Below are 57,671 nucleotides of genomic sequence, written 5' to 3'. Positions count from 1 at the left end.
TAATGAATGTTTTGAAAAAAGCAGTAAGTGGTATAATTGCAACGCAAACACCAGATGGTTACATAGGTAATTATAGTAAAGAACACCGATTGGAACAATGGGATATTTGGGGCAGAAAGTATACGATGCTTGGTTTGCTTGACTTTTATGAACTAACAAAAGATAAAGCAAGTCTTATTGCTGCGGTAAAAGTAGCGGATCATTTAATGAAGGAAATTGACGAGAAAGATGGTCTTATTGTGAATAAGGGCAATTATAGAGGGATGGCCGCTTCTTCTGTACTTGAACCAATAATCAAATTATACGTTTTCACTAAAAACGAAAAATATTTAGATTTTGCAAAAGAAATAGTCAGCGAGTGGGAAACTCAAGAAGGACCAAATTTAATAAGTAAGGCCAATGTAGATGTCAGTAAACGCTTCCCAAAACCTGAATCTTGGTATAGTTATGCACAAGGTCAGAAAGCCTATGAAATGATGTCTTGCTACGAAGGTTTATTGGAGTTATACCGAATAACTGGCAAGGAACTTTATAAGGAAGCAGTGGAGGAAACTTGGAAAAGTATTAAGAATACGGAAATAAATATTACAGGTTCTGGCGCATCAGAAGAAATGTGGTTTGGGGGAACTAAACTGCAAACTATTCCAATTTCACATTATCAGGAAACATGTGTTACCGTTACCTGGATAAAATTAAATCAGCAATTATTAAGACTTACAGGGGACCCTAAGTATGCAGATGAAATTGAGCGCTCATACTATAATGCCTTGTTAGGCTCATTAAATTTTAATTCCTCTGATTGGGCTAAATATACTCCATTAAATGGTCAGAGACTTGCAGGAAGTGGGCAATGTGGCATGGATTTAAATTGTTGTGTTGCCAGTGGTCCTAGGGCTCAGTTTACGCTTCCGCTTACAACTATTATGTCTACAAATGAGGGATTAGCGGTTAATTTCTATGTTAATGGTTATTATCAATTAAAGACACCTGCGGGAAAGAAAATTGCTCTTGTTCAAAACACAGACTTTCCAATTTCTGGCCATATAAATTTAACCTTGGATTTATTAGAGAACGAGGAAATGACCCTTCAGTTTAGGATACCAGGTTGGAGTAAGATTAATAAAGTAACAGTAAATAACAAAGAAATTCTAGCTGTTAAACCAGGTGAATATGTTAAAATAAAAAGGAATTGGTCAGCTAAGGATATCATCAACATAGAATTGGACATGCGAGGTAGAGTGGATATCTATGGTGAGGTAAGAAAGTTTGCAGCTATTTCAAGGGGGCCAATGGTGTTAGCTAGAGATTCACGTTTCGAAGGTCCTCCATTAATTACTATAAATCGTCCCCTTTCAGACAAAGATGGGTATATCCAGTTGAAGCCAATTTTGGTTGGTGAAAATAATAATTTATGGATGCAATATACCGCGTTATTTGTACCTGAATCTTATGCAGAATTGGAGGTAAAGCCTATAGAAATTGATTTAGTTGATTATGCTACTGCAGGTAATGGAAAAGTGAAATCTACGTTCCAAGTTTGGTTTTCGCAAATTTTTAGTAAAAGGGATAATTAACTATTTTAATTGAGCAAGAAAGGTTTATGGAGATAATCAAGGTTCCACCTAAAATAATATTTACATAACCTTTTTGTGTATTTCAGCTGTCATCAGCTTGCAAGACTATAGTAAGCGTAGTTTGGTTCCTCGAAAGAGCATGGCTTGGTCAATATTTGTCTTATACAAGCGGCATACGATTTATTGGCAGGTAAAAGTTAAAAGCGATTTCCCTTGAATAAATAATCAGCTTGCCTGGTAAGCGAAAATAAAACCTTAAGTTTAAGGACGTATTTATATACTTCTATTAAAATGCTAGTATTTAATAACTCGTTAAAACCCGTATAATGAAAAGATGCTATTTTTTTGCTTTTTGCCTTTCGTTACTGAATTCAATAAGTTTTGCCCAGCCTGTTAATTATAAAGCTCGTATTGAAGTGCTTCATAAAAACATTGAACACTATTTTAAAGCTAACAAAACTGGTTTATATTATGAAACGGCTGATAGTGTTCAAAAAGATAATCCACATTCCTGGTTATGGCCGTTATGCGCTTTAGTGCAGGGTAGCAATGAAATGGAGGCATTTGTGCCAGGGTCTAATGTTATGGAACCTGTTGTAAAAGCAATTGATCAGTATTATAGTCCCATAAATCCTCCTGCTTATCAGGATTATGTAACCTCAGAAAGGAAAAGTTCAAGGTTTTATGATGATAATCAATGGATAGCGATAACTTACCTTGATGCTTATCATCGGAAGCCTAGTCCGAAATACCTCAAGGATTCAAAAATGATTTATGAATATATGGTTACCGGTATGGATACCGTTGCCGGAGGAGGATTGTATTGGAAAGAAGGGGAACTCGATACCAAAAATACTTGTTCAAATGCTCCTGCAATTTTAGTTGCTTTGCAGCTTTATAAAATCACTAAAGAAAAGCGGTATTTAAAAACGGCAATGTCTGTCTATAACTGGACAAACAAAAACCTCCAGGCACCGGATGGTTTATTTTATGATGCTATAAAAATTCCTTCCTTAAAAATAGATAAGCGGCTTTATACGTATAATGCCGGCAGCATGCTCCAGGCTAATGCCTTGCTATATACGATCACTAAAGATAAAAAGTATTTAATGGAAGCACAGCGTATTGCAAAAGCAGCGAAAGCTCACTTTTTTAAAAATAACCGCTTGCCATTAAACTATTGGTTTAACGCTGTTATGCTGAGAGGTTATCAAGAACTTTATAACATTGATAAGAATAAGGAATGGATTGACTTTTTTATTGTAGACGCAAACAGTATTTGGTTGGAGCGGGATGAGCATGATTTCTTGAAAAAGGGAAAACATAAGTCCTTAATTGATCAGGCTGGAATGTTGGAAATCTATGCAAGATTGGGCCAGATTGGTTTGTAATGAGGTGAAAAACCAAAAGGATTTTAATCGATTAGGTCTTTCAACTCTTTTGGATTAAGGGGTTTTTTAAGCATTTTATGTACGAAACGATTGGCCTCAGCCCTTTTTATATCTCCAAAATCAAGGGTAGAGGAAAGGACAATTATTATACTATGATTAATTAAATGATGTGGGAGATTCTTAAAAGCCTCTAGAAAACTGAATCCATCCATGTCTGGCATTTGTATATCAAGTAAAATATAGTCTGGCAGCATGTTTGGTTGCAATGCATGCTTCTTTAGATAGGTCAATCCCTCCATCGCCGACAAACAGGTAATAATATGGCAGCCAGCAAAATGAAGTGAAAGGATTTTTGTATTGATTTTTAAATCAATTTCACTATCATCAATAAGCATTATTTTATTAAGCTTGGTGTTCGGGCTGAGCATTTGGTATATTGATTTTAAAGGTTGTACCCTCTGTGTTATTTGAACTAACGGCTATTTTTCCATTAATTTTTGTGAGCGCTTCTTTTACGATAAATAAGCCTAATCCACTTCCATGGTGATTTTTGCCTTTGAAAAATTGTGCAAATATTTTTTCAAGGTGATCGTCAAGAATCCCAATACCATTATCCTGCACTAAAATTTCTGCCATTTCAGTGTTAACTGTAACTTTAATAGCTACTCTTTTATCTGGTTCATTTACTTTTTGGTAATTGATTGCATTAGAAATTAAATTACCTAAAATAACCTCAATTCTAAAGGCATCGCCAATAAAGGTTGACGGTTGATCAACAGTAACCGCGAAATTTGTATCCTTATCTGCATAAGAATAGAGCGGTATTAATTCTGAAATTAATGCTGAAAAATTAATTTCAGTCTGGTCTGAGGCTGTTTTATTGTTTTTATAATACTGAAGTGTTTTTTGAATGTAGTAATCGAGCTTATTGGAACAGGTTTCTATTAAACCCCAGTATTCGCCACTGGATGTAAATAAATCTTCCATTTTAACCAGGTTTACAATGCCAATAACAGAAACAAGTGGTGCCCTTAATTCATGCGAAATACTATAAATAAACCGGTTCAATTCATCATTGGTTTTCTCTAGTTCGGCCACCTTATTACGGAGTTCAACTTTGGCTTTGTAAGCATCATAAGCATTTTTGATGCTGTTATGAAGTTCCAGCTCATTCCAGGGTTTTGTTATGTACCGATAAATGTGCCCTTCGTTAATGGCATCAGCAAGTGCCTCAATATCGGTGTAACCGGTAAGGAGTATCCGGGTAGGGTCAGGATAAGTTTTAACAATACTTTTGAAAAACTCAACTCCAGTAATACCGGGCATTCTTTGATCGGCTATAATTACGTGTACGTCTATGGTTTCCAGGATTTTTAAGCCTTCATCTGCTGAAATAGCTGTATAAATTTCGTATTGCCTTCTAAATCCGGCCTTAAATGCATGTAAGTTATATTCTTCATCATCAATGTAAAGAATTTTTACAGTTGCTGCATTCATAATTGAAGGTTATTTTGTGTGTAGGGGCAAGGTAATAATAAATTCTGTACCTTGATTTTTTTTTGATAAAACTTCAATGGTACCTTGATGATTTTCAATAATCCTGAAAACAATCGATAAGCCTAGCCCCGTTCCTTCGCCCACATCTTTAGTGGTAAAGAAAGGTTCGAAAATCTTTTGTTTAACCTCATCCGACATGCCGCTTCCTGAATCTTTGATGCTGATCTTTACCTGGTTATCTTCTTGCCATGTTTTTACCCATAGGTACTCTTCAGCTGCAATAACAGGTTTTGATTTAATCGCTTGCACCGCATTGTTGATTAAATTCATAAATACCTGGTTTATTTTTCCAGGCATGCATTCGACTGGAGAAGCGTTTACATATTCTTTAATGACTTTAAGCTGATGTGGAAAGGTGCTTCTGATTAATACCAGCGTAGAATCTAAACCTTCATTCAGGTCAACCGGTTTGGTGTCACTTTCATCTAAACGGCTAAAGTTTTTTAGACTTCTAATGATTTCAGCAGTTCTTCTGGCACCATCACCTATCCCTGAAAGCAATGATTTTATTTCAGTCCGGACAAAATTTATATCTATTCGTCTTTTGAATGCATTTATAGTATTTATCTGCTTTTCGATATCCCCATTAATGTCTAAACTTTCATACATCATTATCACTTCATTGAGTTCATTGATGTCTAGCTCAAGAGGCTTGATATTGGAGGTTACAAAGTTTATAGGGTTGTTTATCTCATGTGCAATACCGGCAGTAAGTTGTCCCAAGCCGGCCATCTTTTCTGCATCAACTAATTGCGATTGCGCTTCTTTTAACTCAAATAAGGCATTGTTCAAGGAATCGTTAACAGTCTCTAAAGCTTCAGTACGCTCCTTAACTTTTATTTCCAATAACACATTTTGCTCACGAACTAATTTCTCGTTTTCTGTTGATATGCGTAAAGCCTCGGCCTGTGATTCTTCCTTTTCTTTTTTGAAAATGTTAATTTTATCTGCCAAAGCAAATGAAAGCAACACAGCTTCTAAACCAGAACCAATTAAAATGGCATTGTTGATTAAAAACGTTGGTGGCAAAATACCCACATCCTTCAGTATAAAAATGAAAACACCCAAAAGAAAACAGGACCAAGAAATGATGAAATATAAAGCAGGGCGATAGTTCTTTCGGTAGATTAATATCCCTGTTATGACCACCAACAAAGAGGCTGCTAGAGTTAATGCCTGTAGTATAATTTGTGCCTGTATTGGATAACCAACTAAACTCACAAAGAAACCAATTGCGTAACAGATAATTACACCATTTAAAATTGGCGTAAATTTTTTTAAAAAATGATTGACGTGTAAAAATTCTTTAGTAAAGAGGATTGAGGTGATTCCTACAAAAACAATAGAGAAAACTATGCCCTGGTTATTTAGCCAAATATTATCTCCCCAAAAAAACAAGAGAGAATACCCTTGTAGGGAAGCTTGGGTAAAACCTACACTAATTATATAAATGACATAAAAGAAATAACTCCTGTCGCGAACGGTAATGTAGATAAAAATATTATAAACAAACATTGTTAAAATCAGTCCTAAATATAAACTGAAAACAACATTTCCTAATTCTATTGATTGAACAGTTGATTTAAAATCCCCTAAATAAATAGGTAAGTTTATGGGGTTAACTGATTTTATGCTCAGGTAATAAGTAATTGTATCTTTTTCAAATGGCGCTAACTTAAAAATTACGTTTTGATGTTCCAGATCGCGTTTTTTAATTGAAGTACTTTGTCCGGATTTGCGGCTTGTAAACCCCTTTTCAATAGGCGTGTATAATGTAACCTGATCGAATGTTGGGTTTTTAATTTCCAGGTAAATATCATCTTTTTTAATTGGCCTTAATAGCTGAAGTTTTATCCAGACTTTAGAACTGGTCAGGCCAACGTTGGCAACTTTCTCCCTGTTGGCATTAAATTTATTTTTAGCAATAACTTCTGTTAATGATAATTTTCCGGAAGCATCTTCAAAAATGTAAACTTGGTTACTAATATTTTGCTGTCCTTTATTGCTTATGTTGATTTTTACTTGAGCTTTAATTTCTAATTTTGAAAAAATCGCTGAAAATAATAAGGTGATAAAAACAAAGTGCTTTATAAATTTCACAAGCTAATCTGATTAAGGATACTTAATTCATATTTTATTTCAATATCACCTTTTGGGCTGGTTTCTTTTCTGAGCTGATCTGGGTTGTTAATTAAATCAAATACTAAATCTTTGATAATAGGTTCTGCTTTTTCCAGTGTCCTGAGATTGTCGACGATTACCGCTGTTGCAATTAAATCTAGCTTAGGGTAGTAAAACTGACCATTGTTACCCAATTCACTATTAATCTCAAACCCTGTCTTTTTACCTCCTCTTACTGTTGCTGGTGCACATAACGCAAAGAGGCTATGTAAATTTAGGTTATAGGCTAAGGAGACTGCCGCTCGGATTAAAAAAATACTACCTACGCCAAACCCGGCAATTTCTTTGGAATTCCAAAGTCCACATAGTTCTCCTGTTTTCAGTAACTTTCTTTTCTCTAATTGCTTAAATATATTTAAGTCAATTTTTCCTATGGCATCTTCAATTGGGAGTGGTAAAAGATCATCCGCAATTTGTATTCGTGCACCTCCTAGTGCCCTTCCGTCTTCTAAAGATTCAACAATAATTACATAGGTGTTTTCGTGATGTACCCATGCATGCTTGGCCGAAGTAATCATCGTGATACCAAATATTTCCAATACCCTTCGGTGACCTTCAATAAACTTGTAGCAGGAAGCCTCATCGTCGGTTGCTTTAAATACTCTAAACCGTACCATCTAATTGTTGTTGGATTTAAATATTTGATCAATTGGCAAGCGTACAGAAGGATTGGTCTCCTTTTCTGCATAGAACAACCTGCATAAGAACACAGGAACTTCGTTTAGGCTTACATCTGAAAAACATTCGTAAAACAAGGTGTTTAATTGCTCAAATTTTTGTTTTAAATAAGGATCATTGTCCAGGCCCTCACCGTATTTTAGTACATTAAAATGTAATATGCTCGCTGTCATAGGGTGTAAAGAAATATTATTTAAATTCGCAGTTAGCCACATTCGTTCGGCAGCTTTTCCTCCTTCAATGAAATTCTGTGCATTGTATTTCGGCATGGTTATCAAACCAATGGCTGAGGCTGAAAGGCCTGCTTTTTTAGATAATCGCTCAAGTCCGCTTCCTTTTTGCCATTCCTTAATTAGTTTTAATACTTGCGGATCCTTAGCAATGCGCATTCCTACATCTTCACCCGGAGTAAGTTCGAAAGATTCTAGATCTAATCCATCACCTGTTGCAATACTTTGTTCTTTAGTCCATCGAAGCTCCATATTGAAAAGTTCATGATGCCCTGTAGGGGTAAAAAGGCGTAGTTTATCAGCTTCACCCATAATTTGAGCAATTTTTTTGATGTGCTCTTCGTCTTGCAGGTAGTAAAACTTAGCGCCCTTTATATCTGTGGTGGCATGTTGTATTTTTTCTAATACTGTTATTGGAATCGTCTTTTTTATTTTAGGAATATTCTTACTGGTATGTCTTATGTCTGTGAAATTCGCTAAAGGATCTTTTTCTTCCAAACCCTTAGCCTGGCTAAATTGAAGAACAGCAATTAGTGTTGGAATTTCCTGATCAGGAAAAGTTTGTTCATGTAATTCTAAATCAAGAGTCTGGGCTTTTAATCGTATACTTTCTAACGCTAAACCGAAAGCCAAATGAGCTATACTATTTTCCTGGTTAGCGAAAGAAAAGGATCGCTCAGTATCATGAAATAAGAAGAGTGAACCCTGGAGGTAATACCATTTCCATGGCTGGTTATTTCCTGCTGAGGCTGCTCTTTGTGCCGTACTTAATAGCGCTTCTAATTGTTCCGTAGTTAAAATAGCTGGTGTCGTTATTTTTGAAAATTTGGCACTAGCAGTTAAATGTGAAATTTCATCAAAACTAATTCCTTTCTCAATTATAGGAGGTGCTATTTTATTTGCCTTATTTTCTGGATCACCAATTAGCTCTTCCATGTCAACGAAGAACCTTCCAGATACATGTAATTCGTCAAGTAATATTCTTCTGGAAAGGTCTGCCGTGATACCCCCTCCATAGGTAACCGCACTGGCCAATTGAGGCCATGAAGTAATGGTTTGCTGTATTTCCAGCATAGACGCTTTCATTCGTAGTGACAAAGTTTCTACTCCTGCTATGGGTAAAATATAAGGTACCTTTTCCTCGTTTGTTTTAAGAAATTTAACTTTGGACACATCAAGATGTTCAATTTTCCCATGTAAAATTGGACGCTCAGGCTCTAAATCAAATCGTTCTATATCAATGGTTCCTCGGTCACTTGCTTCCATTAATACGGGTATCTGGTAAAATTTTGCTTTGGTGCGGCAAAGGATCTTAATATCAATGCCATCACATTCATCAATAAGTAAATCAAGTTTGCCATTTTCAATAAGGAAGGCATCAATATTATGTTGTGTTAGTCCATTATGGAAGCAGGTAACCTTTAAGAAAGGATCAATTTCTGCAATTTCTCTTGCTACAATAACGGTCTTTTTTAAATCTACATTATGTACGCCTGATCTAATGCGGTTTAAGTTAGTTAAATCAAGCACATCAAAATCGGCAATCCTCAACTCTCCACATCCCCTTTCGATAGCCAGGGTTAGTGAAACAGATTGACCAACAGATAAACCAATGACGCCGATCTTCTTTTGCATTAACTTGTCTTGTTCCTCCTGAGTAATTTTATGCTTGTTTCTATTGGTACGAACTTGAATATATTCTTGTTCATCTAAAATATGTACTACTTTTTCTAACCAGGGATAATATACCCAAACGCCGTATAGATTTGAGTCAACACCTTTTAAGTGGTTTTTAATAGCAGCATCTAGTTCATTATCCTCAAAGACTTTTTTTGGATTTAGTCCTTTTAACAAATCCTTTAATTGGTTGTAAATGGTGTCGAATACCTGTATAAATGGTTTTTCTTGCAACAATTGAGTCAGGGTTGATACATCTTCAACTTGAGCCAAGCGGTAGAATTGAGGTGTATAATTATCTTTATACAATTGTGTTTGGGAAATGAATTCTTTGATGGACTTATTAAAATCTTTACTTAAATACATTTTTTTTATAAAAATATCAGGTGCAATTCGTGATCAAAAATAAAGTTTTTATCTATACTAAATTTTGAATAAAATTATATATTTTTAACAGTATAACGAATTACAAAGCTTATTTTATTTTCTTAAAAATTTTATCTTTTATTTAAACGCTGAAAATGAGCACTTTTAGTGCTGTTTTTGTCTGTTAAATTAATATAAAATATTTAAAGTTATAATCTTAAGCTTGAATTAGTTTAAAAACTTAGAAAAGCAATACCTTTATCAAAATTATTTAATACTAACAATGGACCAGGATACACAAATAAATGTATTGTATGTAGATGATGAAGTTCATAACCTGAACTCCTTTAAAGCCGGATTTAGGCGGTTGTTTAACATATTTACGGCTGAATCTGCCCTGGAAGGCCGGGAAATAATAGAGAGGGAAAATATTCACGTTATTATTACCGATCAAAGGATGCCAGTAACTACAGGGATTGAGTTTCTAGAATCAATCATTCCTGATTTTCCTGATCCCATCAGAATTTTATTGACAGGATACGCTGATATTAATGCCGTTATTGACGCTATTAACAAAGGCCAGGTTTATCGATATATTCAAAAACCGTGGATGGAAGAGGATTTAAGGATCAACATCGAAAAAGCTTTCGAAATCTACACCCTTCGTAAAGAAAATCGGGAGTTAACAGAAAAGTTGCTTATTGTAAATCAACAATTGGAATTTTTGTTAAGACAAAACTTGCTATCTTAATATTTACGCACCATGCTTCCCGATTTTATAATTGGCAACATGGTGCGTAAATAGTTTATAATTCTTTTCTTAATCTTGCTACCGGGATATTCATTTGCTCTCTGTATTTGGCAACTGTTCTACGGGCAATGTTATATCCTTGATCTTTCAGGATTTCGGTTAGCTTTTCGTCAGCTAATGGTTTTCTTTTATCTTCTCTGCCAATGCAGTCTTCCAATATTTTTTTTACTTCTTTATTGGAAACTTCTTCACCACTTTCGGTTTGAATCGCTTCGGAGAAGAAGGATTTCAAAAGAAAAGTTCCGAATTCTGTCTGAACATATTTAGAATTCGCGACCCTTGAAACGGTAGAAATATCCATATCTATTTTGTCGGCAATGTCTTTCAAAATCATTGGACGCATTTTACGTTCATCACCTGTTAGCAAATACTCATATTGGTATTGCATAATTGCATTCATTGTTTTAAGTAAAGTTTGTTGTCTTTGCTTAATTGCATCAATGAACCACTTTGCTGAGTCAAGTTTTTGTTTTACAAACTGAACAGCTTCTTTAAGCTTTTTATCTTTTAGTGTGGCTTTGTCATAATGTTCAAACATGTCGATATACGAACGGCTTACTCTTAATTCAGGTGCATTTTTAGAATTTAGCGTTAAAATTAAAACGCCATCATTATTAGAGACATGAAAATCAGGAATGACTTGTAACTGCTTGGTAGTTACTTGATTGGAATCTCCTGGTTTTGGGTTTAGACGTAGAATTTCATTAATAATTTCTTTTAACTCCTCACTTTGTAAGTTTAGGGATTTTTCTAATTTATCGTAATGTTTTCGCGTAAATTCGTCAAGGTAATTTTCTACAACTTGTATTGCTTTGATAATAAGGGGTGTTTGCTCTTTGCGCTTCAGCTGCAGGGTTAAACATTCCTGCAAGTCTCTGGCAGCAATTCCCGGAGGGTCAAAGTTTTGAATTACTCTTAACATGTCCATTACATCTTCTTCTTCCACCATTATGTTTTGAGAAAATGCTAGGTCATCAATCATGGAAGTGATAGGCCTTCTTAAATAACCGTCATCATCCAGGCTACCTATAATTTGTTTCCCTATAATAAAGTCCTGATCTGACAAAGGAAGCAGGTCTAATTGTTGCTGCAAGCTTTCAAAAAATGTGCTTTCTATAGCAATAGGAGTTTCTTTTTTTTCCTCATCGTCATCACTATTGTTATAAGAAGTACTGTAATCATTTACATTGTCATCTTGTAAATAATCATCCACATTAAACTCATCAGTATTGTCTTCTTTAGCAGATGGATCAAAATCATCCGGACTGTCATCGTACTCATTCTTAGGTTCTTCTGCAATCATTAAACTGGGATCTTCCAGTGCAGGATTTTCTTCTAATTCCTCTTTTATGCGGGTATCTAATGAAACTGTAGGCACCTGCAGCAACTTAATAAATTGAATTTGCTGAGGCGATAGTTTTTGAAGTAATTTTTGTTGTAAATGTTGTTTTAGCATGTTTAGAAATGGCATTAAACCCGTTTCAAAATTAAGCATTTGGTTTAGATATAAACTAATAGCTTAAAGTATTATTGTAATATAATGTTTTTTTTATTGCAATAAACAAGGTTTAAGCGTTAAAAAACTATAAATTTAATTAACGGATTGTTAATGGCTATTAAAGAAAAAAAAATAATGGGTTTTGTTAAAGAATTTAAAGAATTTGCAGTTAAAGGTAATGTGATAGACCTTGCTGTGGGTGTAATTATTGGTGGTGCTTTTGGAAAGATTGTGAATTCTATGGTCAATGATTTAATAATGCCACCAATAAGCTTGTTTATTGGTGATAAGGGATTTACCAATTTTTATTTGCCTTTAAGTGAAAAGGTTCGGACATTTGTAACTTCTAATCCAACTGCCTCTTTGGAAGAAGCCAGAAAGATTGGACCTGTCTTTGCTTGGGGTAATTTTATTACCGAAGTCATTAATTTTGTAATTCTCGCTTTCATTATATTTTTAATGGTAAAGGCTATCAATAAGATGAAGAGAAAACAAGAGGAAGTGCCTGTTGTAGCGCCCGCTCCTTCTAAAGAACAATTATTGCTTACCGAAATTAGAGATTTATTAAAAACAAAATAGGGGTCTACAATTTGTTTTATTCATTTAAAGGGGTAAATAAATTTTTACCGCTTATATTATATCTTTCACCGGTGTTTTCCTACTTTTTAAGCTCCAAGCGTTAAATGCAGTAGTCATGATTTATATATTTGATTTGGTAGAAATACAAATAAAAACTTCTTAAAATAAATAATGATGAAAAATAATGATATTGGTAATCCTACTAACCGCGTTTGGAGTGGATTGATTATTTTGGCGATTGGTATTGTCTTCTTTTTAAAAAACTTTGGAGTTAATATAGCAGACTGGGTCTTAAGTTGGCACATGTTGCTTATCGCTATCGGCTTTTTTATTGGTGTTAAACGGAATTTCCGTGGTGGTGGCTGGTTAATTATGGTTTTAATTGGTGGTTATTTTGCCATCGAAGCTATTGGTGGTTTTAATTTTGGCAAGTATTACTTCGCGGTAATTTTTATTATTTTAGGACTTTACATGATTTTTAAACCAAAAACAGAATCCTTACGCCTCTGGAAGAGTAAATCGGCCGATACTGCCCATTATGAAGAGGTAATCGATAAGAATGACATCATCGATTCTGTAAATGTATTTGGAGGGTCGCATCAAAAAGTCTATTCTAAAACCTTTAAAGGTGGGAATGTGTTAGCTATTTTTGGTGGCTGTGAACTTAATCTTACACAGGCAGATTTTCAAGATACGATCACGATTGATGTAATCGCATTTTTTGGTGGTGTTAAAATTGTTATACCCCCAAATTGGCAAGTTAAGTCTGAAGTTGTTGCAATTTTTGGTGGAATGGATGATAAAAGAGCAGTAGCTCCAATTAATGATGGGCCATTGAAAATAGTGATCATCAAAGGGGTGGCCATGTTCGGGGGGGTTGAAATTAAAAACTATTAAGACTTAAAGCCTGTGATAACCACACCACTTTCTGTTCCAAGAATTCAAAAGATTGCTCTGGGTGCTTTTCTGATTTATATAGCCGCTTTTGTATTGCTCTTTTATTACTTGCTCAACTTTACCTTATTGATTTCTTTCGCTGATAGCGGCATCAACAATGTATTACTTGCATTTTGTTGTATCGTTTTTAGCAACTTGCTCGGTTATTACCAACCTAAAAATGAACCATTCATTTTTGTATTTATTGTTACCTTAATCCTGGCTTTATTTGTAACTTTTTTCAGCAGTTTCTTGTTGAATTTACTCATTTCAAATGTTAAGTACGAAAACTTTCTTCTGCTTACCTTACCATTTAGATTTATCATAGTCTTTCTTTTTTTAGGCTGGTGGGCATTGGTAAATATTTTGTGGTATCGTCTGGAAGAGCAGTCGGAGGTTAAAGAAAGGTTATTTGCTGCTCAAAGCCTTGCAAAAGAAGCTGAGTTGAATAAATTGAGACACCAGCTACAGCCTCACTTCTTGTTTAATTGCCTTAATTCTGTCTATGCATTAACCATCGTAAACCCTAAGGAAGCGGGGCCAATGATAACTAAACTTGCTTCTTTTCTTCGAGGGACACTAAAACGTGACGATGATGTATGGGTAAATGTAGCCGAAGAAATGGAATACATTCAACTTTACCTAGATATAGAAAAAGTAAGGTTTAGCCATCGGTTAACTATTGATGTCCAGATTTCAGAAGAAACGCTTGCACTAACCTTGCCGGGTACTTTATTGCAGCCTATAGTGGAAAATGCCATCAAGTTTGGCCTATACAATACTTCTGCAGCCATCACTATTTCTATTCAGGTAAGCTTGGTGCATCAGCTGCTGCAGGTTAATGTGCGCAATCCTTTTGATCCGGAAATGAAGACTACCGAGGGCACTGGGTTTGGATTGAGTGCCATCAGACGTAGATTGTATTTGTTATTTGCCGATCATAATCTACTGCAAACCTTTACTGAGCAACCTAATTTATTTGTAACACAGCTTAATGTACCTCAACGCCATGATAAGAACAATATTAATTGATGATGAATCTCTGGCAAGAGACATCGTAAAATTCTATTTGCAAAGTTATCCGGAAATAAAAGTTGTGGCTGAGTGCAGTGATGGATTTGAAGGATTAAAAGCAATCACTCTTTTAAAGCCTGATTTTATTTTTTTAGATATTCAAATGCCTAAAATTAATGGTTTTGAGATGCTGGAACTCATAGAGCAGCCACCTGGAGTAATTTTCACCACTGCTTTTGATGAATTTGCTATTAAGGCTTTTGAAGTCAATGCAGTAGATTACCTGCTTAAGCCAATTGAAAAGGAACGTTTTGATATGGCTATCCAAAAACTGCTGAGTAAGGCTAATCAAGGTGAAGCCAAGAATAAGGAGCTGCTGGAAATGGCCTCTTTAAGCCCCGTTCAAAATAACCGTGTGGTTGTTAAAAAGAATGGTGTGATAAAAATTCTAAATGTGATTGATCTTCATTATATCGAATCTGATGACGATCATGTTAAATTGAGTACCACAGAAGGGGTGTTTTTTAAGAACAAAACCATGAGTTTTTTTGAGAAAACATTAGATTCTTCACAATTTATTCGTATTCATCGTTCTTATATCATAAATTTGTCCAAGGTATCTAGGATAGAGTTGAAAGAAAAAGAAAGTTATATAGTGCTTTTAAAGTCTGACATTTGGCTACCTGTAAGTAAAACGGGATATTTAAAGCTCAAAGCATCATTAGGTATATAGAATTTGTTAAAAATTGCTATACATCTTAAATGTATTTGGATTTGAACAAAAATCACGCTATATTTGCACCTCTTATTTAAAAAATATATAGTTAAGATATAATACAGTTATGAAAAGAACATTCCAACCTTCGCAAAGAAAGAGAAGAAACAAACACGGCTTCCGCGAAAGAATGGCTACAGCAAACGGTAGAAGAGTATTAGCTTCTCGTCGTGCAAAAGGAAGAAGCAAATTATCTGTTTCTGACGAGCGTCGTCACAAAGCATAATTTTGATTGTAACACCTTAAGTGTTAGCGGATCAGGAATCTGCCAAATCGCAATCAAAAACATGAAAACATTTTCTAAAGAAGAACGGTTATGTAGCAGAAAGTCTTTAGACTTACTGTTCAAAAATGGTTCTTCTTTTTTATTGTACCCTTTCCGAATATCCTATCTTTTTGTGTCTGAAGCTACTGCCGCTCCCGTACAGGTAGTCATTAATGTTTCAAAAAAACGTTATAAACGGGCGGTTGACCGAAATTTACTTAAACGTAGAACCCGGGAAGCCTATCGCCTTCACAAACAGGAGCATTTTTACGCACATTTAAAACCTTCTGATCAAGTTTTACTGCTGTCTATCCAGTTTATTGGAAAGCAAAAGTATGACTACACTTTCATGGAGAAAAAGATGGTGAATGTATTCAAAAAGCTGTCTGCCAATCTTTCTAGTCATGAGGTTGATTAATAAATTGCTGGGTTGGCTATTCCTGCTGCTCATAAAAGTTTATCAATGGTTATTGTCGCCACTATTAGGGGCCAATTGCAGGTTTTCACCCACTTGTTCTCAATATGGTATAGAGGCAATAAAAAAACATGGTCCATTTAAGGGAGGTTGGTTAACCATAAAAAGAATTGGAAGATGCCATCCTTGGGGCAAACATGGCCATGACCCTGTTCCATAAGATTAAAATCTGCTATATTTGCAGCAATGGCCAAGATACTTCAAATTGAAACCGCAACACAGACCTGTTCTGTTGTACTTGCGATTGATGGTGTAAACGTTGCTTTAAAGGAAGAAACGGCAAATAACATTCATGCAGGAAGCTTAACTTTATTTATTGAAGAAGTGATGCTACAGGCATCCCTAAGTTATCATGACCTGGACGCTATTGCCGTCAGCAAAGGTCCTGGATCTTATACCGGTTTAAGAATTGGTGTTTCTACTGCCAAAGGGCTTTCCTTTGCTTTGGATAAGCCACTGATTGCTGTAGATACTTTAGCGATGATGGCTAATGGCTTTTTGATAGCCAATCCTGATTACAAGGGTTTGGTTTGTCCGATGATCGACGCTAGAAGGATGGAGGTTTATACCTGTCTGTTTAATCATGAAATGGAAATCTTAGCTCCAATTACTGCTAAAATTATTGAAGCAGATTCCTTTCAATCAGAATTACAAAACAATCAGGTTACTTTTATAGGCGATGGTGCATTAAAATGCAGCGAATTATTACAAAATACAAATGCTATTTTCTCTACATTAATAGTCAATTCTGCAGCAAATATGTCACAGCTTGCGTTGACTGCATATCGTATTGAAAAGTTTGAAAATGTAGCGTATTTTGAACCTTATTACCTGAAAGACTTTGTGTTTACTGCACCGAAAAAGAAGGTATAGTATCCTTTATACTTTCTGCTGTTGTACTGATCAACAAATTGGTTTGAAATTTTTTATGATCGCTGTTAAGTTGGTATATAAAGGAATTAAATCTGCCTATTTTTTTGTCTGATTTGAATAATTGTAAATAGGGCAGGTATAGGTTGCTGTTGGCAATATTTTCAGAATTCTCCCGGTTAAAATAAAATAAGATATTTGTTTCTGCTGATAACTGATTACTAGCATCAATATAGGCTTTATTATTGATCAATTGCTTGTCGTTTTTATAGCTGTTTAAAAAAACTTGTATACTACTGGGATAATTAGAAAATACCATGTAATTATCAATAATTGTATAATATGGTTTTTTGAATTTCTCAAAGGGCTCTCCAAAATATGCATACAACAGGTTAGGCTCTTTTAACATTTTAATATCATCACTATATTCACTACTCACATCTAACAACAATTGACGAAGCTTATCTCCATTGCTAAGGTTAATTGCACCAAAGGTTTCCTTGCTTTTTAGTTGAAAAGTGACTATTTGGTTGTCGAAATATTTAGGGAAGGTGCTTTCTAAATCTAAATTGTAGTTGGTGCTGATGTTTTTAATCGTTTTTATAATTTCATCGTTTTTCTTTTTTATAATAAACCAGGAATTCAAGCCTGTTCGCCAGTTTTGATAATTGTTCATCACATAAATAGTATAATTAGCTGTTTCTTCAGGTAAAATAGCATCTATTGTAAATTTCCCTGCTTTGATATCCGAGAAAAGATTTTGGTAGCTGTGTTTGTCATTTAAAATAGTGCTTCCATTAAATAAAATCCGGTCTTTACTAAAACTATAATTGTAATTAGCGAATCCATTTTCTTGTTTAAATTTTTCCGGTGTTACCTGTTCTTGTAAACCTTGTAAGTAATTGAAGTTGATAAATAAAGCTGCCACGCTGTTTTTGCTAAACTTTAAGTTAGTTTTAATATAGGCAATGAATTGTGGATTGGTTTGTTTTTCTGTGGCCTTTAGTCCTTCTGAAATGGCCTTGAATGACTCAGATAACAATAATAGGTTGTTCTTTTGTACAAAGTAATAAGTGCTACTGTCTTTTAAGGTGATTTTTGCAAAGTCGGCTAGTTTTTCTATTGCTATTCCTTTGGATTTTAAAAGATTTAATATAAAACCTGGATCTTGTTTAGTACTCGTCTGTGTGCTTAGTAAAAAAGTCAGTTCTTTGTTTTCTCCAGGAATAAAGCTCAGGTAAAGGTCTTGTTTCTTCAGCTGTTTATTTATTTCAGGAATTGACATCAGTTCTTTTTGCAGTGAATGCAGCGATTGCAGGTTTTTCTCTGGAAGTAAACGTTGCAAAAGATCCTGGCTTTTAAGTAAATCAAGTACACTTTTGTCATTTTGGAAACAAAAGATCAGTCCTGAGTTTGCGGTAGCAGCATATAGACTAATTTCATTGTCATTTGTATCTCTGTTTAATTTAGAAAAATAGAGGTAGGCCAGGGTTACCATGGCCGATAAGAGAAAAAATATGGTGATGTAAATTCTTTTCATGGTATATAAGCAAATTTAATTTATATACTTGGATTACCGTTAAAATGAGTTGATTTTGTTACTTTTAGCATTTACAAAAAAATTTATTTAAATGAATAAAAGAATAATATTAACGGCTTCTTTTTTTGGCGTTCTGGCTGTCATACTAGGCGCTTTTGGCGCCCACGGACTAAAAAGTGTCGTTAATGGTGAATCATTAAGTATTTGGGCAAAAGGAGTAGAATATCAATTTTATCATGTTTTTGCTTTATTGTTTCTGTCTACTTTTGCCAGGTTTAGAAATAAACTGATTGACTGGTCTTATTATTGTTTTACTGCCGGAATCATTCTTTTTTCAGGCTCTCTGTATCTTTTGGCGACACGTGAACTTTTAAACATTTCTTTTGTCAATTATATTGGTCCCATTACCCCAATAGGTGGTTTGTTTTTTATAGTTGGCTGGATACTGTTATTTTTTGCAGCATTAAGACATAAATAAATGCAGGAATTTGATAATTTAGGTTTTGAGGAAAGAGAAACATTTTTTATAGAAGTGATTTTGCCTTTGTCGCTTGCAAAAAACTATTTATACAGAATACCTTTTCATTTAAACGACCAAATTGCCGTAGGTAAACGCGTAATTGTGCAATTTGGGAAAAATAAAATTTATACAGCTTTAATAAAAAGCATCAGTACCATTGCGCCAACAGTATATGAGGCAAAATATATCATTGATGTGGTAGACCGTATGCCCGTGGTTAACTCTTTGCAATTGCATTTTTGGGATTGGATGACCGACTATTATGTTTGTAATGAGGGTGATGTAATGTCTGCAGCCCTGCCTGCAGGTTTAAAATTGGCTAGTGAAACCATTATCGTTTTAAATGAAACGCAAAATGCTGAAGTTGTTAATTTAACCGAAAGAGAAACGTTGTTACTTACGGTATTGGAAAGCAAAAAACGTTTATCAATTGATGATATCGTGAAGCTTTTAGGGCAGAAAACTGTTTTCCCCTTGATCAGATCATTGATTGATAAAGAGATGGTTTATATTGCTGAAGAAGTGGTTGAAAAATACAAACCATTACTTAAATCTTTTCTTACATTAAATCCATTTTATAAAGAAGAAGGTAATTTAAAAGCACTTTTTGGAATACTGGAAAAGGCTCCTAAACAATTGGATGCGCTACTATGTTATATCAACTTATCAAAAAAATCTTCAGAAGTTTCTAAACAAGAATTGTTAGCGAATAGCAATGTTGGTCAGGGTACTGTTAAGGCAATGCTCGACAAAGAAATCTTTCTCTTAAAAAAGATAGCTGTTAGTCGCTTGAATGATGATGTTGATAATTTAATTCTCAATTTTAAGTTAAGTGATGCACAGGCCACTGCCTATGCGGAAATTCAGGAAGAATTAAAAAGCAGGGACGTTGTGCTCCTCCATGGGATCACGGCTTCTGGGAAAACGCAACTTTACATCAAATTAATAGAGGAGGCTATAGCGAATGGGGGACAGGCACTTTTTTTATTGCCAGAGATTGCTTTAACTACTCAGATTGTTGAACGGATTAAAATATATTTTGGTGATGCTATTGGCGTTTATCATTCTAAATTCAATGATTTTGAAAGGGTAGAGATCTGGAATAAAGTGCTTAATGGGACTTATAAGATTGTTTTAGGAGCAAGATCTGCCATATTTCTTCCTTTTAATGAGCTGAAATTCATTATTGTTGATGAAGAGCATGAATCTTCTTATAAACAACATGACCCTGCGCCAAGGTACCAGGCACGGGACGCTGCAGTTTATTTGGCCTACCTGCATAATGCAAAAATAGTTCTCGGTTCGGCCACACCTTCTATTGAAAGTTATTATAATGCTTTAAATCACAAATATGGATTGGTTACTTTAACCGAGCGTTTCGGTGGAGTATCATTGCCTACACATCAGGTTATCAGTATTGCTGAAGAAACTAAAAGAAAGAAAATGGTTTCTTATTTTTCTAGTGTGTTGATTGATGATATCACGACCTCGCTGGCTAATAACGAGCAGGTAATCCTGTTTCAAAACCGGCGTGGGTATGCAACTATTCTAATTTGTGCTACTTGCGGTTACACGCCAAAATGTGTGAATTGTGATGTAAGCTTAACTTTCCATAAAAGTAGTGGTAAGTTACACTGTCATTACTGTGGTTTCAATGAAAATACTTTAAAGATTTGTCCTGCTTGCGGTTCGGTTCATATTGAACAAAAAGGTTTTGGTACAGAGCGGGTTGAAGAGGAATTGGGACTCATTTTTCCAGAGGCTAAAATTGCGCGTTTGGATGTGGATAGCACGCGTACTAAAAATAGCCTTCAGAAAATAATTGGTGATTTCCAGGATAAAAAGACTGATATTTTAATTGGAACCCAAATGGTGGCAAAGGGATTAGATTTTGATAACGTGACTTTAATTGGGGTGATCAATGCAGACACTTTATTAAATTATCCTGATTTCAGGGCTTTTGAAAGAAGTTATCAATTATTGGCTCAAGTTTCTGGAAGAGCAGGCCGCAGAGAAAAGCAAGGGAAGGTTTGTATCCAGGCTTACGACGATAAACACCGCATCATTAAGCAGGTAGTAGAAAATAATTATATAGAGATGTATGAGGATGAGATTGCTGAAAGAAGTCAATTTAATTATCCTCCTTTTTCCCGCCTGATTTTCATTAGTTTGCGCCATAAAGATGCCGATGTGCTCAATGCAGCTGCACAACAGTTTGCAATTAAGTTGAGGTCGAGTCTGGGTGCCAGAGTTTTAGGTCCTGAGCAACCTTTGGTTTCCAGAATTAGAAATTATTACATCAGGCAAATTATTGTTAAATCAGACAAACATACTGCCATTCACAAAGTTAAAGCACTTTTGAAAAATGAAATGACAACATTTTATGCACAAAAGGTTTTTAAAGGCGTTTTAATACAATTAGATGTTGATCCTTATTAATGAGGTTGATCTTGTGGTGGTTATCCTTATAATAAATTAATAAAGCGTTTTCATAACGTTGAACGGTTTCAAACAGTTATTTTTGAGTGTATGGCATACAAGTTTGTGGATAATTACAGGGAAAAAGGTGCGAGAAAGAAATTAGTCGAACACCTCAAATCAAGAGGGATTTCTGATACTAAAGTGCTGAACGCTATTGGTAAAGTACCAAGGCACTTTTTCTTTGATGAAACTTTCTGGATCCAGGCATATCGGGATATCGCTTTCCCTATCGGGGATGGTCAAACGATTTCTCAACCTTATACAGTGGCTTATCAAACAGAATTGTTGCATTTAAAAAAAGGCGATAAAGTTTTGGAAATAGGAACCGGCTCAGGTTACCAAACATGTATCCTGATGGAGCTTGGTGCTGATGTATTTACAATTGAAAGACAGGAAAGTATTTATAAGCACACCATAAGGGTATTACCTGGTATGGGTTACCATGCCAATTTCTATTATGGCGATGGCTCTATCGGTATTGCAGAACATGCCCCATACGATAAAATTATTGTCACAGCTGGAGCACCTTTCGTTCCTGAAGCTTTGCTGAAACAATTAAAAATAGGAGGTGCGCTAGTGATTCCCGTAGGAGATGAGCATTCTCAGAAAATGGTAACCGTATTCAGGGTAGACGAAAAAGACTATGAAAAAATAGAACTGGATACTTTTAGATTTGTTCCCCTCGTTGGCGATCAGGCTTGGTAATTAATTTTTCATTGCCCGATCTAATTCACGTTTTGATTCCCTATCCTTAATACTATCTCTTTTGTCAAATTCTTTTTTACCCTGAGCAAGTGCAATTTCAATCTTTGCAAAACCTCTTTCATTGGTGTAAATCCTTAAAGGAACTATTGTATAGCCTTTCTCCTCACTTTTTGCCTTTAGTTTTCTTAATTCCTTTTTATGCAAAAGCAGAACCCGGTCTCTTTTAATGTCATGGTGGTAAAAGGAACTATTGCTGTATTCAGAGATATGTAGATTTCTGACATAAAGAACATTTCCAATAAACATGCAGAATGCATCAGACATGTTTGATTTCCCTTGCCTTATCGCTTTAATTTCAGTACCCAGCAAAGCTATGCCTGCATTAAATTTCTCAACTATGTGGTAATCAAAATAGGCTCTTTTATTTTTTATTTGAACGTCGTTTTTCATTATTAATTGCTTTTTAACGGTAATGAAGCTTGCATCATCTTTTTAATATTTCGTTAGCCGAACTGAAAGATGAAGCAGGTTTCATTATTAATTTATTGCTTTTTAACGGTAATGAAGCTTTTGATGGTTTCATAACCGTTAAATTATTTGTTTTTTAAAGATAGCAGGCTAATATCCGAAAGAATTGCCGATTAACAGTAATATTAATCTGGTTTTTGATCAATTGCCATCCTTACCTAACTATTAGTACAGGTATTTTTATTTTATGCCTCACTGATTCTACTGTGGTACCAAAAATTAAATCATCGATACCTTTATGTCCGTGAGCACCCATAACCAGTATTTGCAGGTCTTTTTCATTGCTGAATGTTGCAATGGCTTTTGAAGCATCACCGAAACCAATCAATGGTATGGCATGGTAACCTAAATTCTCGAGGTTATCACAATATTTCTGTAAGTTATCGGTGTCGCTTTTGGTTTCAAAATCCATTGCTTTTTTTCCATAATAGCGCGCTGCAGCAGTTTCCACTACATGAATTAAGAAATATTCTGCCTGTTTTCCTCCTTGTATTAAACCATGACGGATGGTATTTCTATCATTTTTTGAAAAATCTACTGTAATTCCAATCCTGTTATAATGAATGTTATCAATATTTTCAATGAGCAGCGCATCTCCATGTGGGACATTTGTTTTTCTAAATTTGTGTGCAGTAATAATGGGATGGATTAAGATATAGATCAGCAACAAGCCAATCAGGATCGCGAGGGGTATTATCAGGTAATAAACGTACCAGGCATTTGCATTTTTGCCCCAGTCGCCAATCTCTTCAACAACCAATTTAACATTCAGGGATACAATGATGAGCGCACTTGCCCAAGCTAATATTTTAACCCATAATTTGATGGCAAATTCCTTCATTTCCTTTTTGTCAGACGTAAAGTGAATCAATGGGATCACAGCGAATCCTAATTGTAAACTTAAAACCACCTGACTTAAGATAAGCAATGCACCTAAAGACCCCTCCCCAAAATACATTATTGTGAAAAATGCAGGTATTATAGCTAGCAAACGAGTAATCAACCTTCGCAGCCAAGGTACAATTCGCAAATTTAAATGGCCTTCCATAATAATTTGTCCGGCTAAAGTACCCGTAATGGTAGAGCTCTGCCCTGCAGCAATTAAAGCTATAGCAAACAATGTAGGTGCAACACCTCCAAAAATATGTTCCAATAACTTATGGGCATCCTCAATTTCTGCCACTTCGAATAAACCATTTTTATAAAATGCCGTGGCTGCTAAAATTAAAATAGCCGCGTTCACAAAGAAAGCAAGGTTTAAAGCGACAGTAGTATCAATGAAGTTGAATTTTATAGCTTCTTTGATACCTGCACTATCTCTTTTAAAATTCCTGGTTTGAACCAGTGAAGAGTGCAGGTATAAATTATGTGGCATTACCGTTGCACCAATTATTCCGATAGCAATATAAAGTGCATCACCCGAAAGCATGCTTGGTTCAAAACCTTTGGCAATTTCTTTTAGTGAAGGCTCAACAATAAACATTTCTATAAGAAATGAAAGGCCAACAATAAATACCATCGACACAATAAAGGCTTCCATTTTTCGCATCCCTCTATTCATTAAAAACAATAAAAGAAAGGTGTCCAGGATGGTCAAACTAATTCCCCAAACTAATGGGATGTTGAATAATAACTTTAAACCGATAGCCATACCTATAATTTCGGCAAGGTCACAAGCTATTATTGCCGTTTGTGCCAGCACAAACAACGGTATGTTGGCCCATTTAGGATATGTATTTCGCGAAGCCTGTGCTAAATCCAGTCCCCTTACTATGCCCAATCTCGAACTCAGTGATTGTAGCAAAAGGGCCATGAGGTTAGACATCAATAATACCCAAATCAATTGATAGCCAAATTTACTCCCGCCAGCCAAGGCTGTCGCCCAGTTACCTGGATCCATATAGCCCACGCTCACTAAATAGGCGGGGCCTATAAATGCAAATATTCTCTTCCAGCCCATGCGCTTATGGGTGTCTACGCTTTGATGAACCTCACTTAAGGACTCAGAATTCTTCATATTATAAATTCATTAATTGGTAGCTTTTGTTAACGAGATGGAGTTGTTATAGATGGTTTCATTAATATATGTTTGGCAACCTCTCTGCTTATACTTATTTTTTGATTAGCAAGTCGCAATTCTACAGAACCGTCAAATTCCGTAATTGCTATCAGTTTTAAAGTTGTGCCTAAGGTTAAATTGGTTTTTTCAAGGTATTTTAAAAACGAAGAAGAGTGCTCACTTACGCCAACAATCAAACCTTGTTCTCCTGGTAGCAGTTTATTTAATTTAATCACTGTTGTAGTTTCAAAATTCCCTGCTTTATCTGGTATCGGATCGCCATGTGGATCATGCTTTGGAAAGCCTAAAAATTCATCTAATCGTTCAATTAACTTTGGAGAGTTAACATGCTCCAGCTCTTCGGCAATCTCGTGAATCTCATCCCATTTGAAATTTAAAGTATTTACCAGAAAAAATTCCCAGAGCCGGTGTCGCCTTACAATATTTATCGCGGTTAACCTCCCTTTTTCTGTGAGGGTGACACCCTTATACTTAATGTAGTTAACCAATGCTTTCTCAGCTAGTTTTTTAACCATATCTGATACAGAAGCTGGCTTGGTTTGAATCCTTTCTGCAATAGCATTAGTTTGAACCATTCCAGCACTTTGCCTGGAAATATGATAGATGGTTTTTAAATAATTTTCTTCAGTAAAAGATTCCATTTCAAAGTTGGCTAACAAAATGTTTAGACAAATCTAAATAAAAGATTGTAAAATTTATTGTATAATTTATAGTCTTTTATAGAATAAAATTTGGTAAATAAACGCTATTTGTTCTATATTTGCAGAAATTAATAAAATAATGGCTGCAGAATTAGATAAAATAGATTTTAAAATCCTTAAACTTTTACAAGAAAACGGAAGAATAACCAACTTGCTTTTATCACAAGAAATTGGTTTGTCGCCGGCCCCGACTTTGGAGCGCGTAAGGAAATTGGAGCTGTCTGGTTTCATTAAAAGCTACCATGCCTTGGTGGATGAAGAGAAACTAGGCTTAGGAATTAAAACATTTATCCAGGTACAGTTGGATTTTCATAAAAACAATACCATCCAGATTTTTCTTGACGAGGTTAACCAAATAAAAGAAATTACTGAATGTCATCATGTTACCGGACAAGCAGATTTTTTGTTGAAGGTTTATGTGAATGATATTAAAGCGTATGAACGGTTGATTATGGATAAAATAAGTAAAATATCTGTAGTGAAAACATTTCAAACCATGATGATCATGTCTACTACCAAAAAAGAACCAATCGTTCCTTTGGAATATTAATCTGAAATGTGCCAATCTATAGGGAGCAGGCCTTGTTCTTCTAACCTTGAATTGGTTTTTGAAAAATGCCGGCATCCTAAGAAGCCTCTATAAGCGGAAAAAGGGGAGGGGTGGGCGGCTTTAAAAATTGTATGCTTGGATTCATCAATCAATAATGATTTATTCTGGGCATATTTCCCCCATAATAAAAAGATTAACCCTACTTTTTGTTGCGACAACTCCGAAATCACTGTATCTGTAAATATTTCCCATCCTTTACCCTGATGCGAACCTGGTTCCTTTGCCCTTACAGTTAACGTTGTGTTTAACAAGAGTACACCCCGGTCTGCCCATGCAGTTAAGTTTCCATGAGTAGGAATGTTGAAATTTTCAATATCAGTACTCAATTCTTTATAGATATTCTTTAAGGAGGGGGGGATTTTTACACCTTTCTGAACTGAAAAAGAAAGTCCATGTGCTTGCCCAGCCCCATGATAAGGGTCCTGGCCCAAAATAACTACTTTCACTTTATCAAATGGCGTATGTAAGAAAGCATTAAATACGTTTACACCCTCGGGGTAAATAATGTAACCATTTTCTTTTTCTTCCCTTAGGAAATCGATTAAAGACCTCATGTAGTCCTTGTCAAATTCTTTTTTTAAAACCTTCAACCAATGTTGCTCTAATAATTCTTTCATTTTCTTATTTTGTGGTCAACAGGTGTAATAAGTCGGCTTCAAAACTTTCGTTTGGGTTTTCAACAATTCTTCCCAGTTCTTTACCTGATTCGAAGATAATAAACGTAGGCACCCTTTCTATGTTTAAATGATCAATATTATACGTATCTGATTTTTTATCTCGGTCTACATTAATCAGAGTTACTTGATTTTTAGGAAAAGCTAGTGCCTCAAGAACTTTGTAGAAATGGGGCACATGCAATTGGCTATCACTGCACCAGGCACCCCAAACAATAGTAATCTGCTTATCTAATATTAAAAGCTTTAATGATTTAATCCTATTATCATTGCTATTGTTAGCTGTATGAACCATTCTTTGCAGTATTTAAGTTTTAAAGGTGCTTTAAAAGTTTGTTAATTTTTTTGTTGAAATTATCATATTAAATCTGATTTTTAGTATTTAAACCCGATATTTGCATAAAAAATTTACAAAAGAATATGTCAAATATAGTACGTCTAATTATAGGTTTTGCCATTCTTGGAGCCTCCATTGCTTTAATAATTTTTGGATTTTGGGGTTGGGGTATTTTAGTTTTATTGATCAGTATTTTTGTGGGTGTTACCTATTTCTTTAATGAGAATATGCTGCTTGCGCAGTGGTTTTTACGTAAAGATAACATGCCTAAAGCCGAACAGTTTCTAAAAAGGATTACCAATTTCGAAACACAATTAATCCGTGTACAACACGGTTATTACCAGCTTTTAATGGGTTTAATTGAATCTAGGAAGACTCCTATGCAATCTGAAAAATATTTCAAGAAAGCTTTAGCTTTAGGATTGCACATGGATCATAACATAGCACTTGCAAAACTTAGTCTTGCAGGCATAGCCATGGGGAAAAGAAATAAGCGGGAAGCCCAGCTCTATTTAACAGAGGCTAAGAAAGCAGATAAGAATAAACTACTTGCCGATCAAATCAAGCAAATGAAAGATCAGCTAGGAATGCTGGATAAGCAACAGCAAATCAGGTACAGATAAATAAAAAAGCTACAGCAATGTGGCTTTTTTATTTATCACACAATCGGTCAAAATTGTCTTGTTCTGCTGAGCCAGTGCCTCTGCTAATGATGTCTTCTTCTTCATAGGCGTTAGCGCTGTTAAAGAAGCGTTGTTCTGATTGTATCCTTTTAATCAATTGACGTATTAAAGATAAGTCGAACGTAGCTTTATCAAGCTTAATGCAGTATTCATTTTCCGTAATTTCCAGACTTGAATTGTTCATATTTATATAAATTTAATCTGGTGTAAAAATAAAAAAGGCTTACTGTAATTTCTTACGGTAAGCCTTAAGTTTATGTTATCTATTTGTTAAGAGAACCATGCCATAACGTCTTCTTTTATTGGCATTAGTATTTCCAGTTTCATTTTCTTACGCATGCCGCCAAGGTCATTAAATACTTTATTTGGATTTGCGGTTTTCAAGTCCTCAATTGTATTAAAACCCATCTTCCTAATCACCTGTACCCAGTCTGCAGGTATGCCTGCGTTCACAAAATCGTCATCATTGCTAACTTTCATCTTTTTCTCCGGACGCATTTGAGGGAAAAATAATACTTCTTGAATAGTAGATTGATTGGTCATCAGCATGACCAGTCGATCAATACCAATACCTAAACCTGATGTTGGAGGCATGCCATACTCTAAAGCACGAATAAAGTCATCATCCATAGCCATTGCTTCAGCATCACCTCTTGCTGCTAATTGCAACTGATCTTCAAAACGTTCTTTTTGATCAATTGGGTCATTCAGTTCTGAATAGGCATTCGCAATTTCCTTACCACAAATAAAAAGTTCAAACCTTTCTACCAGCCCTTCCTTGCTACGGTGTTTTTTCGCAAGTGGTGTCATTTCCAATGGATAGTCTGTAATGTAAGTAGGCTGTATCAAATGGTCTTCTACTTTCTCACTAAATATTTCATCGATAAGCTTACCTCTTCCCATTGAAGCATCAATTTCGATGTTAAGGATTCTACAGGTTTGCTTCAATTCATCTTCAGTCATTTGTGAAACGTCGATGTCTGTATATTTCTGTATAGACTCATACATTGACATTTTTTCATAAGGACCTTCAAAATTGATTTCATATTCGCCTACTTTTACAATTGGTGTTCCATGAATAGTTAAGGCTATTTTTTCCAAGCATTCTTCTACCATCGCCATCATCCAGATATAATCTTTATAAGCCACGTAAATTTCCATGGAAGTATATTCTGGATTATGTGTGCGGTCCATCCCTTCATTTCTGAACATCTTACCGAACTCATAAACACCATCAAAACCCGCTACAATCAATCGCTTTAAATAAAGCTCATTGGCTATCCGCAAGTACAATGGCATATCCAAAGTATTGTGATGCGTGGCAAAAGGGCGAGCTGCGGCACCACCATGAATCGGTTGTAGAATAGGTGTTTCCACTTCCATCCAGCCCTGCTCATCAAAATAATTGCGCATCGTGTTAATTACCCTGGAGCGGTTCATGAAGATTTTTTTGAAACCAGGGTTTACTGTTAAATCTACATAACGCTGGCGATAACGCATTTCTGGATCCGTAAACCCATCATAGATATTGCCATCATCATCACGTTTTACAACAGGAAGTGGTTTCAAGGACTTAGATAATAGCTTAAATTCTGTCACATGTACAGAAATCTCTCCCGTTTGTGTGGTAAATACATAGCCTTTAACTCCTATGTAATCGCCTAAATCAAGTAGTTTTTTGAAAACGGTATTGTATAATGTTTTATCCTCATCCGGACAAAGGTCATCTCTTTTTAGATAAATTTGAATTCTACCTGTTGCATCCTGTAATTCTACAAAGGAAGCACTACCCATAATGCGGCGTGTCATAATGCGACCTGCAAGGCTGATATTCTTATAAGAAGTCTTATCTCTTTCGTAATTTTCTAAAATATCATCGGCGTGTGCGGTAACTTCATAAGTTTCTGCCGGATATGGGTTGATGCCTAAATCACGTAATTGGGTTAGCGCACTTCGTCGCAATACTTCTTGTTCTGATAATCCTGTACTCATATTAAATAAATGTCTTTAGCCGTGGCCAGATCGTGTGTTTTTATTGAATTGTAAAAATAGTAATTGCAGTTCGAATTTTAGTCAGCTTCAACAGATTCTTTATACATCGCATTGATACTCTCGGCATATTTTTTCTCAACAACTTTTCGCTTAATTTTAAGGGTTGGCGTAATTTCACCCTCTTCTATGCTGAAAGGATTTCTCTTTACTTTAAAATTCTTAATCATTTCAAATTTAGCCAGTTCTTTTGAGTATTTTTTGAGGTCTACCCAGATCCAGTCTAGAATTTCCTTTTCTTCAATAAAAATCTCTGGTTGAAGAAAGTAGGATTCAGATAAATGGAAAGTTTCCTTTAAATTTTCAGCATTTGGGACAATAATTGCTGTCAGGTATTCCCGTTTATCACCTATTAAAAAAAGCTGGTCAATTTTAAGACTTTTTAAATAAATATTCTCAACAGGTGTGGGATAAACATTTTTGCCATAAGCATTTACAATCATGTTTTTTAAGCGGTCTGTTATCTGAAGGTTTCCCTTGTAGAAGCGACCAATATCACCTGTATGAAACCAATTATCTTTGTCAATTGCTTCCGCTGTTTCCGCCGGCTTATTAAAGTAACCCTGCATCACGCAGTGTCCGCGTACAATAATTTCTCCTTCATCACACTCAAAATCTTCCTGAAATGTATCATGCGTTTGAATATTGATCATTTCCTTAGTCTCCACATTTTGGATGCCCACTTCAATGCCTGGAATGACCCTGCCTACCGTTCCATAAACTTGTCGGTGGTATTCTGTAACCGACATTACGGGTGAGGTTTCTGTAAGACCAAAACCTTCCAGAATTTTTATTCCCAGGTTTCCAAAAAACTCACCTACATTTTTTGGAAGGGCAGCACCGCCAGAAATCATAAACTTCAACCTGCCGCCAGTTTTTTCTTTGATTTTGCTAAACACTAATTTTTCTGCCAATGCTTTTTGAGCAGTTAATATAAAGCCTGGTTTTTCTCCTGCTTCTTTTTTTCTTCTGTAATTTTGTCCTATTTCTAAGGACCACAAGAATATTTTAGCTTTCCATCCACCCTCGGCTGTGCCACTTTTAATTGCTTTATCATGAATTTTTTCTAATAAGCGTGGTACACAACTCATAACGGTTGGTTTAATTTCTGCCATATTTTTAGCTAAAAGCTCTAGGCTTTGTGCATAGGCAATTTTACAACCCTGTGCACAACAAACATGATAGGTAGCTGTACGCTCAAAAACGTGTGATAATGGCAGAAAAGATAAAAACGTTTCCGTTTCATCTATAACAGGGATCTGTTGTAAACAAACTTTAACATTTTCTACAAAGTTACCATGTGAAAGCATTACCCCTTTAGGAGTTCCTGTAGTTCCGGAGGTGTAAATTAAAGAAGAGATATCTTTAGGGCGTAGAGATAGCCGAATGGTTGTGATTTTTATCTTTTCTTCTTCGGTAATGATCTTTTTAGCATTTAAAATAGCTTCAAAAGGAATGATTTCTGCTTTAAGATCTTCTGGAAGTGTAACCTTAGTATACTCTGGAAATGCAGGAATCAGGTATTGCAGCTGTCGGCATTTTCCGGCAATCTTTAATATTTTTTTATACAAGAAGGTGTTGCCAATTAAAATGGCTTTAATGCCAGAATCATTTATAATATACGCAACCTCAGATTCAGAAAGGGTAGGATAAATAGATACATTTATAGCTCCAATTTGCTGTATCCCCTGGTCATAATATACGTATTCAGGAGAGTTTTCGATCATAAGACCCATTCTATCACCCATAACAATACCTTTTTCAAGAAAAAAAGCAGCAACGGCATCGGCACTGTCAAGCGTTTGTCCAAAAGAGATCTCTTCCCAATCTTCATTCTTTTTATGAATCAGGAAAGTATCTTCAGGGGGGTGTATATTCTCCACTACATTTCTCAATAAACTTGGAACAGTAGAGAACTCATTAAATGATACCATAATGTATATTGTTGTTTTACTTGCGGGAGCAATGATAAACTTTTACATTTAAAAATGCAAAAGGGCACCAAAGTGCCCTTTAAAAATATAAAAAATGTTATTTAAACAGAGAAACTCTCTCCACAGCCACATGAGCGGCTGGCATTAGGGTTATGGAAATTAAAACCTTTTCCGTTTAAACCATCTGAAAAGTCAAGTTCAGTGCCGGCTAGATATAAGAATGACTTCATATCTAATGCAATTCTGATACTGCGGTCTTCAAAAAACTGATCTCCGGTTTTCTCATCGTTATCAAAATCCAAATTATATGATAAACCAGAACAGCCGCCGCCTTTTACAGACACGCGGAGAAAATAATCTGCACCAAGCTGCGAATTCTGCATCAAGTTGTCAATTTTACTTTTTGCTTTATCGGTAATTGTGATCATTGTTTCTAAAATTTAATCAAATTTAATGCTCACCACTTTAGTGGTGAGATTTTGCTAGTTCAAAAGGTGCTAAACCATTTTTTACCCTGTAATCATTGATTGCAGATTTAATGGCATCTTCAGCCAATACTGAACAGTGTATTTTTACAGGAGGTAAAGCAAGCTCTTCCACAATATCCATATTGTCTATCGTTAAAGCTTCATCTACTGTTTTACCTTTTAACCATTCCGTAGCTAAAGAAGAAGAGGCAATTGCAGAACCACAACCGAAAGTTTTGAACTTTGCATCAGTGATGATGTTATTTTCATCCACTTCAATTTGCAAACGCATTACGTCTCCACATTCTGGTGCGCCTACTAAGCCTGTACCTACTGATTTACTATCCTTATTTAATGTACCAACATTTCTAGGGTTGGTATAATGTTCCATTACTTTTTCTGAATATGCCATTTTATGATCCTCCAGGCTCTAAGGAGCCTATTTAAAACTTATAATAATAATTTATTAAACCTGCAAGCTTAATGCTCTGCCCATTCAATTTTACTTAAATCGATTCCTTCTTTAAACATTTCCCATAACGGCGACAAATCTCTTAAGTGATTTACAGCTTTTTTAGTATTTTCAATAGCATAATCAATTTCTTCTTCAGTAGTAAAACGACCTAATCCAAAGCGGATAGAAGAGTGTGCTAAATCATCAGAAAGACCTAAGCTTTTTAATACATAAGAAGGCTCTAAAGATGCCGAAGTACAGGCCGAGCCTGAGGAAACAGCAAGATCTTTCATGGCCATCATTAAGCCCTCACCTTCAACATATTTAAAAGAGATGTTGGCTACATGAGGTAAACGATGTGTTGCATTTCCATTTACATAGCTTTCTTCCATTTGTGTTAAAGCACTTTCCAATTTATCTCTTAAAGCAGATAACCTTTTCGCTTCTTCGTCCATTTCAAGTCGGCATATTTCACATGCTTTACCCAAACCAACAATACCCGGTACATTTAATGTTCCCGAACGCATGCCACGTTCATGACCACCACCATCCATTTGAGCGGTTACTTTAACCCTTGGATTTTTACGTCTAACATATAAAACGCCAACTCCCTTAGGTCCGTACATTTTATGTGCTGTAAAAGCCATTAAGTCAATGCCATCAGCATTTACATCAACAGGAATTTTTCCCACTGCCTGCGTAGCATCTGTCATAAATAAAGCACCATGTTTATGTGCAATTGCTGAAATTTCTTTTATCGGTTGTACAACACCAATTTCGTTATTACCATACATGATAGTAACTAAAATTGTTTCTGGAGTCATTGCAGCGTCTAATTCTTCTAAATCAATTAAGCCATCAGATTTCACTTTTAGGTAAGTAACTTTAGCGCCTAATTTTTCAAGATGTTTACAAGTATCAAGTACAGCCTTATGTTCTGTGGTTGCAGTAATGATATGATTACCTTTTTCCTTGTACATTTCAAATACACCTTTAATACCAAGGTTATCTGCTTCAGTAGCGCCAGAGGTAAAAATGATTTCTTTTTCAGTACAACCGATTAATTTACCAACTTGTTCACGTGCATAATCAACTGCTTCTTCAGCAACCCAACCAAAAGCGTGGTTACGACTGGCAGCATTACCAAATTTGTTAGTGAAATAAGGCAGCATTGCCTCTAAAACCCTTGGGTCAAGGGGGGTTGTTGCATTATTATCTAGGTAAATAGGAAGTTCCATGTTATTTTAATTTATTCTTAATACAACAAAGATACGCAAAAAGAATAGCAACAATTATAAATAATACCTATGAACCTATAGTCAAAACATGCATTTTTACATTTATTTAACGTTTGTGAATCATGAAGAAAATAGAACATATTGGTATTGCAGTGAATAACCTGGAGGAGGCCTGCCATTTGTACGAAAAATTACTTGGAATAAGCGCTTATAAAACGGAAGAAGTTGCTAGCGAAGGGGTAAATACTGCTTTTTTTAAAACCGGAGCGAATAAAATTGAATTGCTAGAGGCGACCAGCGACGATAGTCCGATTGCGAAATTTTTAGCAAAAAAAGGGGAGGGCATTCATCATATTGCTTTTGATGTAGCCGATATTTACCTTGAAATGGAAAGGTTAAAAGCTGCAGGATTTCAACTTCTCAATGAAAACCCTAAAAAAGGTGCTGATAATAAATTGGTGTGTTTTGTGCATCCAAAGGGTACAAAAGGAGTTCTTATCGAATTATGTCAGGAAATAAATAATCCTTAACTTGCTCATTCATAAGGGGCAATTAATTTAGCATATCGGGTTAATAAACTTTAAGCTATAATTTTAAGACAATCCTTGTTTATGAATAATAAAATTAGGATATTTGCAACCTTAAAAATAAGAGACACGTAAGTTATAATTATAATCATAATATGAAAAAAGATCTGCATCCATCAAACTATAGATTTGTAGTATTTAAAGATATGTCTAACGAATATTCTTTTTTAACTAAATCCTGTGTAGATACTAAAGAAACTACCACTTGGGAAGATGGAAATGAATATCCGCTATACAAATTAGAGATTTCGCATACTTCACACCCGTTTTATACTGGTAAAATGAAATTGGTAGATACTGCTGGCCGTATCGATAAATTTAAAACTCGTTACGCTAAGAAGTAATTCTGAAAATAAAGAAATTATTTTAAGTCCCGATGCTAATGCTTCGGGACTTTTTTTATTTTTGTAGCTTATGATAATCAATTTATTTGATGATACTGCGCGGCTCTCTCTGCTACCACTTACTTTTACAAGGCCGGTTGCAGATCTACGTGTGGGTATTTTAACGATTGCTCAGAAATGGGCTGCTTGTTTTAACGCTGAAACAGGCTTTTCTACAATAGCTTACTTAGCCGAAAAGTACAAGCCTCAACCAGGGGCACTGCTTTTTATTAATGGTTCGATTTGTCCGGATGATGGACTGCAAGATGCTATTTTGCAATTGAAACCAGGCGAGGCGCTGAAAAAAGGCGAACTTTTAATAGCTTACCTTGCCGCAGAAACAATGCCTTTTGAGGCAGCTCTGGTAAATACTTTCGCTATTAAGCAGTATATTGCAGAATTTGTGAGGCTGGTGTATCCTGAGGATATTTTTAGATTAAATGACATAGAATTAAGGAAAGATTACCTCCTATTGACCCATGGCCGGCAATCTGCTGCTTTAAGCAATACCAATACACTCCTTGGTGAAAATATTTTTATTGAAGAAGGTGCCCAAGTAGAATGTTCTACTTTTAATAGTTTGAATGGACCAATATATATTGGTAAAAATTCGCAGGTTTGGGAAGGGAGCCATATTCGTGGTTCATTTGCATTATGCGAAAACTCTCAAGTTAAAATGGGAACCAAAATTTACGGTCAAACTACAATAGGTCCTTTTTGCAGGGTTGGTGGCGAAATTAATAATGCCGTAATTTGGGGACACTCCTCAAAAGGGCACGAGGGTTATTTGGGTAATGCCGTTATAGGGCAGTGGTGCAATATTGGCGCCGACAGCAATAACTCTAACTTAAAAAATAATTATGCGGAAGTAAAGCTTTGGGATTATGAGAAAGAAGGTTTCCGTAAAACGGGTTTACAGTTTTGTGGTTTAATTATGGCAGACCATGCCAAATGTGGCATCAATACCATGTTTAATACCGGAACCGTTGCCGGTGTGAGTGCTAATATTTTTGGCCCGGGTTTTCCCAGGAATTTTATTCCTGATTTTGCCTGGGGTGGGGCACAAGGTTTTGAAACTTATGCCTTAAATAAAATGTTTGAAACCGCAAAAAAAGTATATGAGAGAAGAGACCTTTCATTTGACGAACAAGAAAAGGCTATTTTAACCAAGGTTTTTGAATTAACGCAAACACATAGACGCTTTTAATTAGATACAGTATAAATACATAAATTAGAATGAGAAAAAAAATTGTAGCAGGTAACTGGAAAATGAATTTAGATTACGCCGAAGGTGTTTCCTTATTTTCAGAAATCGTAAATATGATTAGAGATGAGCAAAAAGGTACACAAGTAGCTGTAATATGTGCTCCTTATATTCATTTAAATAGTTTAGCTAAATTAGGTGGAACTACCGTGAAAATAGGCGCTCAAAACTGTCATCAAAATGAAAGTGGTGCTTTTACAGGTGAAATTTCTGCAAAAATGATTCAATCTGTTGGTTGCGAATATGTCATTATTGGTCATTCAGAACGTAGACAATATTTTGCTGAGTCTGATGCCCTATTATTGGAAAAAACCAATATAGCTTTAAAAAATAACCTTACTCCAATATTCTGTATTGGCGAAACTTTGGATGAAAGAAATAATGGTAGTTACTTCGACGTAATTAAGTCGCAATTAACCCATGGGGTATTTGCTTTAAGTGCAGCAGATTTTGCTAAAGTTGTTTTGGCTTATGAGCCTGTTTGGGCTATTGGTACTGGTTTAACGGCTAGCTCAGCTCAGGCACAGGAAGTTCATGCTTTTATTCGTAATGAAATAGCTGTTCAATATGGTGCTGAAGTAGCAGAAAATACAAGTATTTTGTATGGTGGTAGCTGTAACCCCAAAAATGCTGCTGAGCTATTTGCTCAAAATGATATTGACGGTGGCCTTATTGGTGGTGCATCTTTAAAATCACGCGATTTTGCCGACATCGTTAAAACATTTAATTCTTAATGCAATACATTCAAGTCACTTTTACTTTAGATAAAATTGAGGCCTATCAACAAGATTTGCTCATCAATGATTTGGCAGAGATAGGTTTCAATACCTTCGAGGATAATGAAAATGGCTTTGCTGCTTTTATCGATTTTCAGGATTACAGTCAGGTCAATTTAACGGAAGTCCTTTCACTGTTTCAGGAAGAAATTGTCTACACGTATACCGTTACAGAAATTGCTGCTCAAAATTGGAACGAGGAATGGGAGAAGAATTTCGAGCCCTTAATGATCAGTGAGCAATGTTATGTGCGAGCTACATTTCATCCTGCACAGCCACAATATCCTTATGAGATTATAATTGATCCTAAAATGGCTTTTGGTACAGGGCACCATCAAACTACTACCATGATGATGAAATATATCTTATCTTTTGACGTAAAAGATAAGACCGTATTAGATATGGGCTGTGGTACTGGTATTTTAGCTATTTTAGCTGCTAAAAGAGGCGCGAAAACATTGGTTGCAATAGATAATGATGAGGTTTGTTACCAAAGTACGATAGAGAATACTGGTTTAAATGCAATAGTTAATTATGAGGCATTATGTGGCGGTAAAGAAGCGATCCCAAAAACTACCTTTGATGTTATCCTAGCCAATATTAACCGGAATATTTTGCTTGATCAGATAGAAACCTATGCTGAACGGCTTAAAGCTGGTGGCAGTATTTTCTTTAGTGGCTTTTATGAATCTCCGGATTTGGAAATGATAACTGAAGCATGTGAAAAGTTTAATATCAACTATGTGGATCATCAAAAAATGGGCGATTGGGTAGCCGCTCATTTTACTAAGGATTAATAATTTACGCAGATTAGGATATGAGAATACATTTTATAGCTATAGGAGGTAGTGCTATGCACAACTTAGCCATTGCTCTGCATAAAAAAGGCTTTGTGGTGAGTGGGTCTGATGATGTGATTGCCGAGCCTTCAAAAGGTCGTTTAGCCCAATATAACCTGCTTCCTATTCATATGGGTTGGGATGAAAGCAATATTTCTCCTGGTCTTGATGCAGTGATTCTTGGTATGCACGCTTTTGAGGATAACCCAGAATTGTTAAAAGCGAAAGAATTGGGTTTGAGAATTTATTCTTACCCAGAGTATATCTACGAGCAAAGTAAGGATAAACTTCGGGTAGTGATTGGTGGTAGCCATGGTAAAACAACCATCACCTCCATGATTTTGCATGTGATGAATTATTACAAACGTGATTTCGACTATTTGGTAGGCGCACAGTTGGAAGGTTTTGATACCATGGTAAAGTTAACTGCTGAAGCTCCTGTAATCATTATTGAGGGCGATGAATACCTAGCCTCAACAATAGACCGTCGCCCAAAGTTCCATCTTTATAAAGCGAATATCGGTGTGATTAGTGGTATTGCCTGGGATCATGTTAATGTCTTTCCCACCTTTGATAACTATATACTACAGTTTGATATTTTTATTAATACGATACAACCTGATGGTAAATTAATTTATTGTCAATCAGACCCTGTATTGACTGCACTAGTTGATAAATCTACAGCTCCCGTGGAGAAAATTCCTTATTCCATACCGCCACATGATTTGCGTGATGGAATAACCTATTTATTGCCAGAGGAAACACCTCTTCATATTTTTGGCGATCATAACCTCATGAATTTAAATGCGGCGAAATTAGTCTGCGCAACATTAGGTATTTCTGGAAAGGATTTTAATAGGGCTATTTCGACTTTCAAAGGTGCTTCCAAACGACTGGAATTAATGCTTAGTGAAGCCCAAACAAATGTTTATAAAGATTTTGCACATTCTCCTTCCAAAGTAAAAGCAACAATTGAGGCAGTAAAGTCCCAATTTAAGGGCAGGAAATTAGTTGCCTGTATGGAGTTGCATACATTCAGTAGTTTAAATAAAAATTTTTTACTACAATATCAAGGTACAATGGACAAGGCTGATGAAGCTATTGTTTACATTAATGAAAACACTTTCAAGCAAAAGAAAACTACACCTTTTAGTAGTTTTGAGGTTGAAAGTGCATTTAAAAATAGTAAATTGCATTTTTTTAATGACGCTCTCGAATTAAAAGCGTATTTGTTGGGTCTTGATTTCAAGAATACGAATTTACTTTTAATGAGCTCGGGTAATTTCGGGGGGGTAGATTTCGTTAAACTGGCACGTGAATTGAGTAAATAATTTAATGCACACATAATATATCTAAAAAAACAATATGAACGTCATTGGTAAAAACATCAGGCAACTGAGACAGAAAAATGGTTGGAGTCAGGGTGAAGTTGCAAAACGCCTTAATATTTCTATTCCAGCATTTTCTAAAATAGAAACAGGGATCACTGATATTAACATTTCAAGGTTAGCACAAATTGCTAATTTGTTTGAAGTGTCAACAATGGATATCATCTCCAAAGAAGGAGAGAATCCACAGTCGGTAAACTTTGAAGAAATTAACACCCTTAAATCAAGGTTGTCACAAAGAGAAGAAGAGATCATTAAACTTCAAAAGAAAGTTATTGAGCTTTATGAAGAAATAAGACAAAAATAGGATACTATTTAAAAAATATTGCGCAGGGTGAGGTGTCGCTTTCCGAAAGTGGCACCTGTAGCCTGGTGTATTGAAAGCATCTTATCATTAAAGTCTCCCACCCAAGAAAGCTCCAGTTCATCGTACTGGTTTAAAGGCAAGACATACTCTTTCAATTTAATAAATAAAGCAGATTCTAAACCGTGCTTTTGATAGGCCATTTTAGTGCCCATTACAACAGCGCGCATGCGGTTTATACCTTTCCAGCGGCGGTAGAGGAATTTTACTTTTTCTATTATCCCTAATTTACCATTAAAACCTTTGATAATTTGATTGGCATCAGGAATGATGACAACAAAAGAAGCCGGTTCACCATTAACGTAAGCAAACCAGATCAGCTTTTCGTCCATGATGTTTTCCATCTTCTTAAAACTCCCCAGTAATGTTTCTTTTTTAATGGGTACAAAACTTTCAAAATCCTTCCATCCATCGTTATAGATTTCCATAAGGTCATTGACATATTTTTCTGGATTTTTTTTAGAAAAGTGTTCAAATGTATAACCGGGTTTATTGGCTACCCAATTGGCAATTTTTGTAAAACGCTCAGGAAATGGATTTCTAATTTGCAAGTGATTCGTAATCTGTTCATATTCCGTTTTAAAGCCATAATTGATGAAAAAGCTTTGGTAGTATGGAAAATTGTAATTCATACCGTAAGATGGCTGTGTGAAGCCTTCTATCAGTAAACCCCAGAAAGAGTCATTCTCGCCAAAGTTGATTGGCCCATCCATAGCTTTCATTCCCTGTTCTTGAAGCCAGCTTTTAGCGGTATCAAACAATTTAAATGCTGCCTGCTGGTCGTTTATACACTCAAAAAAGCCCATACCTCCGGTAGGCTGATCATACTGAAAAGCTTTCTTCTCATTGATAAATGCAGCCACACGGCCAATCAGTTTTCCGTCAGCATCTTTTAGAATCCATCTGGCACAAACACCATGATTGAAGAAAGGGTTTTTTAGAGGATCAAAGATAGCCTCAAGCTCTACATCGAGCGGACAAATCCAATTTTCATCATTTTGATAAAGTATTTTGGCAACGTCTAAAAAATTTTCACGAGTTTTTGTATCACTAACTGGGAGGATCTGCATGTAGGTATTCTTAAATTAAAAAAACATCCTTGAAGGATGTTGAAGGATATAATTAAATTTTTTTACTTAGAAATTATCGTCATCATCATCATCAATAAAATCATCAATAGGTTCCAGATCATCAAGAGCTACATCAAAATCTTCATCCTCATCATCTATAAATGATTTTTTGTTATTATTTCCTTTGATCAAACTGTCGTTGAGCATATCCTTATCTTCGACTTCATTTATCGGGCCTTTTTTGATGGATTTTTTTGGATTTGTCATGGCAAAAAAAATTAATTTCTAAATGATTTTCATGGCTATAAAATTACATAAATCTAATTAAAATGTACTCAGATTTTTAATTTTTTCTCTAAATCAAATTTAAAACAAAAAGTGTTTTTCTGGAGATTTATTTTAAAAAAAGGAATTGGAAGTACTTTGTTTGTAGTGAAAATTTAAAAGTGATTTTGAGTATGGATTGACTTTTGAATGCGGTAAAGGGTTATGAAAAGAGTAGGATTGCAGGAACCTCGGCAGGTCCTTGCTAGGTCGTTGGTAGGTCCTTAACGCAATCAAAAGACCTAGAAAGGACCTGCCAAGGATAGGTGAATGATAGGAAAAAGATAAGGTTATTAGTTATGCATATTTTAATGAGTAACATTAATGGCAATAAGTATTGTTTTCCTTTTTGCAGGGAGCTATTGAATGGTAATATTAGGGGAAAACCGGATTTAAGTGCTTTACCTTATTTTAAGGCAAAAAAAAAGTGATAAAGTTTTAGCTTTACCACTTTTAACACACAAATGAAGCCTGAATTGAGATAGTTTTTAGGTTAGGTTAAAACATCTTGATCAATTCTATAAGAACGATTCACAAACTAAGTTTGTACTTATATCTATTACAAGATTAATGCTATTTAACCTGGTATCTAATTAGAATTTAGTAAGTGGTATCTATAATTGAGTAAACGGTAAATAGCTAGGGTAGGGCTATTGAAATTAGGACAGATGTGCCTGAAGTACCGATCTGTTGTACTTTTATTTGTATAGGATATGCATCAATTTGATTTAATAAATTAATTCTTTCTTGTGTCAGGCTCATCCCTTTACTGCTATGGTTGTGTTTTTTGTATTTTAAGGAGTTGTCGATGCCTATTCCGTTATCCTTAATTTCTATATGCAGGCTATGTTCGCTTATTAAATTGATGGAAACCTCCAAATCACCACCGGTATCAATAGGCATAATGCCGTGCCATATTGCATTCTCTATATAGGGTTGCAGCAACATTGAGGGTATCTTGGTCTCTTCCTGATCTATTTTTGGGTCTATTTCAATTTTATACCTCAATTTGTTTCCAAATCTTTTCTTTTCCAAGCTCAAGTATAGCTCCAGGTAGGCCAATTCTTCTTCCAGTGATATATAGCTTTTAGTGCAAATCTCCATGTTTTTTCTAATCAGCCTGGCGAAACCTGTCAATACTTTATTGGCAGAACCGGTATCATTGGTGTTGATGTAATGTTGGATGGAGTTCATTACATTAAAAACAAAATGTGGATTCATCATTGCTTGAAGGGCATTTTGTTCCAGCATCAAAATCTTATTTTTTAACAATAGCTTTTGTTGCTCCTTATTTTTCTGCTTCTTAGTTACTATCACCGCTATTCGGTAAAAGCTAATTCCTGCGGCTACAAATAGCAATAACATAAACCAAGTTGATTGCCAAAAGTAGGCTTTCTGTACAAAATTTATTTTAGCAGACGGCCCCCAGCTGTCATTGTTTGTCCTTGCGCTTAGTTCAAAAGTGTAATTACCCGGTTTTAGCGCATTGACTTCAACCTTTCGGTTTTTGGTTTCCGTCCAATCGTCATCTGGTTTTAAGCGGTACCTGAACAAAAATTCTTGTCCCTGAAAGTCTATTGCACCAAAATAAAAAGCGATTTTATTTTTAGCCGGACTTAACACTATGCTGGTGTCTTTTAAACTTCTTTTTAAGCTATTCACTTCTATCGAAGAAAAGATAGCTTTTGGTATCTCTTTAGTTGCCTGGAGTGGCTTGTGTAGAAAATATACCAAACCTGTATTGGTTGCAAAATAGGAGGTGTCTTGATCAACAAATACATCGTTAACATCATTTTTTAATAAAGCATCAGTGTATTCGAAAGCTTTTATGTCAGTAGTGCCATTTTCTAAACGAATTTCGTTAATACCTTGACTGGTAACCACCCATATATGATTATTACTAACGAATATTTTTTTACAAATGTTGCTGCTCAGGCCATCCTTTAAAGTAAAGTGCAATACCATTTTACCACCTTTGATAAAGAGCAAGCCATAACCATCTGTTGCTAATATGATGGTTCCATCTGCTAATTGGTTGATGTCGTTAACACGCTTGGTAAGCAAAGATTCCCTAAAAAAAGGGATGACTTTATTTTTGCTAAACTGATTTAAACCGTCAATGTTAGAGAACCATAAATCGTCGTTATTGTCGTAAAAAATGCTGTAAGAACGGTCATTAAAAAAGTTAATCCCATTTATTAATTCGAGCACATTATACTCAAATTTCTTTTTTCGATCTTGCAGTAGCACTATTCCAGATGATAAGGCCAGAGAAAGCCCCATATTTTTATTAATACTGAAATCCTTTATCACAAATAATGAGTTGTTGGTTTCCTTTAAGTATTTGATGGGGCTTTTTTTGTTGTAAATGTTAAGGAGCACACCTAACCCATGATTTGAAGCGAAGTAAAGGGATTGGTTGGCTTCATCAAGGATGAGTTTTTTCAGCCCGGTGTTAAAAGATTTTTTATCAGGAATTTCAATCTGATTAACCTTTAGTGTTTGATGCGCTACTTTGTTGAGGTCTCCATTCCCTAATCCCAGCCATAAATTCTTGTTTTTATCCTTCGTTATACTTTTTATTACATTGTTGCTAAGGCCTTGGTTTTGATTGATGATAAATAATCTGTTTTCTTTTCTTGGCAACATATAAATGCCCGTTGTGGTGGTAAACCACATGTTGTTTTTATTATCCTTGATAACCTGCACAGTCGGTATTCCTTGAAGATAATTGGTTACTTTTCCAAGCTTGTCCCGGTGGTAGATACCGTTATTATGACTCAACCATAATTCATTAGTATTGCCATAAAAATAGCCTAAATTTTGGTTCAATAAGGTTGTGTCTATTTTTATAAAGGTGCTATTCTGATTTCCTCTACGGGCGTGGAGTCCATATTTATTAACATATAAAAACCTATTAGCACCTAGGCAACTTATGGTTTTATAAGAAAATGATTTTGGAGGCGCGAGGCCGGATAATTTAAAGTTGCCGTTCTGGTAAAACCGCACGCATTGGTTACTATAGGCCCAGATTTTGCCTTTTATATCTTCGTAAACATAGGTAAGAAAAAATTGATTTTTGGTGTCCTCAGCCGTGAATTTTGTTAATGATACCCCATCAAACATAAAAAGCATATTTTTATTGGTGCCAAACCACAACCTGTCTTTACTGTCATGAAACATTGAAATAACGATTGCATTAAATTTTAAAAGCCGGAGGGCTTTGTCGTTTTTGCTATTGTAGATTATACCATCTAGAAAATAGCTCATTTCGCCATTGAAAGCCATGAACCACACCCTACCTTTTTTATCTTCCTGAAGCATTAAAATCTGGTTATCTGGCAAACCATCATCTATAGTGAAGTTTTCAAACCTCTTGCCATCAAAGCGGCTTACTCCTGCGTCCGTACCAAACCAGAGGTATCCTTTGCTATCTTGGAGGGTAAAGTAGCAATTGTTGCTGGGTAGTCCATCTTTGGTAGTATAATGTTGAAGAAATGTTGATTGGGCATAGGCTTTTATTCCTGCTGTATGGCACAACAAGGTTAAACAGCAAGCAAGAAAGTGATTAACTAACTTTTTATTCGTCACTCCTGAAGTTTGTATAAGTTTTTACTTTTTCAGCAAATTCGCTGGCTCGTCTGCGGGAAACTGCAATTTTAACGCCACTTTTTAAGACTACTTCCAGTCCATTTTTAGAATTATACTCTTTTAAATAATCAAGGTTAATGATGCTGGATTTATGCACTCTCACAAATTTATTTTCGGGCAGTATTTCCTCGTATTCCTTTAATACTTTAGCTACGGTAATTTTTTCCATTCCCGAAAGGTGAAAAACCGAGTAATTGCTATCAGCTTCTACATGAATAATCTGATTAAAATTAACCAGTGTATAGCCGCCTTGTCCATTGGGTAAATTCAATTTACGGATTTCTGAACGGTCCGCCAAATTTTCTGCCAGTTGAGTTAATTGACTGTTCATTTGCTGCGCTGATAATTTATTCTGACCAATATATTTTGTTGCTTTAATTACCGTTTCCTTTAGCTCGTCGATATCTATAGGTTTTAGCAGGTAATCCAGTGCGTTTGCTTTAATTGCTTTTAAAGCATATTGATCATAAGCGGTTGTAAAAACCACATGTGCATTATTTTGCACGGCAGCAGGAATTAGTTCAAAACCATTCTCCCCGGGCATAGCAATGTCCAGGAAGATGAGGTCTATTTTATTTTCTGCCAGCAGTTTCCTGGCTTCAGTTACAGATTTGGCGATACCGGAAATTTGAATATTTTCACAATTCTCCTGCAAAAGAAAATACAATGAAGAACGTGCAAATTCTTCGTCGTCAACAATGATAGCGTTCAAGACCAGCATAAATATAATATTTATACCAATTTAGTAATTGATTACCTGTTCTTCCAGGTGTTCTGGCAAATCGCGGTAATTATATTGTTGTCCACGCAGTTGTGATTCAAAACCTGCTTCTTTAATGGCATCCTGTATCCCTTTAGCAGTAAAGCGATGAGGTGCACCTGCGGCTGAAACAACGTTTTCTTCGATCATGATGGATCCAAAGTCATTTGCTCCTGCATGAAGGCATAATTGCGCCACTGCTTTGCCAACAGTTAACCAGGAAGCCTGAATATTTTTAATATTGGGCAGCATAATTCTGCTCAAAGCGAGCATACGCACATATTCATCGCCAGAAACATTATTAGTAATGCCCCGGAGTCTTTTCAATAAGGTGCCATCATCCTGGAAAGGCCATGGTATAAAGGCAAGGAACCCGTTACTTTCTATTGGTTTTTCGCTTTGTACTTCTCTAATCCATACGAGGTGTTCAAAACGTTCTTCAATGGTTTCCACATGGCCAAACATCATCGTAGCTGAGGTAGTAATGTGCAACTGATGAGCAGCACGCATGACATCTAGCCATTCTTGTCCGCCACATTTTCCTTTAGAAATTAACCTTCTTACCCTATCGTTCAGAATTTCTGCACCCGCACCCGGTAAAGAATCCATTCCTGCAGCCTTTAAAGCAGCCAGCACTTCGGTATGTGTTTTACCTTCTAGCTTTGCTACATGGGCAATTTCAGGCGGACCTAAAGCATGCAGCTTCAAATCAGGGTACAGTTGTTTGAGTTCTTTAAATAAGTCGGCATAGAATGCTAAGCCCAAATCAGGATGGTGGCCACCCTGTAATAAAAGCTGGTCGCCCCCCAAGTGGAAAGTTTCTTCTATTTTTTGTTTATAAGTTTCAATAGTAGTAACGTAGCTATCTTCGTGGCCTGGTCTTCTAAAAAAATTGCAAAATTTACAGTTTGCGATACAAACGTTAGTCGTATTCACATTTCTATCAATCTGCCAGGTAACTTTCCCGGAAGGAACTTGAATTTTTCTTAATTCATTTGCTACATAAGCTAATTCGGCTGTTGCGGCATTGTGGTATAAAAAAACACCTTCTTCCTTAGTTAAAAAATCGAAGTGCAGTGCCCTGTGTAATAGATCAGCAGTGTTCATACCACAAAGATACCATAAGTTCTGTTCTTTTTTAATTCCTATCTTTGCAACAATTATTTCGAAAAATATGGTAGACTTTAACCGTTTTACATTAGCTAACGGATTGCGTGTTTTAGTGCACGAAGATGATACGACGCCAATGGCGGTATTAAATATTTTATATGATGTGGGTGCCCGGGATGAAGAAGCGGATAAAACTGGTTTTGCCCATCTGTTTGAACACTTGATGTTTGGTGGCTCGGTCAACATTCCATCTTATGATGAGCCTTTGCAAAGGGTAGGGGGAGAAAATAATGCCTTTACCAGCAATGACATCACCAATTATTACATCACTTTGCCTGCTGTTAATTTGGAAACTGCTTTCTGGTTGGAAAGCGACAGGATGTTAAGTCTTGCCTTTTCGGAGAAGAGCTTAGAAACGCAGAGAAATGTAGTTTGTGAGGAATTTAAACAAAGGTACCTGAACCAACCTTATGGTGATGTGTGGCTGAAATTAAGACCACTTGCTTATTTAAAACATCCTTATCAATGGGCAACGATAGGTCAGGATTTGAAACAAATTGAAGAAGCCAGTATGGAAGATGTAAAGGCCTTCTTCAAAAAACATTATAATCCGCAAAATGCGATTATGGTTGTTGGCGGAAACGTTAAAACGGCAGACATAAAAGCAATGGCAGAGAAATGGTTTGCACCAATTCCTGCTGGAATAAAATATGAAAGGAATTTGCCTAAGGAAGTTTTACAAACCGAAGCCAGACAAGAAACAATCATGGCCAAGGTTCCGCTGAATGCAATTTATATGGCTTTTAAGATGCCAGAAAGAAGTCATAAGGATTATCAAACTTTTGATCTGCTATCTGATGTGTTATCTCAGGGACAATCTTCGCGTTTATATAATACCTTGTTAAAAGAGCAACAGTTATTTAGTGATGTACATGCTTATATTACCAGCAGTATTGACGAAGGTTTATTTGTTGTAGAAGGTAAGCTTGTTGAAGGGGTAAGTGTAGCCACTGCCGAGGAAGCTATTTGGAAGGAGTTGGAACGAATAAAAGGGGAGCTGATTACGGTTGATGAATTGACCAAGGTTAAAAATAAATCAGAGTCTATTATGGTATTTGCGGAAATGAGCTTATTAGACAAAGCCATGAACCTTGCTTACTATGAGCTTTTAGGTGATGCTGCTTTATTAAATACAGAGATCGACAGGTACCTTGCCGTAACAGCGGTGCAAATACAGCAGGCCGCACAACAAACCTTCGTTAAAGAACAATGTTCCACTTTATACTATTTAATTGCTAAAGATGCTTAACCGTACCCTAGTGCCTGATTCTATACAGGTAAATGATATCAAATTTATAGCGCCCCAGCAGCAGCAACTGGATAATGGAATAAAAGTATTTACCATTAATGCGGGCAAACAAGATCTTGTAAGGATTGAATTTATTTTCGATAATGTAAATTTTGATCCTGCTAAACCTTTGCAGGCCGTGGTTGTAAACCACCTCATTAACAACGGAACAGCAACTCTTTCAGCAAAAGATATTGCCGACAAGGTTGATTATTACGGTGCTTTTTTACAAACTGAATATGGTGCTGATCAAAGTAGTATTAAACTTTATACGCTGAATAAACACTTGAAAGCGGTTCTGCCTATTTTAAAGTCTATACTGGATGAGAGTATTTTTCCACAACAGGAATTAGCTATTTTTATTCAAAACCAGAAACAATCCTTACAGGTAAGCCTAGAAAAGAATGATTTTCTTGCCCGTAAGAACTTTGCGCATGCTATTTTTGGGGATTCCAGCTATGGCTCCAATATTACTTTCGCTGATTATGATGCCTTACAGCAAGATGATCTATTGGCCTATTACCATTCTGCTTATAAGCCCGAAAACTGTACTTTATTTGTTGCAGGTAAATTTGAGCAGCCAGAATTTGAGTTATTGAATACTATATTTGGTCAGGAATGGAACAATAAGGCGGTATCGAGAAAAAACAAATTTGTTTTTCCTGCATCCCCAAAGGGAGAGATTTTGATCGAAAGACCGGGAGCGATCCAATCAGCTATTCGCATGGGAGCGATGGCTATCAAAAGAACCCATCCTGATTTTGCAGGTTTCCAGGTGTTGAATTGTTTACTTGGTGGTTATTTTGGTTCGAGATTAATGGCGAACATTAGAGAAGACAAGGGATATACTTATGGTATTGGTTCTGCCGTGGTTTCTATGAAAGATGCTGGCTACTTTTTTATTGCTACTGAAGTTGGTGCCGATGTTTGTGGCAGTGCCTTGAATGAAATTGAAAAAGAGATTGATATTTTAAAAACAGATCTGGTGCCTGATGCTGAACTAGATTTAGTGCGAAATTATATGTTAGGTTCGATGTTAGGCAGTCTTGAAAATGCCTTCTCTCATGCAGATAAGTTTAAAAATATATTCTTCTCTGGGCTTGATTATCAGTATTATGAGAAATATATTTTAATTGTAAAAACAATTGATGCAAATAGCTTGCGCTTGCTGGCTAATCAGTATTTGAATACTGCAGATTTTACTAAGGTTATTGTAGGGAAGAAATAAGAAAAGTAAGTATTGGCTAATTAGTTTTAGCCAATACTCCTTTTGATTTGTCTGCCTGATACACTTTTTTATAAAAATCGATCAGCTCATTGTATTTTTCAGATAAATATTGTTTTTTTGTTCATATAGGGTAATCTTCCTATTATAATGCCCAAACTCAGAACAATCGCCGTAATTATTATTTACTTAATAGCGTGATCATTCCGTCCATTGTAGCAACTAATATTTTATCTTTACTTAATACATTTACGGTATTAACCATGGAGTTGTCGATTTTATGAGCCCATACCTCTTTTTGTGTTTTAGGATCAAAAGCATAAACAACACCATTTTTAGTTCCAAAAAACACAAGGCCATTTTTAGCGATCAGCATAGAAGGCACATGTTCATAACCAAAATTGAGGTTTAATCTCCATAATACACCAGGGTCAGTCCTTTGAGTTTTATAGGCCACAACTTCATCATTCATGGTTTTGCCGAATATCAAAGTTCTATCTTCAGAGATACCGATAGATTCCCTCACTGTTGCTTCTTTATTTCTCCATAGCGTTTGTCCAGTATTGGCATCTATTGCGGTGAGTACACGGTCAGGTGCTGCTATGTAAATAACATCGTTATTGGCAACAGGAGTAACCATTGCAGGAGAAAACATCCTGTTCGGATTTCCATTTTCCCATTTCCAAGCCAGCTTTCCATCGTTTTTATTCAAAGCATAGAGGTATCTGCCCCAGGAACCGAAAATAACTTTATCCTTGTAAATTAAAGGAAGCGCTGCAATAGCACCCTCAACCTGGTTAAATTCCCAGATGAGTTTACCAGTTTTAACGTCGATTGCACGGAATGAATTATCGCTGGATCCAATATATACACGTCCTTTTTCTACCACGGGAGAGCCTAGTACTGCAGCTTTGGCCTGGTATTTCCATTCCAGTTTTCCTGTATTTACTTGTAGCGCATAAATATTTCCATCTCCCGAACCTAGTATGACTAGTTCATTAACTATAACCGGAGAAGAGTAGATAGCACCTTTGGTTTTGAAAGTCCATTTTTTGCTGCCATCTTTAAGTGATAGCGCTTCCACCTCACCAATTGCATTGCCAACTACAACGATTTTTCCATTGGTAGCAGGAGTTGAAATAACATTAGCCGCAGAATGGTAAGTCCAGCTTTGTTTAATTTCTGGATAAGTAGTATTAATGGCATAAGAAGGACGCTCAAATTGAACATTGTTGGTGTTTTTGAATGTTTTTAAAGCAAATTTTCTCCATGGGTTTTCTACAGCTATACCAGGTTTTTTTACGGCAAAGAAAGTAGAATCCTTGTGCATGGTTACAATATTGTATCCACCTATACTGTCTTTAGCACGTAGGTTTGATCTGCCCATTGTGCCTTCAACACCTTCAAAGTTAAACGCTTTATTGGCATGACCATGTCCGCAAATGGCATATTGAATGTTGTATTTTTTAATTCTGTCGGTTGCTTCATACCAGTTATCGAGGCTATTGTCAATAGGGTAGTGGTTTATGAAAACAATTGGCATCTCTTTAGGCGTGTTTTTTAAAATATTTTCCAGCCAAACAGTTGCATCTCTTGGGATGTGTCCATCAGACATACGTACATAAGGGCCAGAAGCACAGGCGATAAAGCGGAAACCATTATGGTCAAAGGTGAATTTGTCATTTCCAAACTGCTGGGTAAAGTCTACACCACCAGATTCTGACCAACCAGTATCATGGTTTCCAGGAATAAGATGTACGGGTTTAGTTAAAGTAGAAAGTATTTCTTTGGCGAGTTTAATTTCTTTTAGGGTGCCCATTTCTGTAACATCGCCTGTAACCAGTACAAAAGCAAGGTCTTTTTGTTTGTTGATGTCTTTTACGGTTCTACGTAAATCTTCTTCTCCGGTTGCAGTACCTACATGCGTGTCGGTTACGAAAGCATATTTAAAGGTCTGCGCTACTGCGGAAAGTTTGAGGAAGAAAATTAAAGTTAGAGTAAGGTAAATTTTAAGCTTCTTTATGTTGTATTTCATGCCCGGAAAGTTAAACATTTAAATTTTTTTAGATGATATTAATATAATTAAATAAATTATCATATTTGTAATAACGAAATATTTTGATTTCTATTCCCAAAACGTATGTCATCAGCCTCAGTAGACAATAGTAACCTTATTTTTAAAATTAATCCTGATCTTTCGCAAATAGACTGGGGCTACATTTGTGAGTTATTTGATAAAGTTAATTGGAGAACTCGTTTGCCAGAAGAAATTGAAAAGGCCTTTAGCGCAAGTACCTGGACCTTATTTGTTTATAAAGAGGAGCAGTTGATTGCCTTTGGCCGCACCATTGATGATGGACGTTATTATGCTATGCTTGGGGATATTGTGGTTGATCCGCAATTTCAGGGGAAAGGCCTTGGAAAAAAAATAGTCAACACTTTAAATGGACAATTGGAAAATTACCATTTTGTTACCTTAACAGCCGCACCAGGTAAAGATAGTTTTTATAAAAGTTTAGGTTGGAAAAAACAAACTACAGCATTTATATGGCCCCAAGGACCTAAGCAATTAAGGCAGCATACTGAGTTGGAAGGGTAAAGATTTCTATAGAAAAATGGGCGTAAATAAAGCCATCATTAGAATGGCTAATGTTTAATCTCAATGCAATCTTCTCAATTAATAACAGTCATTAATACATCGCTATTGCAGAAACGTATATATAATCGTACTTTTGCCTCGCAAATAGTAACTCCTAAATTATTTGCTATGCAACTCGATCCCAATAAATTTATAGCCGAAGGACTAACATACGATGACGTATTATTAGTGCCCGCATATTCTGAAGTTTTGCCACGTGATGTGGATACCGGAACTTATCTGACCAAGAAAATACGTTTAAATGTTCCTATAGTATCTGCAGCAATGGATACAGTGACTGAAGCTAATTTGGCAATTGCCATTGCCCAGGCAGGAGGTATTGGTATGCTCCATAAGAATATGAGTATTGAACGTCAGGCAGAAGAAGTAAGAAAAGTAAAGCGCTCAGAAAGTGGTATGATACAAGATCCCATTACTTTGGGTAAAGATGCTACCGTAGCAGATGCTTTTCAGATCATGCAACAATATAAAATTGGTGGCATTCCTGTCATTGATTCAGAAAATATATTAGTAGGTATCATCACTAACAGAGACTTGCGTTTCCAAAAAGACATGTCACGTCCAATTGCAGAGGTGATGACCAGTGAAAACTTAATAACTGCCCCTGAAGGCACGACTTTATTGCAGGCAGAAGAAATTTTGCAGGATTATAAAATAGAGAAACTTCCTGTCATCAATAAGGAAGGGCATTTGGCTGGCTTGATTACTTTTAAAGATATTCAAAAATATAAAAACTACCCCAAAGCATGTAAAGATGAAAGAGGTCGTTTGCGTGTTGGTGCAGCCGTTGGCGTTGCTGCAGATAATATTGATCGTGTTGCCGCCCTGGTAAAGGCTGGTGTTGATGTGGTAACTGTAGATACTGCCCACGGACATTCTAAAGGGGTGATTGACATGATTAGAGCAATTAAAAAACGTTTCCCTGATTTACAGGTGATTGCTGGAAATATTGCTACAGCCGATGCGGCAAGAGCATTAGCTGAAGCTGGTGCAGATGCTGTAAAAGTAGGTATCGGACCGGGCTCAATTTGTACAACCCGAATTATTGCTGGGGTAGGAGTACCACAATTATATGCTGTATTTGAATGCGCCCAGGCGTTAATAGGTACTGGTATTCCAGTAATTGCTGATGGCGGAATTAAACAAACTGGAGATATTGTGAAGGCTATTGCTGCTGGTGCAAGTTGTATCATGGCTGGTTCTTTGTTTGCAGGTGTGGAAGAATCCCCTGGTGAAACAATCATTTATGAAGGCCGCAAGTTCAAATCTTACCGAGGTATGGGCTCTGTCGAAGCCATGCAACAAGGTTCTAAAGATCGCTACTTCCAGGATGAAGAAGATATAGTTACCAAACTAGTACCTGAAGGAATTGTTGGCAGAGTACCTTATAAAGGTACTTTAGCCGAAGTGATTTACCAAATTGTTGGCGGCTTAAGAGCTGGAATGCATTATTGCGGCGCTGCAACTATTGATGATTTGCAAAAAGCTAAATTTGTAAGAATTACCGCTGCAGGAATGAGAGAAAGTCATCCTCATGATATTTCTATTACCAAGGAAGCTCCAAATTATTCTCGTTAATTAATACCTTCGCAAATGATAAAATCACTAGGTGTTTATCGTTGATGCAAATTTTAACCAAAATCCTCTATTGCTTAAGGCGGTAGAGGATTTTGGTTATATGACAGAAACCATATTAAATCAGCTTTTAGGAATTCTATCCTGAAATGCATCTTTTTTAATAAAAGATGATATAGTCTTTTATTAAATCAAATAAAAAATTACATTTGTGCAATCAATGGGAATATTTTCAAAAACATGTGAATACGCAATGAGATCTGTCTTTTTTATCGCACATAGAACTGCAAATGGAGGAAGAGTTGGTATAAAAGAAATAGCAAGTGGCATTGATTCTCCAGAACACTTTTTGGCAAAGATTTTGCAGGAGTTGAGTAAGAAAAATATTGTTCAGTCAGCCAAAGGACCAAATGGTGGTTTTTACATGGAACAAGTAAATCTTAATCGGCCTTTAGCTGAGGTAGTAGAGGCGGTAGATGGTAATGGCGTTTTTATGGGTTGTGGTTTAGGATTAGACTATTGTTCTGCAGTTAATCCTTGTCCTTTACATCATCAATTCAAGGCGATAAGAAATCAAATGAAAAAGATGTTAGAAAATACATTAATTGGTGAGCTTAATGAGGGCTTGAATTTAGGCCTAACAAAATTAAGGAAGTAAATTTTCGTACAAATAAAAGATAAAACGGTGTTAATATTTTATTCATATAAAATGAGTCAATTTAAAATTTTAGGATGCTTAATTGTAATCATAAGCGGGTATAATATTCCACTTTCTGCTCAGGTTTCTCAAGAAGCTACAAAACAAGGTGTTTCAACTAACGGATTGTTAATATTTGCCTTTGTTATCGTTATCTTCGCGCTTTTAGCTGCTTTATATTTATATGAAAAAATAATTCAAATCAGAAAAGTAATTAAAAAAGGAAAAGGGGAGCTTCGTTTTAAAAATTATATCAATACATTTAGCAGTAAACAAATAGACGATTATCTTAAAATAATAAAAGGAAAGGGTAAACTTTCCATCTTCATTTTTTTATTAATTTTATTTGGTGGTGTGCCAGTTTATGCCCAATCTAATGCTGTTCCAGGTAGTTTATGGAGCGAAGGGGGAGTCATCATTACACTTTTCTTGATACTAATTCCTATACTGGCAGGTATTATTTTAATAATTGTAAAAATAAGGGGTGCATTAAGAACGTATGAAAACAAGCGAAATCTAGAAGAAGCGGAGCAGTTAGCTAAATACTTGCGCGAAACCGATCAAGTAGAAATTGAAAGTGCTTTATTAAAACGTAAACAAGCGCTTGACTATTCCTTGTCAAATCAGGAATTATCTGGCATGGAAACACCCGAAGATAGTAAAGGGTTACTCCACCAAGTGAATACCGAGGCTGCATTACCTGTTGTTGCCTTAAAAAAACGTGCACAAATAAGGCCTGGTGTTGATCAGGAATTGTCTAAACTTATTGTATGGTTTGTCTGTACGGCTACTTTTTGGCTCTTTTTTGGAACAACTGTTGGTGAATATTTAGGAATTAAATTCGTAGCTCCTGATGTGGATCATTTTAGCTGGTTAAGTTTTGGAAGGTTACGGCCAGTGCATACTAATTCTGTTTTTTGGGGATGGGCATCATTAGGGATGATAGGACTTGGTTATTATATCGTACCCAGAGTGAGTAATGCTAAACTTTTTAGTTTGAAATTAGGGTGGTACACCTTGTATTTAATTAATACCACTGTAGTTTTGGGTACGCTATCCTTAATGGCTGGAATAAATAATGGTGGTGGGGAGTATAGAGAATATATTTGGCCGATACAATTGTTTTTTGCGATTGGCCTTATACTTACCTTAATCAATTTTTTGATTACTGTTAGAAACAGAACTACTAAAGAGATTTATATTTCTAACTGGTATATCATTGCTTCCATTATATTCGCTATTGTTATTACTATTGTTGCCTATGTTCCCTGGTGGCAGGATGGATTGGGGGAAACAATAATTCAGGGGTATTATATGCACCAGGGTGTTGGTATGTGGTTCATGTTATTTACTTTGGGTATCGTTTATTATTTTCTTCCTCAACAATTAAATAAGCCAATTTATTCGTATAGTTTAGGTATTCTGGCTTTCTGGACACAGATTCTATTTTATACAGTCATCGGAACTCATCACTTCGTCTTTAGTTCCATTCCATGGTGGTTACAAACAACAGCCATTGTTGGAAGTATGGGGATGATAATTCCAGTAGCCGCAGGTACAACAAACTTTATCTTAACTTTTAAAGGTGCCTGGCATAAAATAACAACAAGCTATACTTTGCCTTTCTTTTTAGTTGGCATAATATTTTATTTTACCGGCTCTCTTCAAGGAACGGCGGAAGCATTTAGGTCTACTAACCTCATCTGGCATTTTACAGATTTTACAGTAGCTCACTCTCATATTACCATGTATGGTATTATTAACTTCTTTCTATGGGCAGGCATCTATGCTTTAATACCAAGGTTAACTGGTAAGGAGGCTCCACAGATAACAGTTGGTGCACATTTTTGGTTAGCCTTGATCGGATTGTTATTCTATACGATACCACTGATGTATGGAAGTACATTAAGAGGAATGATGTGGATTGAAGGTAAACCATTTATTGATACTGTGGTATTTATGGCTCCTTTTTGGCTCTGGAGAGCTATTGGAGGAAGCTTAATGTGGCTATCCCACTTGTTTTTTGCTTACAACATTTATAGAATGTTGGTTGGTCGTGATACCGTTGATATCAGGGAAGCAGCAGTAGAAAAACTTAACCTGTCTTATTCCGATTCTGAAATAAAAAATTAATTTAGTATAACCATAATGGAGTTTTTTAATAACCATACCAAATTATTCACAGCAGCAGCCTTATTATTCATAGGTCTTACGATATTCGTATGTATAGTTCCCGCACTCAAAAATCAAAGTGAAAATGCGCCTTTACCTAATGCAATAGCTTTAAGTGACGAAGCAATATTAGGAAAAGCTGTATATATTTCTAATGGTTGTGTAGCTTGTCATACGCAGCAAGTGCGTAATGTTGACATGGATAAGGTTTGGGGCTCCAGGCCAAGTATTGCAGCTGATTATGCTGCAAATTACCGTACGGATTTTTGGCGCAATACCGCTACTGTTATGGGTACAGAAAGAACAGGACCTGATTTAACTGCTATAGGTCAGCGTCAGCCTAGCGCAGAATGGCATCTTCCGCATTTGTTTAACCCTAGAATTGTAGTCAAGGAATCGGTGATGCCTGCTTATCCATGGTTGTTTGAAATAACAAATAAAGTAAAAAAGGGTGATGTTGTGGTAAATGTTCCTGTAGAATTTTTGCACGGACAAAAAGGAAAAGTAATTGCTACTGCTGATGCGCTACATCTGTTAGCTTACCTTCAATCTTTAAAACAAACTAAATTGCCGGAAGGTATACCAGAGCCTAATTTTTTATATAAAAAATCAGGCGATATAGGTGAGAAAACGGCTGGTGGACCTAAAGAATTAGATGGTAAGGTTTTATATATTACCCATTGTCAAACTTGTCACCAATCCAATGGCGAAGGCCTTAAAGGTGCTTTTCCTTCTCTAAAGGGAAGTAAGATTGTTTTAGATGAAAATGCTGAACTTTTTGTAAATGTAATTATGAATGGTTACAGCGGACGAGTGGCTGAAGGTTATGGTGTAATGCCTGCGGTTGGTACAAATAGTAACCTTAAACCTGAAGAAGTGGCTGCTATTATGAACCATGAAAAAACAAATTGGGGAAATAGCGCTAAAAAAGTCACTACCGAGCAAGTTAAAAAGTGGATGGATGCAGTTAAAAAATAATTCACACTATCATGAAAAAAACTGTTTTAATTATGTTTCTCGTATTAATTGGATATGTCGTTCATGCTTGTCCGGCTTGCGAAAAACAACAACCAAAAATATTACGTGGTATTACCCATGGTACCGGTCCTGATAGTCAATGGGATTATGCCATTGTATCTATTACGGTTGTTATAGTTTTGTTTACCCTGTTTTACTCCTTGAAATGGATCTTTCACCCAGGAGAGAAAGCAGAAAGTCACATCAAAAACCTTGTTATTGACGCCGATTAAAATGGAAGAGAAAAGCAAAATATTCATATTTATAGATGAGGAAGTAAAGCCCATTGCTGAATTGGTTTCACCGGTGAACTTTGAGCTTGATACCTCAAAACTTGTTGACGGAAAGCATACGCTAAAAATAATTAGTAAAGACCCTACTGGAAAAGAAGGAATCCGATTAATTCCTTTTGAAGTAAGAAACGGCCCAGCTATTGCTATTGAAGGAATTAAAGAAGGAGAGGTGATTGACGGAATAATTCCAATCATGATTAATGCTTATGGGAAAGGTGATTCGAAAAACTTTTTAATAATAGGCAGTGAAACCCCTCAAAGTATACCCTTTTGGATATTTATCCTGTTGAT

Annotated in this window: 56 protein-coding genes (2 of these 56 cut by a window edge); 32 read left to right on the top strand and 24 right to left on the bottom strand. The window is 35.9% G+C overall.

Annotated features, from left to right (window positions below; genetic code table 11):
• Together AAKU52_RS07005 and AAKU52_RS07000 are read left to right on the top strand one after the other, a co-directional pair.
• Positions 1–1,574 carry the 3' portion of a glycoside hydrolase family 127 protein gene (locus AAKU52_RS07005; RefSeq protein ID WP_354331671.1) on the top strand. It extends 298 nt beyond the left edge of the window, so only the last 1,574 of its 1,872 coding nucleotides appear in the window; its start codon lies beyond the left edge, outside the window; its stop codon occupies positions 1,572–1,574.
• Positions 1,575–1,900: 326 nt separating this feature from the next.
• Positions 1,901–2,965: a glycoside hydrolase family 76 protein gene (locus tag AAKU52_RS07000; RefSeq protein ID WP_354331669.1), complete on the top strand. Its 1,065-nt coding sequence runs from the start codon at positions 1,901–1,903 to the stop codon at positions 2,963–2,965.
• 23 nt (positions 2,966–2,988) lie between these two features.
• On the opposite strand, the gene AAKU52_RS06995 is transcribed toward AAKU52_RS07000, so the two are convergent.
• The 5 genes from AAKU52_RS06995 to AAKU52_RS06975 are packed head-to-tail and all read right to left on the bottom strand — an operon-like array spanning position 2,989 to position 9,654.
• On the bottom strand, positions 2,989–3,393 hold the full coding sequence (locus tag AAKU52_RS06995; RefSeq protein ID WP_354331667.1) for a response regulator: 405 nt from the start codon (positions 3,391–3,393) through the stop codon (positions 2,989–2,991).
• Positions 3,368–4,462, bottom strand: a complete 1,095-nt coding sequence (locus AAKU52_RS06990) for an ATP-binding protein (protein ID WP_354331665.1) — start codon at positions 4,460–4,462, stop codon at positions 3,368–3,370. The genes AAKU52_RS06995 and AAKU52_RS06990 overlap by 26 nt, the downstream gene beginning before the upstream one ends.
• 9 nt (positions 4,463–4,471) lie before the next feature.
• On the bottom strand, positions 4,472–6,622 hold the full coding sequence (locus AAKU52_RS06985; protein WP_354331663.1) for a sensor histidine kinase: 2,151 nt from the start codon (positions 6,620–6,622) through the stop codon (positions 4,472–4,474).
• A complete protein-coding gene (locus AAKU52_RS06980) occupies positions 6,619–7,320 on the bottom strand; it encodes a hypothetical protein (RefSeq protein WP_354331661.1) in 702 nt (233 codons plus the stop codon). Before AAKU52_RS06980 ends, AAKU52_RS06985 begins: the two co-directional genes overlap by 4 nt.
• On the bottom strand, positions 7,321–9,654 hold the full coding sequence (locus tag AAKU52_RS06975) for an Rv1355c family protein (RefSeq protein WP_354331659.1): 2,334 nt from the start codon (positions 9,652–9,654) through the stop codon (positions 7,321–7,323).
• 283 nt (positions 9,655–9,937) lie between these two features.
• Between AAKU52_RS06975 and AAKU52_RS06970 the strand changes: the two genes are divergently transcribed.
• Positions 9,938–10,405: a response regulator gene (locus AAKU52_RS06970; RefSeq protein WP_354331657.1), complete on the top strand. Its 468-nt coding sequence runs from the start codon at positions 9,938–9,940 to the stop codon at positions 10,403–10,405.
• 55 nt (positions 10,406–10,460) lie between these two features.
• Here the strand turns inward: AAKU52_RS06970 and rpoN are convergent, their stop codons facing one another.
• Entirely contained in the window at positions 10,461–11,921 is a 1,461-nt protein-coding gene (rpoN, locus tag AAKU52_RS06965; protein WP_354331686.1) for an RNA polymerase factor sigma-54, read from the bottom strand.
• A 177-nt stretch (positions 11,922–12,098) separates the two neighbouring features.
• Between rpoN and mscL the strand changes: the two genes are divergently transcribed.
• The 8 genes from mscL (at position 12,099) to tsaB (ending at position 16,880) form a co-directional block, all read left to right on the top strand.
• Positions 12,099–12,542, top strand: coding sequence for a large conductance mechanosensitive channel protein MscL (gene mscL / locus AAKU52_RS06960; RefSeq protein WP_354331684.1), 444 nt, complete (start codon positions 12,099–12,101; stop codon positions 12,540–12,542).
• A 171-nt stretch (positions 12,543–12,713) separates the two neighbouring features.
• Positions 12,714–13,439, top strand: coding sequence for a LiaF transmembrane domain-containing protein (locus AAKU52_RS06955; RefSeq protein ID WP_354331655.1), 726 nt, complete (start codon positions 12,714–12,716; stop codon positions 13,437–13,439).
• 12 nt (positions 13,440–13,451) lie between these two features.
• Positions 13,452–14,510, top strand: a complete 1,059-nt coding sequence (locus AAKU52_RS06950; protein WP_354331653.1) for a sensor histidine kinase — start codon at positions 13,452–13,454, stop codon at positions 14,508–14,510.
• Positions 14,488–15,225 carry a LytR/AlgR family response regulator transcription factor gene (locus AAKU52_RS06945; RefSeq protein WP_354331651.1) on the top strand — a complete coding sequence of 246 codons (738 nt, stop codon included), beginning with the start codon at positions 14,488–14,490 and terminating at the stop codon, positions 15,223–15,225. Before AAKU52_RS06950 ends, AAKU52_RS06945 begins: the two co-directional genes overlap by 23 nt.
• Positions 15,226–15,334: 109 nt before the next feature.
• The gene (gene rpmH, locus AAKU52_RS06940; RefSeq protein WP_073232865.1) at positions 15,335–15,493 is read left to right on the top strand and encodes a 50S ribosomal protein L34; all 159 of its coding nucleotides are present in this window, start codon (positions 15,335–15,337) and stop codon (positions 15,491–15,493) included.
• 61 nt (positions 15,494–15,554) lie between these two features.
• Positions 15,555–15,950, top strand: a complete 396-nt coding sequence (gene rnpA, locus AAKU52_RS06935) for a ribonuclease P protein component (RefSeq protein WP_354331647.1) — start codon at positions 15,555–15,557, stop codon at positions 15,948–15,950.
• Positions 15,937–16,167 carry a membrane protein insertion efficiency factor YidD gene (gene yidD, locus AAKU52_RS06930; protein WP_354331645.1) on the top strand — a complete coding sequence of 77 codons (231 nt, stop codon included), beginning with the start codon at positions 15,937–15,939 and terminating at the stop codon, positions 16,165–16,167. The genes rnpA and yidD overlap by 14 nt, the downstream gene beginning before the upstream one ends.
• A gap of 26 nt (positions 16,168–16,193) precedes the next feature.
• Positions 16,194–16,880 carry a tRNA (adenosine(37)-N6)-threonylcarbamoyltransferase complex dimerization subunit type 1 TsaB gene (tsaB, locus tag AAKU52_RS06925; protein WP_354331643.1) on the top strand — a complete coding sequence of 229 codons (687 nt, stop codon included), beginning with the start codon at positions 16,194–16,196 and terminating at the stop codon, positions 16,878–16,880.
• On the opposite strand, the gene AAKU52_RS06920 is transcribed toward tsaB, so the two are convergent.
• Positions 16,855–18,417: a hypothetical protein gene (locus tag AAKU52_RS06920; RefSeq protein WP_354331641.1), complete on the bottom strand. Its 1,563-nt coding sequence runs from the start codon at positions 18,415–18,417 to the stop codon at positions 16,855–16,857. The genes tsaB and AAKU52_RS06920 overlap by 26 nt on opposite strands.
• A 91-nt stretch (positions 18,418–18,508) precedes the next feature.
• Here AAKU52_RS06920 and AAKU52_RS06915 point away from each other — a divergent pair, with 91 nt between their 5' ends.
• The 3 genes from AAKU52_RS06915 to AAKU52_RS06905 all read left to right on the top strand — a co-directional run bounded on the left by AAKU52_RS06915 (position 18,509) and on the right by AAKU52_RS06905 (position 22,123).
• Positions 18,509–18,895, top strand: a complete 387-nt coding sequence (locus tag AAKU52_RS06915) for a DUF423 domain-containing protein (protein WP_354331639.1) — start codon at positions 18,509–18,511, stop codon at positions 18,893–18,895.
• Positions 18,896–21,376, top strand: a complete 2,481-nt coding sequence (priA, locus tag AAKU52_RS06910) for a replication restart helicase PriA (protein WP_354331637.1) — start codon at positions 18,896–18,898, stop codon at positions 21,374–21,376.
• A 90-nt stretch (positions 21,377–21,466) separates the two neighbouring features.
• Entirely contained in the window at positions 21,467–22,123 is a 657-nt protein-coding gene (locus tag AAKU52_RS06905; protein WP_354331635.1) for a protein-L-isoaspartate(D-aspartate) O-methyltransferase, read from the top strand.
• On the opposite strand, the gene smpB is transcribed toward AAKU52_RS06905, so the two are convergent.
• The 3 genes from smpB to AAKU52_RS06890 all read right to left on the bottom strand — a co-directional run bounded on the left by smpB (position 22,124) and on the right by AAKU52_RS06890 (position 25,372).
• Complete coding sequence (gene smpB / locus AAKU52_RS06900) at positions 22,124–22,573, bottom strand: SsrA-binding protein SmpB (RefSeq protein WP_354331633.1); 450 nt, start codon at positions 22,571–22,573, stop codon at positions 22,124–22,126. It abuts the gene before it with no gap.
• A gap of 232 nt (positions 22,574–22,805) precedes the next feature.
• Positions 22,806–24,668 (bottom strand): Nramp family divalent metal transporter, encoded by a 1,863-nt coding sequence (locus AAKU52_RS06895; protein WP_354331631.1) that lies wholly within the window; start codon positions 24,666–24,668, stop codon positions 22,806–22,808.
• A 29-nt stretch (positions 24,669–24,697) separates the two neighbouring features.
• Positions 24,698–25,372 (bottom strand): metal-dependent transcriptional regulator, encoded by a 675-nt coding sequence (locus AAKU52_RS06890; RefSeq protein WP_354331629.1) that lies wholly within the window; start codon positions 25,370–25,372, stop codon positions 24,698–24,700.
• 139 nt (positions 25,373–25,511) lie between these two features.
• Here AAKU52_RS06890 and AAKU52_RS06885 point away from each other — a divergent pair, with 139 nt between their 5' ends.
• Positions 25,512–25,982, top strand: coding sequence for an Lrp/AsnC family transcriptional regulator (locus tag AAKU52_RS06885; protein ID WP_354331627.1), 471 nt, complete (start codon positions 25,512–25,514; stop codon positions 25,980–25,982).
• Here the strand turns inward: AAKU52_RS06885 and ung are convergent.
• Complete coding sequence (gene ung, locus AAKU52_RS06880; RefSeq protein ID WP_354331625.1) at positions 25,979–26,659, bottom strand: uracil-DNA glycosylase; 681 nt, start codon at positions 26,657–26,659, stop codon at positions 25,979–25,981. The genes AAKU52_RS06885 and ung overlap by 4 nt on opposite strands.
• Positions 26,660–26,663: 4 nt before the next feature.
• Entirely contained in the window at positions 26,664–27,011 is a 348-nt protein-coding gene (locus AAKU52_RS06875; RefSeq protein WP_354331622.1) for a thioredoxin family protein, read from the bottom strand.
• A gap of 125 nt (positions 27,012–27,136) precedes the next feature.
• Here AAKU52_RS06875 and AAKU52_RS06870 point away from each other — a divergent pair, with 125 nt between their 5' ends.
• A complete protein-coding gene (locus AAKU52_RS06870) occupies positions 27,137–27,676 on the top strand; it encodes a DUF2892 domain-containing protein (protein ID WP_354331620.1) in 540 nt (179 codons plus the stop codon).
• 28 nt (positions 27,677–27,704) lie between these two features.
• Here the strand turns inward: AAKU52_RS06870 and AAKU52_RS06865 are convergent, their stop codons facing one another.
• The 6 genes from AAKU52_RS06865 to AAKU52_RS06840 form a co-directional block, all read right to left on the bottom strand.
• Positions 27,705–27,920 (bottom strand): hypothetical protein, encoded by a 216-nt coding sequence (locus AAKU52_RS06865; protein ID WP_354331618.1) that lies wholly within the window; start codon positions 27,918–27,920, stop codon positions 27,705–27,707.
• A gap of 86 nt (positions 27,921–28,006) precedes the next feature.
• Positions 28,007–29,728: a lysine--tRNA ligase gene (gene lysS, locus AAKU52_RS06860; RefSeq protein WP_354331616.1), complete on the bottom strand. Its 1,722-nt coding sequence runs from the start codon at positions 29,726–29,728 to the stop codon at positions 28,007–28,009.
• 77 nt (positions 29,729–29,805) lie between these two features.
• Complete coding sequence (locus AAKU52_RS06855; RefSeq protein ID WP_354331614.1) at positions 29,806–31,719, bottom strand: AMP-dependent synthetase/ligase; 1,914 nt, start codon at positions 31,717–31,719, stop codon at positions 29,806–29,808.
• Positions 31,720–31,820: 101 nt separating this feature from the next.
• Entirely contained in the window at positions 31,821–32,147 is a 327-nt protein-coding gene (locus AAKU52_RS06850; protein ID WP_354331612.1) for a HesB/IscA family protein, read from the bottom strand.
• 37 nt (positions 32,148–32,184) lie between these two features.
• Complete coding sequence (gene iscU / locus AAKU52_RS06845; protein WP_354331610.1) at positions 32,185–32,598, bottom strand: Fe-S cluster assembly scaffold IscU; 414 nt, start codon at positions 32,596–32,598, stop codon at positions 32,185–32,187.
• A 68-nt stretch (positions 32,599–32,666) separates the two neighbouring features.
• Complete coding sequence (locus AAKU52_RS06840; protein WP_354331608.1) at positions 32,667–33,878, bottom strand: IscS subfamily cysteine desulfurase; 1,212 nt, start codon at positions 33,876–33,878, stop codon at positions 32,667–32,669.
• 122 nt (positions 33,879–34,000) lie between these two features.
• Between AAKU52_RS06840 and mce the strand changes: the two genes are divergently transcribed.
• The 7 genes from mce (at position 34,001) to AAKU52_RS06805 (ending at position 39,422) form a co-directional block, all read left to right on the top strand.
• Positions 34,001–34,408: a methylmalonyl-CoA epimerase gene (gene mce, locus AAKU52_RS06835; RefSeq protein ID WP_354331607.1), complete on the top strand. Its 408-nt coding sequence runs from the start codon at positions 34,001–34,003 to the stop codon at positions 34,406–34,408.
• A gap of 152 nt (positions 34,409–34,560) precedes the next feature.
• Entirely contained in the window at positions 34,561–34,809 is a 249-nt protein-coding gene (locus tag AAKU52_RS06830) for a type B 50S ribosomal protein L31 (protein WP_196858660.1), read from the top strand.
• 70 nt (positions 34,810–34,879) lie between these two features.
• Positions 34,880–36,055, top strand: coding sequence for a GlmU family protein (locus AAKU52_RS06825; RefSeq protein ID WP_354331604.1), 1,176 nt, complete (start codon positions 34,880–34,882; stop codon positions 36,053–36,055).
• 29 nt (positions 36,056–36,084) lie between these two features.
• Entirely contained in the window at positions 36,085–36,846 is a 762-nt protein-coding gene (gene tpiA / locus AAKU52_RS06820) for a triose-phosphate isomerase (RefSeq protein WP_354331602.1), read from the top strand.
• Positions 36,846–37,685 carry a 50S ribosomal protein L11 methyltransferase gene (gene prmA / locus AAKU52_RS06815; protein ID WP_354331600.1) on the top strand — a complete coding sequence of 280 codons (840 nt, stop codon included), beginning with the start codon at positions 36,846–36,848 and terminating at the stop codon, positions 37,683–37,685. Before tpiA ends, prmA begins: the two co-directional genes overlap by 1 nt.
• A gap of 20 nt (positions 37,686–37,705) precedes the next feature.
• Positions 37,706–39,058: a UDP-N-acetylmuramate--L-alanine ligase gene (locus AAKU52_RS06810; protein ID WP_354331598.1), complete on the top strand. Its 1,353-nt coding sequence runs from the start codon at positions 37,706–37,708 to the stop codon at positions 39,056–39,058.
• A 34-nt stretch (positions 39,059–39,092) separates the two neighbouring features.
• Positions 39,093–39,422, top strand: coding sequence for a helix-turn-helix domain-containing protein (locus AAKU52_RS06805; protein WP_354331596.1), 330 nt, complete (start codon positions 39,093–39,095; stop codon positions 39,420–39,422).
• Between the two features lie 8 nt (positions 39,423–39,430).
• On the opposite strand, the gene AAKU52_RS06800 is transcribed toward AAKU52_RS06805, so the two are convergent.
• The 5 genes from AAKU52_RS06800 to AAKU52_RS06780 all read right to left on the bottom strand — a co-directional run bounded on the left by AAKU52_RS06800 (position 39,431) and on the right by AAKU52_RS06780 (position 46,391).
• Positions 39,431–40,549, bottom strand: a complete 1,119-nt coding sequence (locus AAKU52_RS06800; protein ID WP_354331595.1) for a GNAT family N-acetyltransferase — start codon at positions 40,547–40,549, stop codon at positions 39,431–39,433.
• 66 nt (positions 40,550–40,615) lie between these two features.
• On the bottom strand, positions 40,616–40,816 hold the full coding sequence (locus AAKU52_RS06795; RefSeq protein ID WP_354331593.1) for a hypothetical protein: 201 nt from the start codon (positions 40,814–40,816) through the stop codon (positions 40,616–40,618).
• 696 nt (positions 40,817–41,512) lie between these two features.
• Positions 41,513–44,464, bottom strand: a complete 2,952-nt coding sequence (locus AAKU52_RS06790) for a ligand-binding sensor domain-containing protein (RefSeq protein ID WP_354331592.1) — start codon at positions 44,462–44,464, stop codon at positions 41,513–41,515.
• Positions 44,454–45,245, bottom strand: a complete 792-nt coding sequence (locus tag AAKU52_RS06785) for a LytR/AlgR family response regulator transcription factor (protein WP_354331590.1) — start codon at positions 45,243–45,245, stop codon at positions 44,454–44,456. Before AAKU52_RS06785 ends, AAKU52_RS06790 begins: the two co-directional genes overlap by 11 nt.
• Positions 45,246–45,266: 21 nt before the next feature.
• Positions 45,267–46,391, bottom strand: a complete 1,125-nt coding sequence (locus AAKU52_RS06780; protein ID WP_354331588.1) for a CofH family radical SAM protein — start codon at positions 46,389–46,391, stop codon at positions 45,267–45,269.
• A gap of 67 nt (positions 46,392–46,458) precedes the next feature.
• Between AAKU52_RS06780 and AAKU52_RS06775 the strand changes: the two genes are divergently transcribed.
• Both AAKU52_RS06775 and AAKU52_RS06770 read left to right on the top strand, forming a co-directional pair.
• Positions 46,459–47,703 (top strand): M16 family metallopeptidase, encoded by a 1,245-nt coding sequence (locus tag AAKU52_RS06775; RefSeq protein ID WP_354331586.1) that lies wholly within the window; start codon positions 46,459–46,461, stop codon positions 47,701–47,703.
• Entirely contained in the window at positions 47,696–48,970 is a 1,275-nt protein-coding gene (locus tag AAKU52_RS06770) for a M16 family metallopeptidase (RefSeq protein ID WP_354331584.1), read from the top strand. Before AAKU52_RS06775 ends, AAKU52_RS06770 begins: the two co-directional genes overlap by 8 nt.
• 178 nt (positions 48,971–49,148) lie before the next feature.
• Here AAKU52_RS06770 and AAKU52_RS06765 read toward each other — a convergent pair whose 3' ends face one another.
• The gene (locus tag AAKU52_RS06765; protein ID WP_354331582.1) at positions 49,149–51,002 is read right to left on the bottom strand and encodes an outer membrane protein assembly factor BamB family protein; all 1,854 of its coding nucleotides are present in this window, start codon (positions 51,000–51,002) and stop codon (positions 49,149–49,151) included.
• A 105-nt stretch (positions 51,003–51,107) separates the two neighbouring features.
• On the opposite strand from AAKU52_RS06765, the gene AAKU52_RS06760 reads away from it, so the two are divergent.
• The 7 genes from AAKU52_RS06760 to AAKU52_RS06730 all read left to right on the top strand — a co-directional run.
• The gene (locus AAKU52_RS06760) at positions 51,108–51,566 is read left to right on the top strand and encodes a GNAT family N-acetyltransferase (protein WP_354331580.1); all 459 of its coding nucleotides are present in this window, start codon (positions 51,108–51,110) and stop codon (positions 51,564–51,566) included.
• 168 nt (positions 51,567–51,734) lie between these two features.
• Positions 51,735–53,204: an IMP dehydrogenase gene (guaB, locus tag AAKU52_RS06755; protein ID WP_354331578.1), complete on the top strand. Its 1,470-nt coding sequence runs from the start codon at positions 51,735–51,737 to the stop codon at positions 53,202–53,204.
• 217 nt (positions 53,205–53,421) lie between these two features.
• Positions 53,422–53,859, top strand: coding sequence for an RrF2 family transcriptional regulator (locus AAKU52_RS06750; RefSeq protein ID WP_354331576.1), 438 nt, complete (start codon positions 53,422–53,424; stop codon positions 53,857–53,859).
• Between the two features lie 51 nt (positions 53,860–53,910).
• On the top strand, positions 53,911–56,031 hold the full coding sequence (locus AAKU52_RS06745; protein WP_354331574.1) for a cbb3-type cytochrome c oxidase subunit I: 2,121 nt from the start codon (positions 53,911–53,913) through the stop codon (positions 56,029–56,031).
• 15 nt (positions 56,032–56,046) lie between these two features.
• On the top strand, positions 56,047–57,048 hold the full coding sequence (locus tag AAKU52_RS06740) for a cytochrome c (RefSeq protein ID WP_354331572.1): 1,002 nt from the start codon (positions 56,047–56,049) through the stop codon (positions 57,046–57,048).
• Between the two features lie 11 nt (positions 57,049–57,059).
• Positions 57,060–57,320 (top strand): hypothetical protein, encoded by a 261-nt coding sequence (locus tag AAKU52_RS06735; RefSeq protein WP_354331570.1) that lies wholly within the window; start codon positions 57,060–57,062, stop codon positions 57,318–57,320.
• On the top strand, positions 57,307–57,671 hold the 5' portion of the coding sequence (locus AAKU52_RS06730; protein WP_354331568.1) for a cytochrome C. It continues 64 nt past the right edge of the window; only the first 365 of its 429 coding nucleotides appear in the window; the start codon lies at positions 57,307–57,309; the stop codon falls past the right edge of the window. The genes AAKU52_RS06735 and AAKU52_RS06730 overlap by 14 nt, the downstream gene beginning before the upstream one ends.

The organism is Pedobacter sp. CG_S7 (genome assembly GCF_040544395.1).
Taxonomy (GTDB): Bacteria; Bacteroidota; Bacteroidia; order Sphingobacteriales; family Sphingobacteriaceae; genus Pedobacter.
This window is presented reverse-complemented; position numbering and strand designations above follow the sequence as displayed.

Bases quoted from the DNA above. Each gene is read 5' to 3' on its own strand.
- AAKU52_RS06765 (WP_354331582.1), bottom strand. From the start codon at position 51,002: ATGAAATACAACATAAAGAAGCTTAAAATTTACCTTACTCTAACTTTA.
- tsaB (WP_354331643.1), top strand. From the start codon at position 16,194: ATGGCCAAGATACTTCAAATTGAAACCGCAACACAGACCTGTTCTGTT.
- AAKU52_RS06980 (WP_354331661.1), bottom strand. From the start codon at position 7,320: ATGGTACGGTTTAGAGTATTTAAAGCAACCGACGATGAGGCTTCCTGC.
- AAKU52_RS06875 (WP_354331622.1), bottom strand. From the start codon at position 27,011: ATGGTTCATACAGCTAACAATAGCAATGATAATAGGATTAAATCATTA.
- AAKU52_RS06975 (WP_354331659.1), bottom strand. From the start codon at position 9,654: ATGTATTTAAGTAAAGATTTTAATAAGTCCATCAAAGAATTCATTTCC.
- rnpA (WP_354331647.1), top strand. From the start codon at position 15,555: ATGAAAACATTTTCTAAAGAAGAACGGTTATGTAGCAGAAAGTCTTTA.
- priA (WP_354331637.1), top strand. From the start codon at position 18,896: ATGCAGGAATTTGATAATTTAGGTTTTGAGGAAAGAGAAACATTTTTT.
- AAKU52_RS06895 (WP_354331631.1), bottom strand. From the start codon at position 24,668: ATGAAGAATTCTGAGTCCTTAAGTGAGGTTCATCAAAGCGTAGACACC.
- tpiA (WP_354331602.1), top strand. From the start codon at position 36,085: ATGAGAAAAAAAATTGTAGCAGGTAACTGGAAAATGAATTTAGATTAC.
- AAKU52_RS06770 (WP_354331584.1), top strand. From the start codon at position 47,696: ATGCTTAACCGTACCCTAGTGCCTGATTCTATACAGGTAAATGATATC.
- AAKU52_RS06870 (WP_354331620.1), top strand. From the start codon at position 27,137: ATGTCAAATATAGTACGTCTAATTATAGGTTTTGCCATTCTTGGAGCC.
- AAKU52_RS06740 (WP_354331572.1), top strand. From the start codon at position 56,047: ATGGAGTTTTTTAATAACCATACCAAATTATTCACAGCAGCAGCCTTA.
- AAKU52_RS06855 (WP_354331614.1), bottom strand. From the start codon at position 31,719: ATGGTATCATTTAATGAGTTCTCTACTGTTCCAAGTTTATTGAGAAAT.
- AAKU52_RS06780 (WP_354331588.1), bottom strand. From the start codon at position 46,391: ATGAACACTGCTGATCTATTACACAGGGCACTGCACTTCGATTTTTTA.
- AAKU52_RS06830 (WP_196858660.1), top strand. From the start codon at position 34,561: ATGAAAAAAGATCTGCATCCATCAAACTATAGATTTGTAGTATTTAAA.
- AAKU52_RS06735 (WP_354331570.1), top strand. From the start codon at position 57,060: ATGAAAAAAACTGTTTTAATTATGTTTCTCGTATTAATTGGATATGTC.
- AAKU52_RS06885 (WP_354331627.1), top strand. From the start codon at position 25,512: ATGGCTGCAGAATTAGATAAAATAGATTTTAAAATCCTTAAACTTTTA.
- AAKU52_RS06990 (WP_354331665.1), bottom strand. From the start codon at position 4,462: ATGAATGCAGCAACTGTAAAAATTCTTTACATTGATGATGAAGAATAT.
- AAKU52_RS06865 (WP_354331618.1), bottom strand. From the start codon at position 27,920: ATGAACAATTCAAGTCTGGAAATTACGGAAAATGAATACTGCATTAAG.
- guaB (WP_354331578.1), top strand. From the start codon at position 51,735: ATGCAACTCGATCCCAATAAATTTATAGCCGAAGGACTAACATACGAT.
- rpoN (WP_354331686.1), bottom strand. From the start codon at position 11,921: ATGCTAAAACAACATTTACAACAAAAATTACTTCAAAAACTATCGCCT.
- AAKU52_RS06850 (WP_354331612.1), bottom strand. From the start codon at position 32,147: ATGATCACAATTACCGATAAAGCAAAAAGTAAAATTGACAACTTGATG.
- AAKU52_RS06810 (WP_354331598.1), top strand. From the start codon at position 37,706: ATGAGAATACATTTTATAGCTATAGGAGGTAGTGCTATGCACAACTTA.
- AAKU52_RS06840 (WP_354331608.1), bottom strand. From the start codon at position 33,878: ATGGAACTTCCTATTTACCTAGATAATAATGCAACAACCCCCCTTGAC.
- iscU (WP_354331610.1), bottom strand. From the start codon at position 32,598: ATGGCATATTCAGAAAAAGTAATGGAACATTATACCAACCCTAGAAAT.
- AAKU52_RS06795 (WP_354331593.1), bottom strand. From the start codon at position 40,816: ATGACAAATCCAAAAAAATCCATCAAAAAAGGCCCGATAAATGAAGTC.
- mscL (WP_354331684.1), top strand. From the start codon at position 12,099: ATGGGTTTTGTTAAAGAATTTAAAGAATTTGCAGTTAAAGGTAATGTG.
- AAKU52_RS06745 (WP_354331574.1), top strand. From the start codon at position 53,911: ATGAGTCAATTTAAAATTTTAGGATGCTTAATTGTAATCATAAGCGGG.
- AAKU52_RS06995 (WP_354331667.1), bottom strand. From the start codon at position 3,393: ATGCTCAGCCCGAACACCAAGCTTAATAAAATAATGCTTATTGATGAT.
- AAKU52_RS06915 (WP_354331639.1), top strand. From the start codon at position 18,509: ATGAATAAAAGAATAATATTAACGGCTTCTTTTTTTGGCGTTCTGGCT.
- AAKU52_RS06800 (WP_354331595.1), bottom strand. From the start codon at position 40,549: ATGCAGATCCTCCCAGTTAGTGATACAAAAACTCGTGAAAATTTTTTA.
- lysS (WP_354331616.1), bottom strand. From the start codon at position 29,728: ATGAGTACAGGATTATCAGAACAAGAAGTATTGCGACGAAGTGCGCTA.
- smpB (WP_354331633.1), bottom strand. From the start codon at position 22,573: ATGAAAAACGACGTTCAAATAAAAAATAAAAGAGCCTATTTTGATTAC.
- AAKU52_RS07000 (WP_354331669.1), top strand. From the start codon at position 1,901: ATGAAAAGATGCTATTTTTTTGCTTTTTGCCTTTCGTTACTGAATTCA.
- AAKU52_RS06785 (WP_354331590.1), bottom strand. From the start codon at position 45,245: ATGCTGGTCTTGAACGCTATCATTGTTGACGACGAAGAATTTGCACGT.
- AAKU52_RS06760 (WP_354331580.1), top strand. From the start codon at position 51,108: ATGTCATCAGCCTCAGTAGACAATAGTAACCTTATTTTTAAAATTAAT.
- AAKU52_RS06955 (WP_354331655.1), top strand. From the start codon at position 12,714: ATGATGAAAAATAATGATATTGGTAATCCTACTAACCGCGTTTGGAGT.
- mce (WP_354331607.1), top strand. From the start codon at position 34,001: ATGAAGAAAATAGAACATATTGGTATTGCAGTGAATAACCTGGAGGAG.
- yidD (WP_354331645.1), top strand. From the start codon at position 15,937: ATGAGGTTGATTAATAAATTGCTGGGTTGGCTATTCCTGCTGCTCATA.
- AAKU52_RS06905 (WP_354331635.1), top strand. From the start codon at position 21,467: ATGGCATACAAGTTTGTGGATAATTACAGGGAAAAAGGTGCGAGAAAG.
- AAKU52_RS06890 (WP_354331629.1), bottom strand. From the start codon at position 25,372: ATGGAATCTTTTACTGAAGAAAATTATTTAAAAACCATCTATCATATT.
- ung (WP_354331625.1), bottom strand. From the start codon at position 26,659: ATGAAAGAATTATTAGAGCAACATTGGTTGAAGGTTTTAAAAAAAGAA.
- AAKU52_RS06920 (WP_354331641.1), bottom strand. From the start codon at position 18,417: ATGAAAAGAATTTACATCACCATATTTTTTCTCTTATCGGCCATGGTA.
- AAKU52_RS06775 (WP_354331586.1), top strand. From the start codon at position 46,459: ATGGTAGACTTTAACCGTTTTACATTAGCTAACGGATTGCGTGTTTTA.
- AAKU52_RS06750 (WP_354331576.1), top strand. From the start codon at position 53,422: ATGGGAATATTTTCAAAAACATGTGAATACGCAATGAGATCTGTCTTT.
- AAKU52_RS06805 (WP_354331596.1), top strand. From the start codon at position 39,093: ATGAACGTCATTGGTAAAAACATCAGGCAACTGAGACAGAAAAATGGT.
- AAKU52_RS06825 (WP_354331604.1), top strand. From the start codon at position 34,880: ATGATAATCAATTTATTTGATGATACTGCGCGGCTCTCTCTGCTACCA.
- AAKU52_RS06945 (WP_354331651.1), top strand. From the start codon at position 14,488: ATGATAAGAACAATATTAATTGATGATGAATCTCTGGCAAGAGACATC.
- AAKU52_RS06970 (WP_354331657.1), top strand. From the start codon at position 9,938: ATGGACCAGGATACACAAATAAATGTATTGTATGTAGATGATGAAGTT.
- rpmH (WP_073232865.1), top strand. From the start codon at position 15,335: ATGAAAAGAACATTCCAACCTTCGCAAAGAAAGAGAAGAAACAAACAC.
- prmA (WP_354331600.1), top strand. From the start codon at position 36,846: ATGCAATACATTCAAGTCACTTTTACTTTAGATAAAATTGAGGCCTAT.